This window comes from Serratia sp. PGPR-27, assembly GCF_022678525.1.
GTDB classification, from domain to species: Bacteria; Pseudomonadota; Gammaproteobacteria; order Enterobacterales; family Enterobacteriaceae; genus Serratia; species Serratia nematodiphila.
Genome location: NZ_JALBYS010000029.1, coordinates 1 through 57,671, shown reverse-complemented (window position 1 = coordinate 57,671; position 57,671 = coordinate 1). Strand labels below are relative to the sequence as shown.

Below are 57,671 nucleotides of genomic sequence, written 5' to 3'. Positions count from 1 at the left end.
CCCAGCATCACCGCGCAGGCGTTAACCGACTGGAACAGCGCGGTCGGCACCGTCCAGCCGAACCAGCGCCGGTCGACGAAGTGATCGATAAACAGGCTGATGGAGCTGCCGCCCTGCTGGGCAAAAGCCCAGAACAGCGTGCCCAGCAGCATCAGTACGATGATCTGCCACAGCCCCCGCCGCTGGCCGGCGTCCGCGCGCAGCATAATGCGCGCCACCAGCGCCACCGCCGCCACGCACACCAACCCGAGCAAATAGCCGGCCCAGTCGCGTTCAAACAGCAACGTGAAGAACAGCGGCGACGCCAGCAGCGCCGCCAGCAGCCATCCCCAGTGCGGCAGGCCCAGGCTCCTGGCACGCATCAGCGGGGCATTCACGCCGCGGGTGTGGCGGAAATGGCGTCCGCCAAGCAGAAAAATCACCAGACCGGCGAACATGCCGATCCCGGCCAACGCAAAACCGACGTGCCAGCCATAGCGCTCGGCCGCCAACCCGCAGGCGATCGGCGCCAAAATGGAACCGACGTTGCCGGCGGCGTACAGCAGCGAGAAGCCTCCTTCGCGGCGCGAGTCCTGCGCCGGGTACAGCTCGCCCAGCAGGCAGCTGATATTGGATTTGAACAGGCCGTAACCGCAGATGATGATCGCCAGCGCCAGATAGAGCGACTGGGCGGAGACCGCGCTCAGGCCGAGCACGATATGCCCCAGGGTCATCAGCGCCGCGCCGGCGATCACCGCGACGCGGTTGCCCAGCAGGCGGTCGGCGAGCCAGCCGCCAAGAATAGGAGTGACGTAAACTAACGAAGCGTAAGCGCTGTAGAGATCGATGGCGTGGCTGTCGGTATAGCCGAGTTGGTGGGTCAGATAGAGGATCAATAACGCACGCATGCCGTAAAAGCTGAAATATTCCCAAATTTGTATCGCTACGACATAGTAGATTGCGCGCGGCTGTGAGGGTGTTTTCATGGTGGTCTCCCATCAGTCGGTGAACGACAAAGGGGAAGCGCGAGCGCCTCCCCTGTTTTTGGCTGCGGTTATTTCGCCTTCAGCACTTTCACCCGATAACGTCCGTCCGCCTGACGGTAGGCGCCGTGAATGTCGGTTTCAAAGCCCGGATAATGCGCGCCGATTTCGCACAGCATCTGCAGGAACTCCAGCACCGGCCGGCTCTCTTCGGTCAGCATCTCGCCCGGCATCACCAGCGGCACGCCCGGCGGGTATGGGAGGATCATGTTGGCGTTGACCTTACCGACCATCTCTTCCAGATAGACCTCTTCCACTTCGCCGTGCAGCTCTTTCTGGAACGCCTGATACGGGTTCATCACCATGGTTGGCAGCACTTCGAATGCGCGGTACATCAGGTCCGGCAGGTTGTGTTGCTCCACCAGGCGGTGAATGTTCTGCGCCAGATCCTGAATGCGCATGTTTTCATAGAAATCAGGCGCTTCCTGATACAGCGAAGGCAGCATGTTTTTCACCCGCAGGTTCAGGTCGAACGAGCGTTTGAAGTCGGTCATCGCGCGCAGCAGGCTGAGCGCCTTGGTTTTATCGATGCCGATGCTGAACAGGAACAGCAGGTTGTACGGCCCGGTTTTCTCGACGATGATGCCGCGCTCGTCGAGGTATTTCGCCACGATGCTGGCCGGGATGCCGAACGGCTGCATCTCGCCTTCCTTGCTCATCCCCGGCGTCAGAATGGTGACCTTGATTGGATCGAGATACATGTGTTCATTGTCGATGTTCTTGAAACCGTGCCAGGCGCTGTCGGAGCGCAGCGGCCAGCATTCCGGCTCATCGATATGCTCCGGCTGCCAGACGTCGAAGAACCAGCCGTCGGACTCGACTTTCAGGCGTTTGATCTCTTTACGGAACTTGATCGCGCGTTCGATAGAACCGTGGATCAGGCGCTTGCCGGCGTTGCCTTTCATCATCGCCGCAGCGGTTTCGGTCGAGGCCACAATGCCGTAGTGCGGCGAAGTGGTGGTGTGCATCATGTAGGCTTCGTTGAAGGTCTCTTCGTTGATGTCGCCCTTCACGTGGATCATCGACGCCTGCGAGAAGGCCGCCAGCAGTTTGTGGGTGGACTGGGTTTCATAGATCACCTTGCCCTCCACGCGGCCGCCGCTCATGCCGCACTTGCCTTTATAGATCGGATGGAAGTTGGTGTAAGGCACCCAGGCGGAATCGAAGTGGATAGACTTCACGTCCAAAGTGTTCTTGATAAAGTCGGTGTTGTACAGCAGGCCGTCATAGGTGGAGTTGGTGATCACCGCGTGCACCGGCCAGGTGGCGTTCGGGGTGTCCTTCACGCGTTTGGCGATGGTGGCGCGCTGGAACTCGCTCTGCGGGATGCCGCCGAGGATGCCGTAAGCGTTGCGGGTCGGGCGGAAGTAGATCGGCGTGATGTCGCTCATCATCATCAGGTGAGTCAGCGACTTGTGGCAGTTGCGGTCAATCAGCACCGTGCTGCCCGCCGGCGCCGAATACATGCCGACGATCTTGTTGGCGGTGGAGGTGCCGTTGGTGACCATGTAGCTGCGTTCGGCGTTGAACACGCGAGAAATATACTCTTCCGCCTCTTTGTGCGGGCCGGAGTGATCCAGCAGCGATCCCAGCTCGGACACCGAAATCGAGATATCCGACTTCATGGTATTCGGGCCGAAGAAATCGTAGAACAGGCTGCCCACCGGGCTTTTCTGGAACGCGGTGCCGCCCATGTGGCCCGGCGTACAGAAGGTGTATTTGCCTTCGCGCACGTATTTGAACAGCGCCTTGGTCAGCGGCGGCAGGATGGTGTCGATATATTCGTCGGTATTCTGTTTGATCTTGGCGGCGATGTCGGTTGCCGCGCCGAGCGCATATTCGAAGAAGCGCACCTGCATGCGCAGATCGTTCAGGCTGACGTCAAGCGTCGAATAGGTGTTGGCGAATGCGTACAGCGGCATGTACTCGTTCAGTTGGCTGATCTCTTCGCACAGCTCCAGGTTGTATTTGTCCCAGTCGAAGATCACCCCGCACAAGCGGGCGTTGTTCTCGATCAGTTTCAGCAGGTCTTCGCGATCGTTAGGGTAAACGATGCGGAAATCCAGACTTTCCAGCGCCTGATGCAGTTCACGGATAGGCTCTTCTTTAAAGTAGACACCCATGTGATTCATGATGGCGATAACGTTCATATGCATTTCTCCTGGCAAAGCAAGCCCCTTCCCGTCGCGGCTGACAGGTCGGAAAGAAAGGGGCTGGGTAAATTCAGTCGGTCAGCGGACGCGAATCAGTGCGCTTTGGCCGTGGTGTTTTCATCAACCGCCGCGGCGTTGGCAGCTTGACGGGTATTCATTTTCCGGGCGTAGAACATCAGGATAATCAGGCTGATGATAAAGGTGCCGGACAGTTCGAAAGAGTTGGCGCCCATCAGCGCGATGAAGCAGAAGCCGCAGCCGCACACTGAAGCGATCAGGCTCAGCAGGTTGCGCACGTTGACCCCTTCAAAGCGGATCAGGTCTACGCAGGAGTAGAAGTAAGGCAGCATGGTCAGCAGCACCGCGATGCCTGTCAGCTCACCGAACAGGTCGGAGGCTTTGCCGCCGGCGGAGCTCATCAGGGTGATCAGCACCATCAGCGCGGTCATTTTGCAGCCAGCAAGCAGCAGGCCTTTCTTCGGAATGCCGTTTTTATCCAGCTCGCCGTACACTTTCGGGAAGTTGCCGTCGTTGGCAGCGCGCACCCCGGCCTGGCCGACCAACATCATCCACGAACCGAGCGAGGTCAGGCAGGCGAAGGCGGTGAAGGCGGAAACCATCGGTGCGGCCCAGTTGCCCATAATCGCCGAGGCGCTGATGGCGAACGGCGCGCCGCTGGCGGCCATTTCAGACGCCGGGAACATGCCGCTGATCACCTGGGTGGCGGCGATATAGATGATGCCCGCCAGACCGGTGCCGAGCATGGTCGCCAGCGGTACGGTGCGTTTCGGGTTTTTCACCATGCCGGTGCTGACCGCCGCGGATTCCACGCCGATGAACGCCCACAGGCACAGCAGGATACTTTTGATGACCGCATGGCTGTCGGTGGTGCCGGAGGTATTCCAGTTAGCCTGGTAGGTGGCGGCGTCAAACCAGTGCCAGCCGAGGGTGGCGGTCACGATCACCGGGATCAGCACCAGCACCAGGCCCAGCGTGGTCAAACGGCTGACCCAGGTTCCGCCCAGCATGTTCACGAAGGTGAAGACCCACACGATGGCGATACAGGCGATGCCGGCGGGCACCGGGTTGTTCAGCGCCGGGAAGAAGGTGGAGAGATAAGAAACGGCGGTAATGCCGATGGCCAGATTACCGATCCAGTTGGCATGGTAATAAAGCACGCCGGTCTGGAAACCGAAGGCCGGGGAAATTTCACCGGCGTAGGCGATAGGGCCGCCCTGCTGTGGGTTTTTGGTGGCGAGGCGGGCATACACATAAGCCAGCGACATCGCCCCGATAATCGAGATCACCCATCCCCAAATGGCGATGGATCCGAGACTCGCCAGGTTGGCGGGCAATAAGGCAATCCCGCTCCCCATCATATTACCGGCGACCACGCCGGTGCAGGCAATAAGCCCTATTTTCTTGGGTGAAGCCATGGTCAGTTTCTCCTGATTTACGTTTCTTATAAGCCACGCCCATAAATAAAAGATTTTAATGAGCCAGCTTGATAGTCAGGATGCTAACCATCGGGGGGAATAAAGTCCTAAAGATAAAGTGAGATTACGCTCATGATCATACAAATGATAACCTGAGGTTTTTCATTAACACATCAAGATAAAAAGACAGGCTAAAGAAAAGATAAACATCATTTAAAAACAAAAAGATGGCAAGGTTAATAACGCATAACAAATGGCAAAAAAGAGATAATATCGCGCAGCAAAATAATACATTCATGCAACATGACTTCACCAATAAATAACGCCGCCATGATCCCCGAAGAATAAGGGCGGCGTGATATTGGGTTAATTATTGGCGCTGATAGTTATTTAAATAAGGCACCACGTTGGTCAATGACGTCTGGAATACGCCATTGGTGATCCAATGCAAGGTATCCTCACCGGGGCGAAGATTGAAGGCGGTAATATAAGAGTCGGCCGCCAAATGATTCTGCCCCTGCATTTCATACACCTTGCCCAACAGCACATAGTTCAGCCACGACATTTGCAGCTCAATCCCCAGATCGATCGCCCGGTGCGCTTCGTCAATGCGCCCCTGCGTCAAGGCATCTACCGCCAGAACTTGCTGCATGATCGGCGTGTTCTTCAATTCGGGGATCGTCGCCAGATGGCTGATATCGGCCCGCAATTGCGCCAATGTCTGGCTGTCGAACGGTTGATAAGAATTGCGCAGCAGATCCACCAACGCTTTTTCAGCCAGCAGATAGCGGAAGTTCGGCGCGCTGTTAATCAGCTCGCTCAGCTGGGCGCTGGCGCGGGTCAACGAATCGGCGTCACCGCGGATCAGCAACTGATGCGCCTGGTAGAAACGCTGCAGCAACGGCCCGTTGTCCGGCAGCAACTGCGCCAGACGCTGCTCCAGCTGTGGCGGCCAAGGCTGCTTCAGCGCCGCGGACAGGCTGGCGAGGAAGTCGGTCTGGATCTTCAGCTGGTTATCGGCGGTGATGAAGTAACGCTTGTCCAACATGATCGAACTGTCGGCGTTATCCACCAGCCGCACGGAGAGGAAACACTGCTGGGCGCGGTAGTGGCGCTGATTGACGAACTCGATATACAGCGACTTGCCCGAGTTGCTGGGGCCGGAATAGTTGTAGTTGGTCTGGTCGTGCACCAGGAAGGTAGAGTAAGTGTTCAACGAATCGGTAATCAGCTCGCTGACGCCCACCACATAAGAGAGCTGCGGCATCCAGTTGCTGCAGCTCTCGCCGCCCTGAATGCGGATATCGATATCGCGCGGGTTGAGCAGCACCGGCATGGTCGATACCGGCACGCGCTGCGACAGCGTGGCGATGCCGACAAACGCCACGCAGACGCTTAGCGCACTCAGAAACGCCAGCCACACCCAGAACGTCGAGCGGCGATAAAAATGCGGCTTCTTCTCGCCGGGCGCAGCAGCCGGCACGCTTGCCCGGCGCGGCGGCACATAGGGCGTATCCTCTTCATCATCGCTGCCGTCTTCCGGCTCATGCATAATCACCGCGATCTGCGGCGCCGGTGCAATCGCGGGTTGTGTCTCCCCCTCTTCACACCAGATCACCGACGTCGCCAGCTTATACCCGCGCTTGGGCACGGTGATAATGTATTCCGGGCTGTCGCTGTCGCCGTCTTTCAGGTACTTGCGCAGCTCTGAAATACATTGGGTCACCACGTGGTTGGTGACAATATTGCGCTTCCAGACGTTGTCGATCAGCTCGTCGCGGCTCAGCACCACGTCGGGGTGCCGGGCGAAATAGCACAGCATGTCGATCAGGCGCGGTTCCAGCGTTTTCTGGCGACCATCGCGGCTGATGGTGTTGTCGGCAGGAGTAACCAGCCACTCCCCGACGCGAAAAGCAGGCTCTTGCATGGCGGAAATAACTCTGTAGGCATGTAGGGCAAGGGCGCGATCATAGCATAACCGCCCCCGGCTGTGGCCGCCGGGAGGCGATTAAGCCGTTAACTCTCGTATAATTCTAACGGTAAACCATCGGGATCGCTGAAAAAGGTAAAGCGGGATTGGGTGTAGGGATCGACACGCACCGGTTCGCAGGCAACGCCGGCCGCCTGCAGATGAGCGATAGCCTGATCGATGTCGTCGACGCTGAACGCCAGATGGCGCAGGCCGCAGGCCTCCGGGCGGCTGACGCGAGCCGGCGGCGAGGGGAAAGAAAACAGCTCGATGGTGTATTGCCCGTTGAGCGCCAGATCCGCTTTCCAGGAGCCGCGCTCCTCACGGTAGACTTCGCTCAGCAGGGTAAACCCGAGAATGTCGCAGTAAAAACGCTTGCTGGCGGCGTAGTCCGCGCCAATGATCGCGATGTGATGCACCTGACGTAATGCCAGCATAGAAACCCTCTCCTGTTCATTCTGATGGGGCACGGTATCCGGCGGCGGCGATGCCGTCAATGAAAAAGCCCGGCTTATCTTCAAACCGCCGGGCGCGTTATGGCCTTATGGCTGCGGGGCTTTCAGCACCTTCACCAGATAGCACCCGTCTTCCGTCAGTTTGGCGCCGTGGATATCGGTTTCAAAACCGGGATAGCGCTCACCGATCGAGCATAGCATCAGCAGGAAATCGAGCACCGCCCGGCTCTCTTCGGTGATCATTTCCCCCGGCATCACCAACGGCACGCCCGGCGGATAAGGCAGGATCATATTGGCCGCCACCTTGCCCACCAGCTGATCCAGCTCGCAGGTTTCGACATTGCCGCGCACCTGTTCCTGGAACATCTGGTGCGGCGTCAGCTTCATTTCCGGCAGCACGTCGAACGCCCGCTGCATCAGGCCTGGCAGATCGTGTTGGCGGATCAGGCGATGAATGCCGGCGGCCAGATCCTGGATGCGCATATGGCGATAGAAATCCGGATCTTCGGCGTACAGATCCGGCAGCATGTTCTTCACCCGCAGGTTGAGATCGTAGGCGCGCTTGAAGTCGGTCAGGCCGCGCAGCAGGCTCATCGCCTTGGTTTTATCGATGCCGATGCTGAACAGGAACAACAGGTTGTACGGCCCGGTCTTCTCCACCACGATGCCGCGTTCGTCGAGATACTTCGCCACCAGCGCCGCCGGGATCCCCTCTTCCTCCAGCGCGCCCAGCTCATTCATGCCCGGTGTCAGGATCGTCACCTTGATCGGATCGAGGTACATATGATCGCGATCGGTCTGGCCGAAACCGTGCCAGTTATCGTCCGGATCCAGCGGCCAGCACTGCGCCTCATCGATCTCTTCCGGCTGCCAGATATCGAAGAACCAGCTGTCGCTCTCCTCGCGCAGCCGCTGCACCTCTCGGCGAAAATGCAGCGCGCGCTCCACCGAACGGTTGATCAAACGGCGCCCCGGGTTGCCGCGCAGCATGGCGGCGGCGGTCTCCATCGACGCCACGATGCCGTAGTGCGGCGAAGTGGTGGTGTGCATCATGTAGGCTTCGTTGAAGGTGCTCTCATCGTAGTCGCCCTTGATATGAATCATCGAGGCCTGCGAGAAGGCGGCCAGCAGCTTGTGGGTGGATTGGGTTTCGTAGAAAACCTTGCCGGGCACCCGCTCGCCGCTCATGCCGCTCTTGCCGTCGTAAATCGGATGGAAGTTGGTGTAAGGCACCCAGGCGGAATCGAAGTGAATCGACGGCACCTCCAGCGTCTGCTTAATGTAGTCGGTGTTGTACAACAGGCCGTCATAGGTGGAGTTGGTGATCACCGCATGCACCGGCCAGGTGGCGTTCGGCGTCGCCTGCACCCGGGCGGCGATGCTCTCACGCGTGAATTCGCGCTGCGGAATGCCGCCGAGGATGCCGTAGGCGTTGCGCAGCGGGCGCAGATAGATCGGCACGATATCGCTCATCATCAGCAGGTGGCACAGCGATTTGTGGCAGTTGCGGTCGATCAGTACCGTGCTGCCCGCCGGCGCCGAATACATGCCGACGATCTTGTTGGCGGTGGAGGTGCCGTTGGTGACCAGATAGCTCTGCTCGGCGTTGAAGGTGCGCGCGATATACTCTTCGGCCTCCAGGTGCGGCCCGGTGTGATCCAGCAGCGAACCGAGCTCGGTGACCGAAATCGAGATGTCGGCCTTCAGGGTATTGGCGCCGAAGAAGTCATAGAACAGGCAGCCCACCGGGCTTTTTTGAAACGCAGTGCCAGCCATGTGGCCCGGCGTGCAGAAAGTGTACTTGCCTTCGCGCACATAGTTGAACAGCGCCTTGGTCAGCGGCGGCGTAATGGTGTCGATGTATTCCGCGGTGTACTGCTGGATGCGCTGCGCGATGTCGTCCGCCGCATTCAGGCCGTACTCGAAGAAATAGAGCACCATGCGCATTTCATGCAGGCTGACGTCGAAGGTGGAGTGGGTATTGATAAAGGCGTACAGCGGCAGGTATTCGTTCAGCTCGTTGATCTCGCTGCACAGCTCCAGGCTGTAGTCGTCCCAGTCGAAGATCACCCCGCAGATGCGGGCGTTGGCTTCGATCAGCTTCAGCAGGTCACCGCTGTTTTTGGGGTACACCAGCTGGAATCCCATGGCGGCCAGCGCAGCGTGGAGCTCGCGAATCGGCTCATCTTTGTAGTAGACGCCCGTCGGGCCCATGATGGCGATGATATTCATCGGCAGCTCCTGTCAGTTAACGGCCAAGTCTCTATAACACCACGAAAATCCGGCGGTGTGTAGCCAAAAAAAAACCGCCCGGAGGCGGTTTCTTGCAGCGAAGCACAGAACTCAGCAGTAGCCGTAGTTCATCAGACGCTGGTAACGGCGGTTGAGCAACTCTTCGTCGTTCAGACCATCCAGATCTTTCAGATCGGCCAGCAGCTGCGCTTTCAGCGCGGCGGCCATCGCCGGCACGTCGCGGTGCGCGGAACCCAGCGGCTCCGGGATCACCGAGTCGATCAGCTTCAGCTCTTTCAGACGCGGTGCGGTGATGCCCATCGCTTCTGCCGCCAGCGGGGCCTTATCGGCGCTCTTCCACAGGATGGAAGCACAGCCTTCCGGCGAAATCACCGAGTAGGTGCTGTACTGCAGCATGTTCACCTTGTCGCCCACGCCGATCGCCAGCGCGCCGCCGGAGCCGCCTTCGCCGATGACGGTGCAGATGACCGGCACGTTCAGACGCGACATCTCACGCAGGTTGCGCGCGATAGCTTCCGACTGGCCGCGTTCTTCCGCGCCCACGCCCGGATAAGCGCCCGGGGTATCAATAAAGGTGATGATCGGCATCTTGAAGCGTGCGGCCATTTCCATCAGGCGCAGCGCCTTGCGGTAGCCTTCCGGCGCCGGCATGCCGAAGTTGCGGCGGATCTTCTCTTTGGTTTCACGGCCTTTCTGGTGCCCGATGATCATCACGGGGCGGCCATCCAGGCGCGCAATGCCACCGACGATCGCTTTGTCGTCAGCGTAAGCGCGATCGCCCGCCAACTCTTCGAAGTCGGTAAAGATGTGTTTGATATAATCCAGGGTATAAGGACGGCGCGGGTGGCGTGCCAATTGGGCAATTTGCCAAGCCCCAAGATCGGCAAAAATCTTGCGCGTCAGCTCAACGCTCTTTTCACGCAGGCGCTGAACCTCTTCGTCCAGATTAATATCTAATTTTTCGTCTTGACGGCTGACTGCAGTCAGCGAGTCAATTTTCGCTTCCAGCTCTGCAATCGGCTGTTCAAAATCAAGAAAATTCAGACTCATAGCATTCCTATTTTAGTCAAATTCCAAGTCCACCTGCTCATTGCCTACCAACGTCCGCAAGTCGATCAACAAGCGGTCGGTGGGCGTCACGCGCCAGGTTGCGCCAAAACGCAGCTTGGCTCGCGCATCTTCCCGTTGATAGTAGAGATGCACTGGAATCGTCCCCGAGCGATGGGGTTCCAACGACTGACGGAGACGGTTCAAAAGCTGGTCATCAATTTGCCTGTCAGTCAGCGAGATAGCAAGCCCGCGAGCGTATTTTTCCCGGGCTTCACTGATGTCCATTACCTCGCGGGCCATCATTTTAAGCCCGCCGCTAAAGTCATCAAAGCTGACCTGTCCACTGGCGATAAGGATACGGTCTTTTTCCAACAAATGCTGGTATTTTTCTAACGCTTCGGTGAATAACATCACTTCCAGACGGCCCGAACGGTCATCCAGCGTGCAGATGCCGATGCGGTTGCCGCGCTTGGTCACCATCACCCGCGCGGCGACCACCAACCCGACGGCGGTAGTCATTTTGCCCCGATCCGTCGGGTGCATGTCTTTCAAACGCTGGCCACCGGCGTAACGTTCGATCTCCTTCAGGTACTGGGTGATCGGGTGGCCGGTCAGATACAGCCCCAGCGTTTCCCGTTCACCGTCCAGCACCACCTGCTCCGGCCAGGGCGCGATATTGGCGTAGGATTGCTCCACCTGCTCCGGCGCTTCCGCCAGCACGCCAAACATATCCACCTGGCCAATAGCTTCGGCTTTCGCATGCTGATCCGCCGCTTTCAACGCGTCGCCGAGCGAATTCATCAGCGCGGCGCGGTGCGGCCCAAGGCGATCGAACGCCCCGGACATGATCAGTTTTTCCAGAATGCGGCGGTTCAGTTTCTTGATGTCGGAGCGCGCGCAGAGATCGAACAGGTCTTTGAAGTAACCTTGTTCGCCGCTGTTGCGCGCCTCGATGATCGCCTCGATTGGCCCTTCCCCTACGCCCTTGATGGCGCCGATGCCGTACACGATCTCGCCGTCGTCGTTGACGTGGAAGTGATACAGGCCGCTGTTGATGTCCGGCGGCAGGATCTTCAGCCCCATGCGCCAGCATTCGTCCACCAACCCCACCACTTTGTCGGTGTTGTCCATATCGGCGGTCATCACCGCCGCCATAAACTCGGCCGGGTAGTGGGCCTTCAGCCACAGCGTCTGGTACGACACCAGCGCATAGGCGGCGGAGTGCGATTTGTTGAAGCCATAACCGGCGAATTTCTCCACCAGGTCGAAGATTTTCACCGACAGTTCGCCGTCGATGCCGCGCGCTTTGGCGCCGTCTTCAAAGCCGCCGCGCTGCTTGGCCATTTCGACCGGGTTCTTTTTACCCATCGCACGGCGCAGCATGTCCGCTCCGCCCAGCGTATAACCGGCCAGCACCTGGGCAATCTGCATCACCTGTTCCTGATACAGGATGATGCCATAGGTCGGTTCCAGCACCGGCTTGAGCGACTCATGCTGCCACTGAATGTCCGGGTAGGAGATCTCTTCACGGCCGTGTTTGCGGTCGATGAAGTTATCCACCATGCCCGACTGCAGCGGCCCCGGACGGAACAGCGCCACCAGTGCGATCATGTCTTCGAAGCAGTCGGGCTTCAGACGTTTGATCAAATCTTTCATGCCGCGCGATTCAAGCTGGAACACCGCCGTGGTTTCCGAGCGCTGCAGCATGTCGAAACTTTTCTTGTCATCGAGTGGGATGGCGGCGATGTCGATCGGTTCCAGCCCGGTCTTGGCGCGCCGGGCGTTGATCATCTCCAGCGCCCAGTCGATGATGGTCAGGGTGCGCAGACCGAGGAAGTCGAACTTCACCAGCCCGGCGTATTCCACGTCGTTCTTGTCGAACTGGGTCACCGGGTGGTTCCCTTCGGCATCGCAGTACAGCGGCGCGAAGTCGGTGATCTTGGTCGGCGCGATCACCACGCCCCCGGCGTGTTTACCGGCATTACGCGTCACCCCTTCCAGCTTGCGCGCCATGTCGATCAGCGCCTTGACCTCTTCGTCGGCCTCGTAAATTTCCGGCAGCTGCGGTTCGGCGGCGAAGGCTTTCTCCAGCGTCATGCCCGGATCCGGCGGCACCAGCTTGGAAATGCGATCGACGAAGCCGTACGGGTGCCCCAGCACGCGGCCCACGTCGCGGATAACCGCTTTCGCCGCCATGGTGCCGAAGGTGATGATCTGCGATACCGCTTCGCGGCCGTACATCTCCGCCACGTGCTCGATCACCTGGTCACGCTTCTCCATGCAGAAGTCGACGTCGAAGTCGGGCATTGAGACACGTTCCGGGTTCAGGAAGCGTTCGAACAGCAGATCGAACTCCAGCGGATCGAGGTCGGTGATTTTCAACGCATAGGCCACCAGCGAACCGGCGCCGGAGCCGCGCCCCGGGCCCACCGGCACGTTGTTGTCCTTCGACCACTGGATAAACTCCATCACGATCAGGAAGTAGCCGGGGAAGCCCATCTGGTTGATCACCTTCAGCTCTACGTCCAGACGCTCGTCATATTCCGGGCGGCGCTGCGCGCGCACTTCAGGATCGGGGAACAGGAACTCCAGACGCTCTTCCAGCCCCTCTTTCGATTTGAGCACCAGGAAGTCCTCGGTGCTCATATCGCCGGTCGGGAACTGCGGCAGGAAGTATTCGCCGAGGCGAATGGTGACGTTGCAGCGCTTGGCGATTTCGACGCTGTTCAGCAGCGCTTCCGGGATGTCGGCGAACAGTTCGCACATCTCGTCTTCGCTGCGCATGTACTGTTGCGGGCTGTAGTTACGCGGCCGCTTAGGGTCGTCCAGCGTAAAGCCGTCGTGAATGGCGACGCGAATCTCATGAGCGTCGAAGTCATCTTCCACCAGGAAGCGCACGTCGTTGGTGGCCACCACCGGCAAGCCGCGCTCGGTGGCCAGCGCCACCGCCGCATGCAGGTAGTTCTCTTCGTCCTGACGGCCGGTGCGGATCAGTTCCAGATAGTAACAGTCCGGGAAATGCTGCTGGTAGAAATCAAGACACTGATCCACCTGCGCCTGGTTGCCGCGCAGCAGAAACTTGCCGACGTCGCCCTGACGCGCACCGGAGAGCAGGATCAGCCCTTCGCGATGTTCAATCAGCCAGTCGCGATCGATAGTCGGGCCGGCGGCGCCGTAGCCGCGCTGATAGGCGCGGGAAATCAGCAGCGTCAGGTTCTGGTAGCCTTCGTTGTTGCTGGCCAGCACCGTCAACTGAGCCAGTTCATCGCCCAGCTCTTCGCTTTGCACATGGAAATCCGCGCCGATGATCGGTTTGATCCCGGCGCCGTGCGCGCTGCCGTAGAATTTCACCAGCCCGCACAGGTTGGTGAAATCGGTGATTGCCAGTGCAGGCATGGCTAACGCGGCGGCTCTTTTCACCAGCGGCGCCGTCTTGGCCAATCCATCAATCATGGAGTAGTCACTGTGGACGCGCAGGTGAATAAAACGAGGTTCGGCCATCTCCAGATACCTGATTGAAGGGGCTCAGCAGGCTGAGCCCGGGTTAATGCTATCGTCGAGCCGGTCAGGCTCGCAGACTACAGCGCCAGCGCTCTTTTCACCGGAGCGAAACTGCGGCGATGATGCTCGGTGGCGCCCAGCGCGGCCAGCCGCTCCAGGTGGAAGGCGGTCGGGTAGCCTTTATGCTGCGCGAAACCGTAGTCCGGGTACTCGCTGTCCAGCTCGGCCATTTCGCGATCGCGCGTGACCTTCGCCAGAATGGACGCCGCGCTGATCTCCGCCACGCGGCTGTCGCCCTTCACCACCGCCTGCGAACGCATCGGCAAGCTCGGGCAACGGTTACCGTCGATTAAAACCATGTCCGGCGCGATATGCAACCCGGCCACCGCGCGCTGCATCGCCAACATGGTGGCGTGCAAAATGTTCAGTTGGTCGATTTCCGCCGGTTCGGCGCGCCCCAGGCTCCAGGAGAGCGCCTTGGCGACGATTTCGTCATACAGCGCCAGGCGGCGTTTTTCACTGAGTTTCTTGGAGTCCGCCAGACCGACGATCGGCTGCGCCGGATCGAGGATCACGGCGGCGGTGACCACCGCGCCGACCAACGGGCCGCGGCCCACTTCGTCCACACCGGCAATCAGCGTGGCAGCGGGATAGATAAAGGGTTCAATCATGCTTTCGCCAGCTCCAACACAGCCTGAGCGGCCTGTTCGTCCGCACCGCAACGGATGCTTTGGTGCAAGGTAAGGAAAGTGTGTTTCAACGCTTCGGTTTCCGGGCTCTCTTCCAGCAGCGGCATCACGGCGGCGGCCAGTTTGTCCGGCACGCAGTCATGCTGCAACAGCTCGGTGACGATCTCGCGCCCCGCCAGCAGATTCGGCAGCGAAACGTAAGGCGTTTTTACCAGCTTCTGCGCCAGCCAGAAAGTGAACGGTTTCATGCGATAGCCCACCACCATCGGGCACTTGGCCAGCATGCACTCCAGCGCCGCCGTACCGGATGCCAGCAGCGCCGCGTCGCTGGCGATCATCGCTTCGCGCCCCTGCCCATTCAGCAGGTGTACGGTCAAATCCGGCGCAACCTCGGCCTTGATGCGCTCAAACTGCTCGCGCCGTTTGGCGTTGACCAGCGGCACCACCACTTCCAGCTCGGGATAACGAGTGCGCAGCAGCTGCGCGGTTTTGAGGAAGTCGGCGCTCAGCATCTCGACTTCGGCGCCGCGGCTGCCCGGCAGCAATGCCAGACAGCGCGCCTGCGGAGCGATGCCAAGCTGAGCGCGCGCCGCCAGCCGGTCGGGCTGCAACGGCATGGCGTCCGCCATGGTGTGGCCAATAAACCGGCAAGGCACGTTGAAACGATCGTAAAACGCTTTTTCGAAAGGGAGAAAGGCCAGCACCAAATCGGTGGCTTTGCCTATTTTGAAAACGCGCTTTTGCCGCCAGGCCCACACGGAAGGGCTGACGTAGTGGATGGTGCGGATACCGCGCTGCTTGAGGCGGCCTTCCAGCGTGATGTTGAAGTCCGGCGCGTCGATGCCGACAAACACGTCCGGCCGCAGCTCACCGAAGCGGCGGGTAAGATCCTTGCGGATCTTCAACAGGCGTGGCAAACGCTCGAGCACTTCCACCACGCCCATGACCGCCAGTTCTTCCATTTCGTACCAGGCTTCGCAGCCTTCGGCCTGCATCAACGGGCCGGCGACGCCTACGAAACGCGCGTCGGGGATCTGCGCCTTGAGCGCACGGATCAAGCCGGCGCCGAGAATGTCACCGGAGGTTTCTCCGGCGACCAGTCCGATAGTCAATGGACGATTCGACATAACTCAGCGAATGATGCCACGGGTGGAACGGGTGAAGAAATCGAGGTATTGCTGCACCACCGGCTGTTCTTTGGCCAGGGCTTCGATTTCCGCTTTCGCTTCATCCAGCGTTTTCTCGCTGCGATACAGGATTTTGTAGGCGTTGCGGATTGCCTGCATTTCATCCTTGTCAAAACCGCGGCGCTTCAGGCCGACCGCGTTGACGCCGAACGGCGTAGCGTGGTTGCCCTGAGCGATGACGAAAGGAGGCACGTCCTGAGCGACACCGGAACAACCGCCTACCATCACATGCGCGCCGATAATGCAGAACTGGTGGATCGCCGTCATGCCGCCGATGATGGCGTGATCATCGATTTCCACATGCCCCGCCAGCGTGGCGTTGTTGGCCAGCACGCAAGCATTGCCGACCACGCAATCGTGGGCGACGTGCACGTTGACCATCAGCAGGTTGTCGTTGCCCACTTTAGTCAGGCCGGTACCCTGCGCGGTGCCGCGATGAATGGTCACGCTTTCGCGGATGCGGTTGCGATCGCCCACTTCAACGCGCGTCGGTTCGCCCGCGTATTTCAGATCCTGATTCACTTCGCCGATAGAGGCGAACTGATAAATCTGATTATCGCAGCCAATCTTGGTAATGCCATTCACCACCACGTGGGATTTCAGCACCGTGCCGGCGCCGATTTCCACCTGGGAGCCGACGTAGCAGAATGGGCCGATATGCACGTTGGCGCCGATCACGGCGCCTTCTTCGACTATCGCGCTAGGATGGATAAAGGCGGTTTGGTCAATCACGGATTAAGCCTCCCGGCTGCGGGCACACATCATGGTTGCTTCGCAGACAATTTTACCGTCAACGGTCGCCACGCCTTTGAAGCGAGTCAGACCGCGGCGAGTTTTCTCGAAGGTGACTTCCATGACCATCTGATCGCCTGGCACCACAGGGCGCTTGAAGCGTGCTTCGTCGATACCGGCGAAGTAATACAGCTCGCCCGGCTCCAGTTTGCCGACGCTTTTAAACGCCAGGATACCGGTGGCCTGCGCCATGGCTTCCAGGATCAATACGCCTGGGAAAATCGGTTTGCCAGGGAAATGGCCCTGGAAAAACGGTTCATTCACCGATACGTTCTTCACCGCACGCAGATATTTGTGCTCTTCAAACTCGAGGACGCGGTCGACCAGCAAGAACGGGTAACGGTGAGGAAGCAGATCCAAAATTTCTGCAATATCCAGAGTATGAGTGTCAGTAGTCAAAATACTCTTCCTGTCTCTAAAAACTGATGGCATCAACAACACGGCCTGCGCTGACCCCAAAAGGAGATCATCATGCAGGCCGCAAATTAACATCTCTTTGCGCTTTTGGTCTCACGACCAACGCGTTTCGTTTTGTACCCGCCAGGGCGGGCGGCAATGATTAGTCTTTTCCGACTTTACGTTCGACAGCTTTCAAGCGTTTGCTGATCTCATCGATATTCATCACCAACGCAGCGGTTTTACGCCAAACCTTGTTAGGCTGCAACGGAATGCCCGAAGAGTATACCCCAGGTTCGGTGATTGGTCGCATAACCATTCCCATTCCGGTAACAACAACCTTGTCGGCAATCTCCATGTGACCGTTGATCACGCTGGCACCGCCGATCTGGCAGTAGCGGCCGATTTTCAGGCTGCCGGCCATGATCACACCGCCGGCGACGGCGGTATTGTCGCCAATCACGACGTTATGTGCAATCTGGCATTGGTTGTCGATGATAACACCATTCCCGATTTGGGTGTTATCCAAAGCGCCGCGGTCAATGGTGGTGCAAGCGCCGATTTCGACGCGATCGCCGATAATCACCGTGCCCAACTGAGGGATTTTGATCCACTCGCCGCGCTCGTTCGCATAGCCGAAACCGTCCGCGCCGATCACGGTGCCGGACTGGATCAGGCAGCGCTGGCCGATTTCAACCGCATGATAAATCGTGACATTCGCCCACAGACGCGTTCCCGCGCCGATGCGTGCGTGTTTGCCGATGAAGCAGCCCGGGCCGATAACCACGTTATCGCCAAGCACCGCACCCGACTCAATCACCGCGTTCGCCCCAATGGCGACGTTCTGCCCCAGCTGCGCTTCAGGCGAGATCACCGCGCTTGGCGCGATATCCTGTGCTGGTGCCGGCGTAGTGTCCATCAGTTGCGCCATGCGCGCGTAGGTCAGATAAGGGTTTTTAACCACCAGCGCCGCAGCACGGCAGTGTGGTAAATCCGCTTCGGTAAGCACCACGGCGCTTGCCTGGCAGGAAGACAGCTGCTCTTGATAGCGGCTGTTTGACAAAAACGTGATTTGGCCAGGCTGTGCCGAATGCATAGAAGCAATGCCGGTGATGACGAGATCGCCATCACCGTGCAATTGTGCATCCAACTGCTGCGCTAAATCAGCCAGTCGAATTGAAAGCATGTGTTATTTAACCTGTTTCAGCACGTCAGCAGTGATATCTTTGGAAGAGTCTGCATAGGCAACGGCGTTGGCGTCGATCACCACGTCATAACCGCCTTTGCTGGCGACAGATTTCACCGCGTCCTGAATGCGGCTCAGGATCTTGTTACGTTCTTCCATCTGGCGACGGCGGTTGTCCTGCTCGAAAGCCTGGGCTTTCTGAGAGAACTGCTCGCGTTGCGCCATCACGTCTTTTTCCAACTTGCTGCGGTCGCTGGCTTTCATGGTAGCGCCGTCACGCTGCAGACGTTGCATTTTGGTCTGCAGGCTACGTTCCATGTTCTGGAGTTCGCTTGCACGGCCTTTAAACTCGTTTTCCAGCTGTTTAGCGACCGCTTCGCGGGCCGGCAGCTGTTGGAAAATGCTGGAGACGTTAACGACAGCGATCTTATCTGCTGCCTGAACGCCAGCTGAAGCAGCCATTGCTAAACCGAGGCCTGCGGCACACAACCACTTTTTCACTATAAACTCCTTACCATCACCCATTTGTGTCATATGACACTGAAGTACACAATTTGCCAGACTTGTCCCACCAAACAATGAGAATCATCTCCCTCTGCCGGCGGGCGCCTGGCCATTGCGATTCTTAATAACTGTTATGCCCAGAGGCGAGACCCGTTACCAGGTCTTACCGATGTTAAACTGGAACTGTTCGGACTTGTCGCCTTCGTATTTCTTGATCGGGTTGGCGTAAGAGAACACCAATGGCCCCAATGGCGACATCCACTGCAGCGCGATACCGGCGGAAGAACGAATATTGCTGGCCTTGCTGTAGTCCGGCACGCCGTACATCAGCGTTTCGTCGGTATTCTTCCACTTGGTATCCCACACGGTACCGGCATCGATGAACAGCGAGGTCCGCACCGAGTTGGCGTATTTCTCGCTGATGAACGGCGTCGGGGTGATCAGCTCCAGGCTGGCGACCGCCATGGCGTTACCGCCCACCGCGTCATCCGAGCTACAGATGCTCTGACGCGAGGTCGTGCTGCCGGCGTTGAACTGACACTGGTACGAGTTGGAGTTGTAGTACACCGCCTTCGGACCAATGGTGTTGGACTGGAAGCCGCGCACGGTGCTCGAACCACCGGCGTAGAAGTTCTCGTAGAACGGCATTTCCTTGCCGCCCAACCCATCCGCGTAACCCAGACGGCCACGGCCCAACAGCACCCAGGTGCGATCGTCGTTAATCGGCACGTACTGTACGCTGTCCAACGTCACCTTGTAGTATTCGTTGTCCGAGCCCGGAATGGTGACCTTGCCGTTCAACGTGGTGCGGTTACCCGAGGTCGGGAAGTAGCCGCGGTCCAGGTTGTTGTAGGTCCAGCCCAGGTTCAGCGTAAAGTCGTCGGTCGAGTAGCTGGCGCGGTCGGTTTTATTCGCATCCACGCCCATCGAGTCGAGGTAACGCCACATGGCGATCTGCGGCTGCATGTTCGACAGGCCGTTGTGGACGTAGCCCAGGCCGGTACGCAACGAGTTGTTTTCGTTGATCGGGAAGCCCAGCGTGCCGTCGATACCGTAACTCTTGTTGGTATAGTCCGACAGATCCGCGTCATCCGCCTTAAAGTCGTTGTAGAAGATGCGGCCGCCCAGGCTCACACCGTCAACGGTGAAGTACGGGTTGGTGACCGACAGTTCGGTATAGGTCTGATAGTCGTTCTTGGTGCCGCTGATGCCGACCGAGTACCCGGTACCCAACCAGTTATCCTGCTGCACGCCCGCCTGGAAGCTGACGCCGCTCTCGGTGCCGTAACCGACGCCGAAGTTGAAGGTACCGGTGTTGCGTTCTTTCACCTTGTAGGTCACATCGACCTGATCGGCGGTGCCCGGCACGCGCTGGGTTTCCACGTCAACCGTTTCGAAGTAGCCCAGACGGTTCAGACGCTCTTTGCCCTGCTCGACCTGCTCGTTGCCGAGCCAGGCGCCTTCCATCTGGCGCATTTCGCGACGCAGTACGGAATCCTTGCTGGTGTCGTTGCCTTCGAACTTGATGCGACGCACGTAGAAGCGGTTGCCCGCGTCAACGTTGACGTGCAGTTTGACGGTTTTATCCGCGTCGTTGATCTCAGGCTGAGTGCCAACGCGCGGGTAGGCGTAACCATAACGGCCCAACATCGTTTTGATGTTGTCTTCCATTTTGGTCACCTTGCTGCCGTTGTACAGCTCGCCTGGCTCGATTTTGGTGATCTGAGCGACTTCCGCCGAGTGGCCGGCCAGATTGCCGTTCACGACAACATCGGAAAGCTTGTACTGCTCGCCTTCGGTGATGTTGATGGTGATGTAGATGCCTTTTTTATCCGGCGTCAGGCTCACCTGGGTAGAATCGATGTTGAAGCGAGCATAGCCGCGATCCAGATAGAAGCTGCGCAGGGTTTCGAGATCGCCCGCCAGTTTTTGCTTCTGGTATTTGCGATCGCCGACCAGGTTCCACCATGGCACTTCGTCACGCAGTTGGAAGCGTGAGATCAGTTCGTCGTTGGTGAAGGCATGGTTGCCGACGATGTTGATTTGTTGAATCTTGGCGGAGACCCCTTCCGTGAACACCAGCTTCAGGTCGACACGGTTGCGCGGCAACGGCGTGACTACGGCTTTCACCGAGGCGCTGTATTTACCGACGCTGTAGTAGAAGTCTTCCAGCCCTTTTTCAATGCTGGAGATCGTGGTGCGGTCGAGCGCCTCGCCCACCCGGACGCCGGAGGCTTCCAGGTTCTGCTTGAGCATGTCATCCTTCACCGACTTGTTGCCGGAGAAAGTGATGCTGGCGATGGTAGGACGTTCCTTCACCTGAACGATCAAGGTATTACCATCGCGCAGCACGCGCACGTCCTCGAAGTTGCCGGTGGCAAACAAGGCACGGATGGTATTACTGATGTCATCGTCAGTGACGGTATCGCCGACGCGAACCGGCATGTTGAGTAACGCCGCACCGACGGCGACTCGCTGCAGGCCTTCGAAATGAATGTCTTTCACTACGAACCCGTCTGCACCGTATACGGTGGCGCTGCCAAACAGCAGCGACGCTATGAGCAACTTTTTCATCGCCATCGTTGTTATGCGTTCTTCCTAACCTATCCCCGCCCCTAGAGGCGGGAAAAATCATTGAAAAGTGCAAGACCCATCAACAACACCAGCACGATCGAACCTATGCGGTAGCTGTAGTCCTGTACTCGCTCGGAAACCGGCCCACCCTTCAGCTTTTCTATCGCCAGGAAGAGGAGATGCCCACCATCTAACACCGGTAATGGGAACAGGTTGATGATACCCAGGTTGACGCTAATCAACGCCAGGAACATCAGATAATACACGAACCCGACTCCGGCTGACGCCCCAGCTCCCTGTGCAATCGAGATCGGGCCACTCAGGTTGTTCAGCTTTACATCACCGGTTATTAATTTGCCCAGCATGTTGACCGTCAGCCGCATCAGCTGCCAGGTCTTGTCGCCGGCCTGATACAGCGCCGGGAACGGTCCATACTGGCGAATCGTTTTATACTCGTCCGGCAGCGGCAGCACTTTTGGAATGATGCCTGCAAACCCCACCGATTTGTCTTTTCCCACCGGCTTTGTATCCGGTATCAGCGTCAAAGACAAGGGGGCGCCGTTTCTTTCAATCTCCAAAGCCAGCGGTTGCCCCGGGCCATCGTGGATACGCTTCACCAGCGTCTGCCAACGACCCAACGGCTGACCATCGACTTTAACGATCCTGTCCCCCGCTTGTAAACCCGCCTTTTGCGCCGCCGAGTTAGGCTGTACTTCCGCCAACACGGATTCGATCTGCGGGCCGCGCGGCATAATGCCCAGCGCGACAACGGGATCCTGCTTGTCCGGTTCAAAGTTCCACTGGCGCAAATCCAGGGTTTTGGTCACCACCTGCGAAGAACCGAACGGCGCGACGCCGACTTCGGTTTGCGCATCGCCAATCTTCGCCACCAGCGCCAGACGAACTGACTCCCAATCAGGCGTTTCGATGCCGTCAACCGACTTTAGTTCCATGCCAGACGAAATTTCGGCCTTGGCGGCGATGGATTGCGGCGCGATTTCGCCGATCACCGGGCGGAAACTCGGCACGCCGATGATGAACACCAGCCAATAGGCAAGGATAGCAAACAGGAAGTTGGCGATGGGGCCGGCGCTGATGATGGCCGCGCGCTGCCAGACGGTTTTGTTGTTAAAGGCCTGATGGCGCATTTCCGGCGCCACCGACTCCACGCGCTCGTCCAGCATCTTCACGTAGCCACCGAGCGGAATCAAAGCGATGACGTACTCGGTGCCCTGGCGATCGGTGCGGCGCCACAGCGCTCGGCCGAAGCCGATGGAGAAGCGTTCAACGCGCACGCCGCAACGACGGGCAACCCAAAAGTGTCCGAACTCGTGCACGGTAATCAAAATACCGAGCGCAATCAGAAACGCCACCAGGTTCCAAAGCACGCTGACCATCATCCCTCACTTTCCGTCATTGACGGATTAAAACACCAACAGCATCAGGCAGGCAAACACCGGCACCGCCGCGGTCAGGCTGTCGATACGATCCAGTATGCCGCCGTGGCCGGGAATCAAATGACCGCTGTCCTTGATGCCCGCTTCGCGTTTGAACATGCTTTCGGTCAAATCGCCCAGCACCGAAGCCAGCGCGGCGATCACCGAACAGGCCAACAGCGTGGTTGGCACCACGTTCAGCGGCGCGTAGCGGCCGAACAGCCAGGAAATGACCGCCGATGTCAGCAGCCCGCCGATCAACCCTTCCCAGGTTTTACCCGGCGAGACCTTCGGCGCCAGCTTATGCTTGCCGAACAGCTTGCCGAACATATAGGCACCGGAATCCGCGCCCCACACCAGCAGCATCACGTACAGCAGCCACCAGGCGCCGGTAAACGGGTTTTGCTCATAGCCGAACTGGCGCAGCGCCAGCATGCCCCAGAAGAACGGCACGATGGTCAGCAGGCCAAACAGCAGGCGCAGCGGGCGCGAATTGCGCCAGATGGCGGCCGAGCCGGGGTAAAACAGCACCAGCAGCAGCGCCGCCAGCCACCAGGCCAGCGATAGCCACAGCGAGCCGCTTACCTGCGGCACGGATTGATGGTAGGCGGGAACGCTGAGCATCATCAGCGCCAGCAGAAAACCGCACAGTATCGCCAGCCAGATGCGCTGCGAACGGGAGGTAAAACCGGCCAGTTGGCCCCACTCCCAGGCTGCTAACATGCACACGACGAGCGTTACCAGAGCAAAGGCCAGCGGCGGCAACAGGAACAGCGCCGCGATAACGATCGGGATTAAAATCAGAGCAGTTATGAGGCGATACTTCAGCAAAAGTTCTCCCTAGGACGCATCGGCGCCGATAGGTGTTGTTCCCCCGAAGCGGCGCTCACGTTGTGCAAATGCATTCAGCGCACCTTCAAAGACAAGTTCATCGAAATCAGGCCAGAGCACATCAGTAAAGTAAAGTTCAGCATAGGCGATTTGCCACAGCAGGAAGTTACTGATGCGATGCTCGCCACCGGTGCGGATAACCAGATCCACCGGCGCCAGGTCGCTCATGCAAACCCGTTCGCTCAATAATTCCTCGCTGATCTGATCCGGGTGCAACTCCCCGCCCCGTACCTGCTCGGCCAGTTCCCTTACTCCCTGAATGATATCCCAACGGCCGCCGTAGTTGGCAGCGATATTGAGCGTCAGGCCATCGTTATTTTCCGTCAGTGTTTCAGAGCGGCGGATCCGCTCCTGCAAACGCGCGCTGAACCGGCTGATATCGCCGATTACCCGCAACCTGACGTTATGTTTATGCAGGCTTTTTACTTCACTATCCAAAGCGCGGACAAAAAGCTCCATCAGGGCGGATACTTCCTGCACCGGACGGTTCCAGTTTTCGCTGCTGAAGGCATAAAGCGTGAGTGCATCTAAATGGTGGCTGGCGGCAAAACTGACCGCGCGGCGAACCGATTTCACCCCTGCTTTATGACCGAAGACACGTAACTTGCCCTGACGTTTGGCCCAGCGTCCGTTACCGTCCATGATAATGGCGACATGGCGCGGCCCCGGGGAAGATGGATTAGCCTCTTGTTGGTTTGCGGACGACATAACTCGTACTTATTTCCTCAATAGAAATATAACTGCCTTTCCGGAACATCAGACCCTTACGCGCAAAAAAAGCCGTGTGCCCGACACGGCTTTCAGCCTGCCCTCGCGATACCCGACGCAGCCGGGTCGCCATTGGCGCACAAGGCGCCAATCGAGCCATAATTCAACGGTATAACCGCTGACAGGTGGCGCAGACTATACCACCTCAGCGGGGCATGAACAAACGGCCCCGCGGCGGCACGCGCGAATTACGAGCAAAATCGGATAATCGCCGTGATCAGCCGCACAACGCGCGAACGCGTTCCTCGGCGGCGGCGCGCGCCTGGCGGTCAATGTCTAAGACCGCTTCGATGCAGGTCGGTTCCTGCAGCGCGAGACGCTCCACCACCTGGCGGTTGACCGCCGCAATGTCGGTGAAACGAATCTGCTGCTGCAAAAATGCCGCCACGGCGATTTCATTGGCCGCGTTCAGCGCGGTGGTCGCCGCCTGGCCGGCCTCGAACGCTTCGATCGCCAAATACAGGCAAGGATAACGCTCGCGTTCCGGTTCAGCGAAGGTCAGCGAACCGATGCGGCAGAAGTCCAGCGCTTCCACGCCGGAGTTCACGCGCTGCGGATACGCCATCGCGTGGGCGATCGGCGTGCGCATATCCGGCGTACCCAGCTGCGCCAGCACGCTGCCGTCGGCATAGCGCACCATCGAGTGAATCACCGACTGCGGGTGCAGGATCACTTCCATTTGCTCGGCCGAGGCGTTAAACAGCCAGCGGGCCTCAATGTATTCCAGACCTTTGTTCATCATGGTGGCGGAATCCACCGAGATCTTGCGCCCCATCGACCAGTTCGGGTGGGCGCAGGCTTGATCCGGCGTCATCGCGGCGAACTGTTCCAGCGGCGTGGTGCGGAACGGGCCGCCGGAGCCGGTAAGTACGATGCGCGAAACACCATGACTGTCCAGTGAAGAGTATCCCAACTGGCGCTGAATACTCTCAGGCAAACTCTGAAAAATCGCGTTGTGCTCGCTGTCGAGCGGCAGCAGTTGCGCCTGGCTTTGCCGCACCGCGTCCATAAACAGGCGGCCGCAGGTGACCAGCGACTCTTTGTTGGCCAGCAGCACCTGCTTGCCTGCGCGGATCGCCGCCAGCGTCGGCAACAGCCCCGCAGCGCCAACGATGGCCGCCGTCACTTGTTCGACGTCGTCCAAAGCCGCCAGTTCGCAGGCCGCTTGCTCCCCGGCCAATACCTCGGTAGCGACGCCGTTTTCCGCCAGAATGGCGCGCAGCTCGCGGGCGGCGCTTTCATCCGCCATCGCGGCGAAGGCGGGCCGGAATTCGATGCATTGCTGCGCCATAACCGCGACGTTGCGGCCGGCCACCAGCGCTTTGATCGCAAAACGCTCGGGATTCGCCCTGACCACGGCCAGGGTGCTGGTCCCTACCGAGCCGGTCGAGCCAAGAATGGTCAGTTGCTTCATGAGTTCACTCTGAATAACTGTCTGATGAGATCGGAGGTGCTCCAGTGTGGAACCTTGGACAGCGCTTGTCCATGATCTTTCAGTACGATGAAACGGGATCTGCGCCACAAAAAACAAAGCGCCGCCCAGGCGACGCTTTTTTTCTGCGCGATGCTGATTAGAAATCCATCAGCTCTTTTTCTTTCTCCGCCAACGCGGCGTCGACCAGCTTGATGTAAGCGTCGGTCATTTTCTGAATCTCGTCTTGTGAACGACGTTCTTCGTCTTCGCTGATCTCTTTGTCTTTCAGCAGCGCCTTGACCTTGTCGTTGGCGTCGCGACGCACGTTACGCACCGCTACGCGGCCCTGCTCGGCTTCGCCGCGTACGATCTTGATCAGATCCTTACGGCGTTCTTCGGTCAGCGGAGGCAGCGGAACGCGAATGTCAGAACCGGCGGAAGACGGGTTAAGGCCCAGATCGGAGCTCATGATCGCTTTCTCAACGGCCTGGCTCAGGCTGCGGTCGAACACGTTGATTTTCAGCGTGCGGGAGTCTTCCACGGTCACGTTGGCCAGTTGACGCAGCGGCGTAGCGGCACCGTAGTATTCCACCATGATGCCGTCCAGAATGCTTGGCGAAGCGCGGCCGGTGCGGATCTTGCTGATTTGGTTTTTGAATGCTTCTACGCTTTTTTCCATGCGTGAATCAGCATCTTTTCTGATTTCATTAGTCACGTTGCAAACCCTTGGAAGCTGGTTACTTGGCAGGCGATACTCAAGTATAGCCCGTAATCGTACTCGGAGAGCGCGCGACGCCTGGCGTCACGCGCTCCGAAAAGGGGTGTGAACAGCCTTATTTGCTGATCAGCGTACCTTCGTTCTCACCCATCACCACGCGGCGCAGCGCGCCAGGCTTGTTCATGTTGAACACGCGGATCGGCAGACCGTGATCGCGAGCCAGCGTAAACGCCGCCAGATCCATCACTTTCAGCTCGCGCTCCAGCACGTCCTGATAGGTTAATTGTTCATACAGCGTCGCATCCGGGTTTTTCACCGGATCGGCGGAGTAGACGCCATCCACTTTGGTGGCTTTCAGCACCACGTCCGCTTCGATCTCGATGCCGCGCAGGCAAGCGGCGGAATCGGTGGTGAAGAACGGGTTGCCGGTACCGGCGGAGAAGATCACCACGCGGTTGTTGCGCAGCAGGCTGATCGCCTCTGCCCAGCTGTAATTGTCACACACGCCGTTCAGCGGGATCGCCGACATCAGGCGGGCGTTCACATAGGCACGGTGCAGTGCATCACGCATAGCCAGGCCGTTCATCACGGTAGCCAGCATTCCCATGTGGTCGCCCACTACGCGGTTCATGCCGGCTTGCGCCAGGCCCGCGCCGCGGAACAGGTTCCCGCCGCCAATAACTACACCGACCTGAATTCCCAGTTCGACCAGCTCTTTCACTTCCTGAGCCATGCGATCCAAAACGCTGGCGTCGATACCAAAACCTTCTGCACCTTGCAGGGCTTCGCCACTCAGTTTAAGCAGAATACGCTGATATACGGGTTTTGCATTGGTTGCCATGGTGTTCTGTCCTAAGAAGCAGTATTAGTATTGGGGATTTCAGCCGATGAAACGCGCCTGAGGTGAGTATCACGCTGCAGGGCTTGCCACCGGTGTAATTCTGGCTGGATAGTATGGAACCGCCAGACGGCGGTTCCATCGACAGTCATTAAGACTGTTTGCTCATCGCGGCAACTTCAGCAGCGAAGTCGGTTTCGACTTTCTCGATGCCTTCGCCCACTTCGAAGCGAATGAAGTTGGTCACGTCAGCGTTGTGCTCTTTCAGCACCTGAGCAACGGATTTGCTCGGATCCATAACGAAAGGCTGACCGGTCAGAGAAACTTCGCCGGTGAATTTCTTCATGCGGCCTTCAACCATTTTCTCTGCGATTTCTTTCGGCTTGCCGGACTGCATGGCGATGTCCAGCTGAACCTGGTACTCTTTTTCTACCACTTCAGCAGACACGTCTTCTGGCTTCACGAACTCTGGCTTGCTCGCCGCAATGTGCATTGCGATTTGCTTAACCAGCTCTTCGTCAGCGCCTTTAGCCGCAACCAGAACGCCGATACGCGCGCCGTGCAGGTAGCTGCCCAGCACTTCGCCTTCCAGGGAAGCAACGCGACGAATGTTGATGTTTTCGCCGATTTTTGCCACCAGCGCTACGCGCTCTTCTTCGAACTGCGCTTTCAGCACGTCAACGTCAGTGATTTTGCCAGCAACAGCGGCATCCAGCACTTTGTCGGCGAACGCCTGGAAACCGGCGTCTTTTGCTACGAAGTCAGTCTGGCAGTTAACTTCCAGAATGATGCCGTAGTTGCCTTCGATCTTGGTTTTGATCACGCCGTCAGCAGCCACGTTACCTGCTTTTTTAGCGGCTTTGATCGCACCGGACTTACGCATGTTTTCGATTGCCAGTTCGATGTCGCCGTTGGATTCAACCAGCGCTTTCTTGCAATCCATCATGCCAGCGCCGGTACGCTCGCGCAGTTCTTTTACCAGGGCAGCGGTAATATCAGCCATTTCTTTTTCCTCGGTTATCTCGCGTGGAGACAGTTCTCATTCAGATAAGCAAAGGGGGCCTTAACAGGCCCCCCTAACCAACATATGTCAATACCTGGTTAATAAGGGCTCAGTGACGAGCTTGCCTTATTATTCAGCTTCTACGAAGCCTTCTTCCGCCTGAACGGCCAGATCTTGAGAACGACCTTCACGCACAGCGGCAGCAACAGCAGTCAGGTACAGGTTTACTGCACGGATTGCGTCGTCGTTACCAGGGATGATGAAGTCAACGCCGTCTGGGTTGGAGTTGGTATCAACGATAGAGAATACCGGGATACCCAGGTTGTTGGCTTCTTTGATCGCGATGTGCTCGTGATCGGCATCGATAACGAACAGTGCGTCTGGCAGACCGCCCATATCTTTGATACCGCCCAGGGAGTTTTCCAGCTTGGCCAGTTCACGAGTGCGCATCAGCGCTTCTTTCTTGGTCAGCTTGTCCAGGGTGCCGTCTTGAGACTGGATTTCCAGATCTTTCAAACGCTTGATGGACTGACGAACGGTTTTCCAGTTAGTCAGCATACCGCCCAACCAGCGGTGGTTCACGAAGAACTGGTCACAGCTGTTCGCAGCGTCTTTTACCGCTTCGCTTGCTGCGCGCTTGGTACCAACGAACAGGATCTTGCCTTTACGGGAAGAGATCTTGGTCAGTTCAGCCAGAGCGGCGTTGAACATTGGTACGGTCTGCTCCAGGTTGATGATGTGAACCTTGTTACGAGCGCCGAAGATGAAAGGCTTCATTTTCGGGTTCCAGTAACGGGTCTGGTGACCAAAGTGAACACCAGCCTTGAGCATGTCGCGCATGGAAACAGTTGCCATGATTAAACCTCTATAGATTAATTGGGGTTATGCCTCCACGTATCCCATAACGCCGACCCTGGCGGCGACAAGTCACCTCAGGGCACCCCGGCGGATGTGCCGATACGTGTGTGTTATTTACACAAAATGAGTGCAGTTAAAGTATTTTCGGCCGATTTCCGCCAGGCCACAAGAACCAAGTCGCGGATCGCCGGCGCGCTTTATACCATAAACCCGCCGCCGACACCAACTTTTGTTGCGTTTCGCCGGGCGTCAGGAAATGAAATTTGGCAGCCCCCGGCCGGGCTGATACCATAAGTCACTGCTTCTTATTGTCGACGATAACGACACCTGCGGACGAATTTCATGGCAATCTCAATTAAAACACCTGATGACATCCAAAAAATGCGCGTGGCCGGCCGCCTGGCCGCCGAAGTGCTGGAGATCATCGAGCCGCACGTCAAACCTGGCGTGACCACCGGCGAACTGGACCGTATCTGTCACGAGTACATCACCAACGAGCAGCAGGCCATCTCCGCCTGCCTCGGCTACCACGGCTTCCCGAAATCCGTGTGCATCTCGGTGAACGAAGTGGTGTGCCACGGCATCCCGAGCGACGACAAAACGCTGAAAGACGGCGACATCGTCAACATCGACGTGACCGTGATTAAAGACGGTTTCCACGGCGACACCTCGAAGATGTTCATCGTCGGCAAACCGACCATTCTGGGGGAGCGCCTGTGCCGCGTCACTCAGGAAAGCCTGTATCTGGCGCTGAAGATGGTCAAGCCGGGCATCCGTCTGCGCACCCTGGGCAAGGCCATCCAGCAATTCGTCGAGGCCGAGAAATTCTCCGTGGTGCGCGAGTACTGCGGCCACGGCATCGGCGAAGTGTTCCATGAAGAGCCGCAGGTATTGCACTATGACGCGGACGACGGCGGCGTGGTGCTGCAGGCGGGCATGGCCTTCACCATCGAACCGATGGTCAACGCCGGCGACTACCGCATCCGCACCATGAAAGACGGCTGGACGGTAAAAACCAAAGATCGCAGCTTGTCGGCGCAGTATGAGCATACTATTGTGGTCACTGATAACGGCTGCGAGATAATGACGTTGCGCAAGGATGACACCATCCCCAACATCATTACGCACGAGATGTAAGCACTGCGGCGCACGCCGCGTGCAGAATGTCACCAGGCCGGCTTATGCCGGCCTTTTTTATGGGCTGCGCACTATGTCTGACAATCTCCTTCAACCGGCCGTGCCGATGCCGCCCGCCTCTCCCAGCGTCTACGGCGACGACGAGCTCACCTGCCCGCTGTTGAAACAGCGGCTGGAGCAGTTCCAGCTGTGGCTGGCGGCGGCGTTCAACGCCGGATCCAGCGCCGAAAGCCTGGTGGCGGCGCGCAGCGACTTCATCGATCGCCTGCTGCGCCGGCTGTGGACGTTCTACGGCTTTGAAGATATCCCGGAAACCGCGCTGGTGGCGGTCGGCGGCTACGGCCGCGGCGAGCTGCATCCGCTGTCGGATATCGACGTGCTGGTGCTCAGCCAGCGCCGGCTGACGGAGCAACAGTCGCAGCGGGTCGGCGAATTCATCACCCTGCTGTGGGATCTCAAGCTGGAAGTGGGCCACAGCGTGCGCACCCTGGAAGAGTGTCTGCTGGAAGGGCTGGCGGATCTGACCGTGGCCACCAACCTGATCGAATCGCGCATGATCTGCGGCGACGTTGCGCTGTTCCTGCAGATGCAAAAACATATCTTCAGCGACGGCTTTTGGCCTTCGCCGCAGTTCTTCCACGCCAAGATCAGCGAGCAACAGGAGCGTCATCAGCGCTACCACGGCACCAGCTATAACCTGGAACCGGATATCAAAAGCAGCCCCGGTGGCCTGCGTGACATCCACACGCTGCTGTGGGTGGCGCGTCGCCACTTCGGCGCCACCTCGCTGGACGAAATGGTCGGCTTCGGTTTCCTCACCCAGGCCGAGCGCAACGAGCTGAACGAATGCCAGAGCTTCCTGTGGCGCATCCGTTTCGCGCTGCATCTGGTGCTGCCGCGTTACGACAACCGTCTGTTGTTCGATCGTCAGCTCAGCGTCGCGCAGCTGCTGCGCTATGAAGGCGAAGGCAACGAGCCGGTCGAGCGCATGATGAAAGACTTCTACCGCATGACGCGGCGCGTCAGCGAGCTGAACCACATGCTGCTGCAGCTGTTCGACGAAGCCATCCTGGCGCTGGACGCCACCGAAAAGCCGCGCCCGCTGAACGACGATTTCCAGCTGCGCGGCGATCTGATCGATCTGCGCGATGAAACGCTGTTCATCCGCGAGCCGCAAGCCATCATGCGCATGTTCTACCTGATGGTGCGCAACCGCGAGATCAAAGGCATTTACTCCACCACCGTGCGCCAGCTGCGCCACGCGCGCCGCCACCTGAAACAGCCGCTGTGCACCATCCCGGAAGCGCGCGATCTGTTTATGGCCATCCTGCGCCACCCCGGCGCGGTGTCGCGCGCGCTGGTGCCGATGCACCGTCACAGCGTGCTGTGGGCCTATATGCCGCAGTGGGGCAAGATCGTCGGGCAGATGCAGTTCGACCTGTTCCATGCCTATACCGTCGACGAACACACCATCCGCGTGCTGCAGAAGCTGGAGAGTTTCGCCGAGCCTGAAACCCGGCCGCGCCATCCGCTGTGCGTGGAGCTGTACCCGCGCCTGCCGCACCCGGAACTGCTGCTGCTGGCGGCCTTATTCCACGACATCGCCAAAGGGCGCGGCGGCGATCACTCGATCCTCGGCGCGGAAGACGTGGTGGAGTTCGCCGAACTGCACGGCCTCAACTCGCGCGAAACCCAGCTGGTGGCCTGGCTGGTGCGCTGCCACCTGCTGATGTCGGTCACCGCGCAGCGCCGCGATATTCAGGATCCGACGGTGATCCAGCAGTTCAGCAGCGAAGTGCAGAGCGAAACCCGCCTGCGCTATCTGGTGTGCCTGACGGTGGCGGATATCTGCGCCACCAACGAAACCCTGTGGAACAGCTGGAAGCAGAGCCTGTTGCGCGAGCTGTATTTCGCCACCGAAAAACAGCTGCGCCGCGGCATGCAAAACAGCCCGGACCTGCGCGAACGCGTGCGCCACCATCGCCTGCAGGCGCTGGCGCTGCTGCGCATGGACAACATTGACGAAGAGGCGCTGCACCGCATCTGGAGCCGCTGCCGCGCCGATTACTTCCTGCGCCACTCGCCGAATCAGCTGGCCTGGCATGCCCGCCACCTGCTGGCCCACGACTCCACCCAGCCGCTGGTGCTGGTCAGCCGCCAGGCGACGCGCGGCGGCACCGAGATCTTCATCTGGAGCCCGGATCGCCCTTACCTGTTCGCCGCCGTCGCCGGAGAGATGGATCGCCGCAACCTGAGCGTGCACGACGCGCAGATCTTCACCAACCGCGACGGTATGGCGATGGACACCTTTATCGTGCTGGAGCCGGACGGCAGCCCGCTGGCGCAGGATCGCCACGCGGCGATCCGCCAGGCGCTGTTGCAGGCCATCACCCAGCGGGAGTACCAGCCGCCGCGCGTGCGCCGGCCGTCATCCAAGCTGCGCCACTTCAGCGTGCCGACCGAGGTCACCTTCCTGCCGACCCACACCGATCGCCGCAGCTACCTGGAGCTGACCGCACTCGATCAACCCGGCCTGCTGGCGCGGGTGGGCGAAGTGTTCGCCGATCTGGGGCTGTCGCTGCACGGCGCGCGCATTTCCACCATCGGCGAGCGGGTCGAGGATTTGTTTATCCTGGCCGACGGCGAGCGGCGCGCGCTCGACCAAGAAACGCGCAGAAAGTTGGAGCAACGGTTGACAGAGGCCCTCACCCCAAACGATAAAATGTGATACAAGTAACTTTTTACCGACAACATCAGGAAAGAGAACAGCATGCAGCAATTACAGAACGTTATTGAAAGCGCCTTCGAACGCCGTGCGGACATCACTCCGGCGAACGTAGACACCGTAACGCGCGAAGCGGTAAACCAGGTGATCGGCCTGCTAGACAGCGGCGCCCTGCGCGTCGCCGAGAAGATCGACGGTCAATGGGTCACCCATCAGTGGCTGAAGAAAGCCGTGCTGCTCTCTTTCCGCATCAACGACAACAAGGTGATGGACGGCGCGGAAACCCGCTACTACGACAAAGTGCCGATGAAATTCGCCGACTACGACGAAGCGCGCTTCCAGAAGGAAGGCTTCCGCGTCGTGCCGCCGGCCACCGTGCGCCAGGGCGCGTTCATCGCGCGCAACACCGTGCTGATGCCGTCTTACGTTAACATCGGCGCCTACGTCGACGAAGGCACCATGGTCGACACCTGGGCCACCGTCGGTTCTTGCGCGCAGATCGGCAAAAACGTTCACCTGTCCGGCGGCGTCGGCATCGGCGGCGTGCTGGAGCCGCTGCAGGCCAACCCGACCATCATCGAAGACAACTGCTTTATCGGCGCGCGCTCCGAAGTGGTGGAAGGCGTGATCGTGGAAGAAGGTTCGGTGATTTCAATGGGCGTCTACCTCGGCCAGAGCACCCGCATCTATGACCGCGAGACCGGCGAAATCCATTACGGCCGCGTGCCGGCGGGTTCAGTGGTGGTTTCCGGCAACCTGCCGTCGAAAGACGGTTCTTACAGCCTGTACTGCGCGGTGATCGTCAAGAAGGTCGACGCCAAAACGCGCGGTAAAGTCGGCATTAATGAGTTATTGCGCACTATCGACTAAATTGAAATAGCGGGTGATTCACCCGCTATTTTTTTGTCTGCGTTTCGCTGGCAGTCACAGTCGCAGATCTCGCTTTCCGCCATAATCGCAGTCGTGGAATATAACGATCACATCTAAAGAGGGCGCAGTATGTACGATAACTTGAAGAGTTTGGGCATCAATCAACCGGAAGACGTCGATCGCTATAGCCTGCGTCAAGAGGCGAACAACGACATCCTCAAGATCTATTTCCGCAAGGACAAGGGCGAGTTCTTCGCCAAGAGCGTGAAGTTCAAGTATCCGCGCCAGCGTAAAACCGTGGTGGCGGACAACGCCGGCCAGGGCTACAAGGAAATTCACGAGATCAACCCGAACCTGCGTTACGTGATCGACGAGCTGGATCAGCTGTGCCAGCGCGATCAGGTGGAAGTGGATCTGAAGCGTAAAATCCTCGACGACCTGCGCCATCTCGAAGGCGTAGTGTCGCACAAGATTGCCGAGATCGAAGCCGATCTGGAAAAACTCACCCGCGGCAAATAATGCGGATCGGTTGACCCGCATCATCGCCAAGGCGCCCTTTTGCGGCGCCTTTTTACTTTACGATTGCAGCAGCGTGCCCCACTGCTCGACCCACGGGCAGGCGGCCACTTCCGGTTCCGGCTGTTCCATCGCATCGATCTCCAGCACTTCGCCAACGCGGGTGGCGCCCTGCTCCTGCAGCAGCGCGTCGAACGCGCGCCCGGCGCCGCAGAAGTTGTCATAGCTGCTGTCGCCGAGGGCGATCAGCCCATAGCGCAGCTCCGGCTGATAGCCAACCTGATCGCGGATAGCGTGGAACAGCGGCGCGATGCTGTCCGGCAGATCGCCCTGCCCGGTGGTGGAGGTGATCACCAGCGCGTAGTGCTGACGATAATACTGCCAGGCCTCCAGCGTGCCCTCTTCGAACAGTTTGACCTCATGGCCCTGCTCGCTGAGGATATTTTGCGCCTCTTCCGCCACCAGCAGCGAATTGCCGTAGACCGTTCCCACGAAGATACCAACCTGAGCCATGGCTCCTACTCCCTTCATTACCTTTAAAAATTGTCAGCTATCCTGACCGTTAGCCGCGCTAAACTCAACCCCGGCAAGTTCAGGGAATACCCCCGCCCAGCCGAACTGCGCCATCACCCCTTGCCAGGCTTCGTCCCAGCGCGCCGTCACCTGCAGCGGCTCGCCGGTCACCGGGTGCGTCAGCTGCAGATGGCTGGCGTGCAGCATCAGGCGCGGGCAGCCGAAATGCTGCGCCATCCCGCGGTTCTGCCGCAGATCGCCGTGCTTACTGTCGCCGATGATCGGATGGCGCAGGTGCGCCATATGGCGCCGCAGCTGATGTTTGCGGCCGGTTTCCGGCTGCAGTTCCACCAGGCTGTACCGTGCGCTGTCGTAGCGGCCGACGGCCACCGGCATCTCCACCTGCGCCAACGGCCGGTAATGCGTTACCGCCGGCTGCGGCCCCTTATCGGCATCGGCATGTTTATCGGCGATTTTGTCCAGCTCCGCCGTCAGCGGATAATCGAGGGTCGCCCCCTCCTGCACGTAACCCCGCACCACCGCATGGTAGGTTTTCTGCACCTGATGTTGTTCGAACTGCTGCGACAGCAGGCGCGCCACCTCGCTGGACAGCGCCATCAGCAGCACGCCGGAGGTCGGACGATCGAGACGGTGCACGGTAAAAACGTGCTGCCCGAGCTGATCGCGCACCGTCTGCATCATAAAGCGGGTTTCATGACGATCCAGCCAACTGCGGTGCACCAACCAACCCGACGGCTTGTTCACCGCCACCAGGTGTTCATCCTGATACAAAATCTCAATCACATCACGTTCCCAGGTCAATAGCCGTTTCGGGCGCGAGTATAACAGGCATGAGACGCAACGCTAGTTCACCCATTCGATGGTCACCAGCCGCGTATCGGCGCGGCCGCGCTCGTCCACCGCCCGAATGCGGTAGCGCCCGTTGTCGATAGGCCGCCAGTCGATCGGCTTTTTGCTGGCGCTGCTGCCGAGATAGATATCGTCGACGAACCAGTACACCGTCTTGCTGTCGGCGTCCGTCACCGCATTGAAGGCGATTTTGTCCCGTCCCTGCTGCGACTGGCGCAGGGTATAGGTGGTGTTTTTCAGCGGTGAAGTGATGCGCGGCGCGCTGCCGCCGACGGCGATGCCGTTGTCCTTGCAGCGATTGATCGGCGGCGCCCGCTTCGGCAACCCGGCCTGAGCGAACACATTGGCCAGATCGGAAGGCCAGAACTCAAAGATTTCGGTGCGGGTCTGCGCCGCATCATACGGCGGGCAAACGACCTCACCGCTGTGAATATCCAGCACCACCGGCCGGTAAACGCTGTCGACCTTGATCGGCGACTTGCCGGGAATGAACCAGGTCTTGCCCTTTTGCTGGCACCACGGCGTCGGCAGATCGCCGCTGGCGAGACAAATGTCCACCCGCCGCAGCCGTTGGGGGAACGGATGTTTCGGTTCCCGCAGGCCGGGATAGCTGGCGTTGACGCTGTCGATGATGTTGAAGAACAGCGGCGCGGCGGCTTCGGCGCCGACCAACGCATTGTTGCCTCGCCCATCGAAGTTGCCTTCCCACACCACCAGCACATAAGGGCCGAAAATCCCGACGCTCCAGGCGTCGCGAAACCCCCAGGAGGTGCCGGTCTTCCAGTACACCGGCAGCGACGAAGAACGCTGCGCCAGCGTATCGCCCGGCCGCCGGTGCTGGCGCAGCATATCCAGCGTGATGAAACTGGCCTCCTCGCTCAGCAGCCGTACCGGCGTCGATTCGGCCTGGTTCAGCTGCATGCGCAGCGGCCGCAGCTCGCCGCGATTCGCCAGCAGCGCATACAGCTTCGCCAATTCCTGCGCCGTTACCTCGCCGCCGCCCAACACCAGCGACAGCCCGTAGTGGCTCTCGTTGGCCATATTGGCGACGCCGGTCAGGCGCAAGAACTGATAAAAGGTTGGCTGACGCAGCTGCGTGGCGATATAGACCGCCGGAATATTGCGGCTGAAGTTCAGCGCGTCGGTGGCGGTCACCGGGCCGAGAAAGCGCCGGTCGAAGTTTTCCGGCGCATAGGCGCCGAACGACGAAGGCACGTCTTTAAGAATGGTCATCGGATGCAGCACGCCCTGCTCCATGCCCAGCGCGTAGATGAACGGCTTCAGCGTCGATCCCGGCGAACGCTTGGCGTTGGTGCCGTTCACCTGCCCCTGAATCGGACGATTGTAATAGTCCGCCGAACCCACCAGCGCGCGCACCCCCATATCGCGGCTGTCCACCAGCAGCACTGCGGCGTTTTGGATACCGCGGCTGCGGTTGCGAGCGATAAAGGCGTTGACCTGTCGTTCGACCAGCCGCTGCAGCCCGGCGTCCAGCGTCGTGTCGACGCGGGTATCGCGCTGCACCAGTTGCTGCGTCTGCAGGCGCAGCTGTTCGATAAAGTGCGGCGCAATATAGGGCACTTGTTCAGGCTGCCGCAGCGCCAACGGCAGGCGGAACAGCGTTTGCTGGCTGGCGTCGGTGGGGTAAACCTGTTGCCAGCGCAGGAACAGACGGTTGCGCGCCTGCGTCAGTGCGGCGCCGAGCACGCCGGTTTTCGGCTCCAGACGGTAGCTGGGTGACTGCGGCAACACCGCCAGCGTCAGCGCCTCCGGCAGGGTCAAATCCTTCGGCGACTTGGCGAAATAGATCAGGCTGGCGGCGCCGATGCTTTCGATGTTGCGGCCGTAGGGCGCGTAATTCAGATAGGCTTCCAGGATATCGCGCTTGGAGTAGCTCAGTTCCAGCTGCACCGCACGCAGCACCTGCAGCAGCTTGCCGCCCGGCGTGCGGGTATTGAGATGCCAGCGCATGCGCGCCAGCTGCATGCTGATGGTCGAACCGCCCTGCATTTTGCCGCCGGCGACATAGCTGCGCCAAAAACCGCGCATCAGGCTGACGGGGTTAAAGCCGGGGTTATAGTAGAACCAGCGATCTTCGTGCAGCAGCAATCCGCGCACCGCCAGCGGCGACACTTGCTCCAGCGGGGTCCACAGCCGGTAGCGATCGTCGTTGGCCAGCGTAATGCGCAGCAGCGCGCCGTGCCTGTCGTAATAAACGGAAGACTGCGGCAGCCCCTGCCACAGGGGCGGATGCGGCCACAGCCGAATTGCGGTCAACAGCAGCGCCAGTAAAAACACCGCCATCAAGCCGTTTTGCAGCACGCGCCCGGTCAGGATCTTCATACGCTCTCAGCATCCCGACGCCAGGCGTTGGCCTGGCGTCGGATACGGCCTAATCGTTGCCCGCCGGCACCACCACCAGCTTGCCGCCGCCGACCGACATGGCCTGCACTTCACGGTCGTACATGGCTTCGCCGTAGGCCGGTGGAATAATAAAGCTGCCGGTATTGGTGGCCTTGATTTGATAAACGAACTCCTGCACTTCGGTGCCAGCGCTACCGTAGATGATCACCCGATCTTCACGGATATCGCTGTAGTCCGGCGCCCAGGTTGAGCCGGAGGCGGCCAGCGGCGACTGCCAGCCGCCGCGCTCGTCGCTCTCCTCGCCGGCGTCGGCCGGCTCCGGCGGCGTCTGCTGCACCACTTCGAACCCGCCCGGCAGCAGATCGACGATCGCCAGATTGCTCTGCCCCTCTTTCGAGTTGGCGCGCACCTTCAGATGGACGTTGATCTTCTGCCCCAGCGTCACCTGCGTCACCGGCTTGCCCTGTTCGTCGGTGTTATCGCGGACGATCTCAATTCCGCGCGACAGCGCTTTTTGCGGCGCATTCAGATCGTAACCGGCCTGCGTCACCACATACCAGGCCGGCGCGCTGCCGCCGTTGGTGAAGCGCACCGCGGTGGCATCGGCGTTAAACTGCCCCTGCACGAACAACCCTTGCAGCTCGCTGATGCGCTGCGGGTCGCCGCCGCTTTTGCCCACCTGCACGATGCCTAACGCGTCCGCATTGGCGGATTGCGCCGCCACCTGGGCCGAATAGCTTTCCAGCGCCAGGATGCTCATCGCGGAAGAGTAGGTGGTGTAACGCTCTTCTTTCAATGCCTTGACCATATTCTCCAGCACCTGCGGCGGGATCGACGCCACCTTCTCCGGGAAGTGACGGGTAATCAAATACAGCCGCGTCGCATCCTGCACCAGCGGATCGAAATAGTTCTGCGTCCACCAGGCGCTGTCATACGCCTTGCTCAGTTGCTGCCAGCTCGGTTGCAGCAGCGCGGCGGCTTCGTCGTCCATCTTCAACAGGCGATAGGAAGAGGCCAGATACAGCGCGCTCAGATCGGTTTTCCACCCCTCGCCATAGCGTTTTTGCAGCGTATCCTGCACCGCCGCCAGCGAGTTGGTGGTCACTTCGCCCTGCAGCGTCAGCAGGTAAGCCGCCCAGCTGCGCAGGCGCAGCAGATACAGATCGTCGAATCCGCTGGCCGCCAGCTCGCGCAATGCGCCGTTGGCCTCGTCCAGCATGCCTTCCGGCAGGGCGTAGCCCGCCGCTTTGGCTTCGAGCAGATACTGCACCACATAAGGCGTGACGAAAGGATCGGCATCCGGCGACGAACGCCAGGCGCCGATCGCCCCGCTGTCGTTCTGACGGGCGCGCAGCACGCCCAGCAGATTGCGCAGCTGCTTGCTGACTTCCGCCTGGCTCAGGCTGCTTTTCATCTCCGGATGACGGCTCTGCAGCATCAGCGGAATGGAGCGGCTGACGATCTGCTCGGAACAGTAATACGGGTAATCCGCCAGGTATTGCGCCAGCCCGCTGGTCAGCACCAACGGCGAATTCGACACCGCCGCCCGGCGTTGCGCGAAAGCGTCGAACATCTGGCGCAGACCGTCGACGTTTTGGCTGCCGCCGCTCATGCGCCCCATCACCGACTGGGTGCGGTACGGCGCCGCCGGCCGCACCGAGGTGCTGACGGTGCGGCGGCTGGCCTGGTCGCCGTAACGGGCGTCGAACACCAGCGGCGCATCGCCCAGCACGGCTTTGGCGCGCAGGCGGAAGGTGATAACGCCTTCGCGTTTTTCCGCCAGCGTCAGGCTTTGCGTCGCGTTGCCCACCACCTCCAACTGCGGCGGCGGCGTCAGCAGGACGTTGATGGCCACCGACTGGCCGTTCAGCCCTTCGAGGTTGTTGCTGACGCCCACGCTGACGTCGAACTCATCGCCCGGCGCCACCATCGCCGGCACGTTCGGCGTCATGATAAAGCTGTCGCGCACCGTGGCGGCGGTTTGCGCCTTGCCGATTTTTTCCGGCGTCACCGAAATCGCCATGACGCGGATCTTGCCGTTGAAGTAATCCGGCACCGGGTAGACGAACTGTTTCTCGCCGCTGACTTCGGTAATGCCGGACCAATAGGCCACCGGCTTGTCGCGCTTGCGTTTGAACGGGTTGAGGTTGAGATCCAGCCCTTCGCCCGCATCGCCGCCCGGCGCCGCGGTCAGCGCCATCAGCTTGCTGAATTCCGGCAGGATCAGATCGAGGATCTGCGAGCTGCTCACGTTCAGTTCGCGCTTGCTGAAGAAGAACTCCAGCGGATCCTTCAGGCGGTAACGCGCCACCTGCAGAATGCCCTCATCGACGGCGAACAGCGCCACCTGCTGCGGCGCATCGGTCTTGACCGTCATCGTCAGATTTTCACCCGGCTTGATGACCTCCGGCGCCGTCACCTCGAGGCTGTTTTGGCGCGCCTTGGTGCTGATCTTGAACGGCATCACGCCGTAGCTCAGCGGGCTCATGAAGATCTCGCTGGAGTTGATGTCGCGCACGAACTGCACGTTGATGTAGCCGTTGCCCTCCATGCCGGCTGGCACGCGGATCGTCTGCACCGAGCTGGTGGTATCGGTGTGGAACCACTGCCAGGCGTAAACCTTGTCCTTTTCAATGGTGATCAAGCCGCTGCCGGTATAAGGCGCGTTGATCGCCACCTCGATCTCTTCGCCGGGCAGGTATTCCGCGTGGTTGAGTTTCAGCTTCAGTTCGGCATTGCGATCCAGCGAACGGCTCAGGTTGGCGTTGCCGGCCACGCTGTAGGCGACGCGATTGAGCGTCTTGCCCTGCGCATCTTCAATCACCAGCACGAAGTCGCCAGGCTTATCGGTCGCCAGCCTCAGATCCGCGCCCTGCTCGCTCAGCGCCAGCGGCTGTTCCGACAGCTGCACTTCCTTCATCTTCGACTGATATTTGTAAACGCCCGAATCCTGTTTGGTCAGCACCGAAATGTATTTCTGCTCGATCAACACCTGCTTCAGGTTCGGCATGGCGATCTGTTTCAGGGCCGGATCGATGGCGATCACGTTCAGATGCCGCTCCGCGTCGCGGTTGATGTAGCCCAGATCGCCGTCGGCCTTCACGCCGATCAGGTAATCGTAAGGGGAAACCAGCGTGCGGGCGGTAGCCGCCACCGAGCGCCCGCCGCCGGCGACGAACGCCTCCGACAGCAATTGCAGCTGATAGGTGGCGTCGGCGTAGGATTTCAGATCGAGCGGAATATCGGCCGCGCCGTGCTCATCGGTGGTGCGATCTTCCAGCTCGGTCTCGAACCCGTCGCTGTTTTGTCGGTTTTCATAGAACGCATAATCCGGGAAGCGATCGAAGCTCGGATACATCGGCCGCAGCGTCAGCCTGGAGGTCACGCGGCGATCCTGCGCCGGGGTGCCGAACAGGTTCTGCACATCGATGCTGGCCTTCAGCTCGGACGGTTTTACCCAGCCTTGCTGGCGGTCCGGCGTCAACGCCAGCTTCACTTTCAGCTGATCCGGTTCGAACTCCTTCACATTGACTGCGGTATGGCCGAGCAGCGTGGAGGTGTCGTTGTTTTTGCCGATCAGATACAGATAGACGTTCCACTCGCCGGTAGGCGAATTTTCATCGGTGGTATAGCTCAGTTCGTTGAAACCGCTGGCGCCCAGCGTCAGCGGCACGGTGGACATCAGCTTGTCGCGCGGATCGCGGATTTCGGCGCGCACCGGCACGCCGGCCAGGCCAACGCCCCAGTCGGCGGCGCGGGTGATCAGGCCGATGTTAAAGGTATCCCCCGGCCGATAAACGCCGCGATCGGAGAACAGGTAGCTGCTGAGCGTGCGCGGATCGGTCGGCGTTTGTTCACCGGCAACGTCGAAGCGCGAGAAATCCAGCCCGCGATCGTTATAGCTGCCGGTTGGCAGGAAGGAGACATCCCCTTCTTTCTCCACCAGGAACATCACCGGCTGGCGCTCGTTGGTGTACACATCCAGCGCCGGGAAACGCACGTGGCCATCGGCGCCGGTGGTTTGGCTGAGCAGCGTCACGCCGTTTTTGGCCACCACCGACACGGTGGCGCCGCTGACCGGCGCGCCGCTTTGGATCGACTGCACAAAGACGTCGCGCGTCTTGTCCTGCGAGCTCTTGGCGACGATGCCCAGATCGGTCACCACCACAAAGCGCGAATCGCCGACGTCGGGCTGTTCTTCCCCTTCGCTCTCGTCCTGTTCCTGATCCTGCTCGGCGCCCGCCTCTTCCGCCGCCGGTTTTCGGTTCGGCTGCCATTCAGACAGCGTCAGCAGGAACACCCCGCGATGGGAACTGGCGTTGGTGGAGAGATAGCGGGAAAGATCGATGCCCTGATAGTTCACTTCCCCCGGCCGCTCGTTGTTGAGCGCCGTCTGGTATTTGAAATGCTCGGTGAAATATTCGTCGTTGAGCCGGTTGAATTCCGTGGAGGAGTATTCCCGGCTTTTGAAGGAGACGATGTGCTGCAGCTGGCTCGGGATCACCCGCTTGATGTCCAGCCGCAGGCCCGCCACGTTGCGCGCCGCCACGCTGATCTGCTTGTCGCCGTTGACCGACAGCAGGGAGCCCTGCGACATGAACTGCAGCGATTTCGGGAACTCCGGCACTTCGACCACGCGGTAAACCTTCTTCGGCATTTTGTAACCGCCGGCGGAAACCAGCTGGTTATCGATCTCGAGCAGCACAAAGCGGTGCGCCGGGGCGTCGAAACGGAAGCTGAACTGCGGTTGGTAAGCCTCTTCCGCCTCGTTAAGCGTCAACGGCAGCGGCGTCGCCTGCGCCAGCACGTTTTTACCGACGCTGTCGACCGTCCATTGATAGAAATCGTCGGCATCGTCGGCGGCCTCGGCATCGCTCGGATCGTGCTGCGGCAGCAGCCAGGCTTTCGCGGCCCGCGCCAGCTCTTTATCCTTCACCGCATCGCTGAAACCGACCACCAGGGCACGCTGCCCTTGGCCGCCGTCGGTATCCACCACCTGGGCGCTGGCGTCGCTCAGCGCCAGGCTGTACAGCGTCGGTACTTTGACCCAGTTGCTTTTCGCCTCTTCGACCGCATTGCCGGCCGCCGTCGATTTAACGCCCTTGCCGACGGTCAGATGCACTGCCCCGCCCTGATCCAGCGCCTGCAGCGGCTCGGAATGCACCCAGGCGTTCAGTTTTTTCTCGTCATAGACCAGAGAGAAATTCAGCTTTTTCTCGGAGGTGGCGCTGCCTTCTTTCAATCCCAGCGAAATCTGTTTTTCAAAGCTGCCGACGTCAACCGGCGCGTTGAACTGCAAATTGAAGATCGCGCTGCGTTTTTGCGCATTTTGCGGATCGCGGTAATACTCGGCCTGCCCCAGGCGGTAATCGAACGCGGGCACGGTGAAGGCATAACGGGTTTTGACTAGCTTGACCTGCGGCGCCAGCAACGTGGCGGGTTCAAGGGTCACCTCATATTTCGCGCCCATCGGCAGCGGCTTTTTCGCCGTGAACACCAGTGTCGACTCATTGCTCCATGCCCACTGCCCTTCCGCCGACGGTTTCAGAGTGATGCCGGCGCTCACGGTTTTGCCCGCCGCGGTTATCGGCGCAGCCGAGCCGCTGAAGGTCAGGCTCACCGTTTGCGGCGCCTGCCGGGCGGCGGCGTAGTCTATCGGCTCGGGGTTGGACAACTCGGCGTTGATCTCCTGAACCACCATCGGCGCAGGTTCAATCGGTTGGGGCCGGTTTTGCCACCAGTGCCAACCGTAAAATGCGCCGCCCGCAACGCCTGCCAGCAGCAGCAGGCTCAGACCGACCGCTTTCGGGTGTTTATCCACGCCGCTTTCCAGCCGCAAAAAACCGCGCGGCAGCGCAGCCCACCAGGCCGGCGCACGCCAGCTGAGGTTGCCGACCAGCGGTCTCAGCAACCGCCCCAACAGCGACAACGCCCCGCCCAGCAGGCGACAAACGCCCTTAACCAGGGTAAAAGGCAAACGCAGGATAAACCTTAATAAATCCATTATTGCAGCACCTCATCATCCTAATGCAGCTCCCGGTCAACCGCCGCGGTTAAACCGAGCCGAAAGACGCCGTCGGCTCTCCTGCCCGGCATCCGCGCGAGTACTCTACACTGCCGGGCGGCAAAAATCTGCGCGCAGCCAGCGCATTACGGCTCTTTATTCAACATCAAATCCAGCTGTTGCAGCAGCACCAGCAGCGGCAGACTGCTCGGTTCACGATCTTTCAACGCCTCTTCGAAATAAGGCGTGATGGCGAAGCGCGTCGGCAACGGCGCCTCGGCGTCCAACAACGCATACATGCGCGGCAAGAACACCCACTGCAGCCAGGCTTCGGCCGACATGCTGTCGATGCAGAACGGCTCGGTGCTGGAGAAAGCCTCATGCTCAGGGGGCGCGGCCTGCCACAGCGCCAGATCGCGCATGGATTGTTCAATCGCCTGCAAACTGCGGCGCACCTGGTTATGTATACTCATCTGCATTCCCGATCTCTTTTCATCATGGTATTCAGCGCTCTGGCTGAAAGGCGGCAAAGCATAGCATTTTTATAGCCCAAATTCGGCGCGCCTGAGACAGCTCGCCGTTTTTATCTGGTGACGTTCGCCGTCGCGCGGCACAATAGGCCCACCGAATTCACCACACAGATAAAGATTCATGTCCGTAATAACAGAGAAAAAAAACCACGCGACGCCCGGTAAGGCCATGTTGGCCTCGGTCACCGGTTATGCCATGGACGGGTTTGACCTGCTGATCCTCGGCTTTATGCTGCCGGCCATCAGCATCGAATTGGGATTATCCTCATCGGCCGCCGGTTCGCTGGTCACCTGGACGCTGATCGGCGCGGTGCTGGGCGGCGTGATCTTTGGCCACCTCAGCGATCGTTTCGGCCGTATCCGGGTACTTACGATCACCATCCTGATGTTTTCCCTGTTCACCGGCCTGTGCGCCGTGGCGCAAGGCTATTGGGATCTGCTGGCCTATCGCACCCTGGCGGGCATCGGGCTGGGTGGCGAGTTCGGCATCGGCATGGCGCTGATCGCCGAAGCCTGGCCGGCGGAGAAACGCAATCGCGCTTCGGCATACGTCGGCATGGGCTGGCAGTTGGGGGTGCTGGCGGCCGCTTTCCTGACGCCGCTGCTGCTGGAACACATCGGCTGGCGCGGCATGTTCCTGGTCGGCCTGCTGCCGGCGCTGGCGTCATTTCTGATCCGCCGCACGCTGGGCGAACCGGAGGAATTCGTGCGGCAGAAAGACGCCGGGCAGCCGCTTTCCTTCCTGCAGCGTTTGCGCCTGCTGTTTAAGGATCGCGCCACCGGCAAGGCCAGCATCGGCATCTTCATTCTCTGTTCGGTGCAGAACTTCGGTTACTACGGGCTGATGATCTGGATGCCGACTTACCTGGCGAAAAACTTTGGTTTCTCGCTCACCAAGTCCGGCCTGTGGACGGCGGTGACGGTCGTGGGCATGACGTTCGGCATCTGGCTGTTTGGCGTGCTGGCCGACCGCTTCGCCCGCTGGAAGATTTTCGTGCTGTATCAGGTCGGCGCGGTGGTGATGGTGATCGGCTACGCCCAGTTGAGCGACCCGATGCTGATGTTGTTCGCCGGCGCCGTGATGGGCATGTTCGTTAACGGCATGATAGGCGGCTACGGCGCGTTGATTTCCGATACTTACCCGGTACAGGCGCGCGCCACCGCGCAAAACATCCTGTTCAATCTCGGGCGCGGTGTCGGCGGCCTGGGGCCATTGGTGATCGGCGCGCTGGTGACGCAGGTGTCGTTCACCGCCGCTATCAGCCTGCTGGCGGCGATTTACCTGCTGGATATCTATGCCACGCTGTTCCTGCTGCCGAAAAAACAGGGCGCAGGCGATACGCTGGGCGCTATTGGTTAACGCTGGCGATGGATTAAGCAGAGAAGCACGCGCGACGGGATAGAACAAAAAGTTGGGGGCACTGCGTTAACAGTGCCCCCGGTTCGTTTTATAGCTATCCCGCTACACAGCGTGCTCCCTGCTCAATCCTTGAAAACTTTTCCTGCGGCCATCCTGACCAAGTGGTCCTTGCATCATCCTGCAGCATCGTCCTGACGCGGTTCCTCAGCCTTCCTGACCCGCCGACAATCCGGTGCCGGCTCTCAATCTCCGTCCTGGAGGTGTCCCTGGTTTCTATCCTGAAACATCCTGGGCATCTCCTGACGCCATCCCTCGCTCTTGCCTGAGCGCATCCCTTTCTTCTTCCTGAAGCTGCATCATCCTGATGCTTTCCTGCTCCGCCGGGTCCGTGCCGGTAATGATAAGATCGCTCAAATTTCCCGGAATCACAAGGGTTTGAGAGGTGTCTCACACTAAATTAAGACTAAGAGTTATCCTAAAGAAATTCTAACCAATTGATCTGGATAACAATAATCTCATGGTCCAAAGAGAGGTGAAAAAAATTAAGAGCGATCTCTCACAGCCCGTGTGAGAGATCTCTTACACGACCGACGGCGAATCCGCCGCGCTTCAGTCCAGCACCGGGCGCAGCGCATCGAGGAAATTCCCCAGCGTCGCCGCCAACAAGGTGCGCTTATCGCTGCCGAATTGCTCCAGCACCACGTTGCCGCTGACGTTGCACAGCGACACCATCGTCATCTCGGATTCGGTGGTCGCCAGGAAGAGGGTCGGTGACAATTTGAGGCGCTTTTGCGTCACCAGATGGCCGATCAGGTTCTCCTGCAGGCGGATGAAATCCTCCTCGCTCCAGACCTGCAGCAGGCTCAGGCGATGCTCCCCAAATTGCGCGCTCATGTCGCCCGCATATTGCTGCGTGTAAAAACGGTGCGCATCCGGCTGCAAACGCAGCTCCAGCGCGGCTTCTACCTTCTCCAGCGTCGCCGCCGGCTCGAAAGGCTGCGGCAACCACAGCACCTCGTCCTCGCGATTCTCCACGATGCAGGGCGACGGCACGCCGTACAATGCCTGGCTGGCCGGCGCGTGGCCGCGCGCTTGCTGCCACAACTCGACATAGCGTTGAGTGAATTCACGCAGAGCGTGCGATACATCATGGTCCATATTCTTTCTCGCATACGTTAAACTGACGGCCATTGTACCTATCTCTGAGCGAGGTGACAGCAGATGTCCTCCTATCAAGACCACCAGGCCCTGTCAGGGCTGACGCTGGGCAAACCCACCGCCTACCGCGATCGCTACGACGCCACGTTGCTGCAGGCGGTGCCGCGCAGCATGAACCGCGAGCCGCTGGGGCTGTATCCCGACAACCTGCCCTTCCACGGCGCGGACATCTGGACGCTGTACGAACTCTCCTGGCTGAACGCCAACGGGCTGCCGCAGGTGGCGGTCGGCGAGATCAGCCTCAACGCCGACAGCCTGAACCTGATCGAATCGAAAAGCTTCAAACTGTATCTCAACAGCTTCAACCAAACCCCGTTCGCCGATTGGGAAACGGTGCGCAGCACCCTGCAGCGCGATCTGTCTGCCTGTGCCCAGGGCGAGGTAAACGTCACCCTGTTCAGCGTCGAGCAGCTGGAAGGCACGCCGATCGCCCGTCTGGCCGGCGACTGCATCGACCAGCAGGATATCCGCATCGACAATTATGAGTTCAACGCCGACTACCTGCTGAACGCCGCCGGTGAAGAGGTGGTGGAAGAGCAACTGGTCAGCCACCTGCTGAAGTCCAACTGCCTGATCACCCATCAACCGGACTGGGGCTCGGTGCAGATAAGCTACCGCGGCGGCAAGATCGATCGCGAAGCGCTGCTGCGCTACCTGGTCTCCTTCCGCCACCACAACGAATTCCACGAGCAGTGCGTCGAGCGCATCTTCAACGATCTGATGCGCTACTGCCGGCCGCAAAGCCTGACGGTTTACGCCCGCTACACCCGCCGCGGCGGGCTGGACATCAACCCGTGGCGCAGCAACGTCGTATTCGCACCCGCGCACGGCCGCCTGGCGCGCCAATAAGTGCGAAACATTGCTCAACAACTGAGCTAACGAGCGGTTTATGTTGGTAAAAGCCCAGGGACGGCGGTAAGGTTAAAACGAGGCTGCGGCCGGGCAGAGCGCCCGCTGCGCCGCAGCACGCCAACCATAACGAGATGCTGTTTTGCTGCGTATGGATTACTACCGCCCCGCACCGGGTGCAAAGGAGTTACCTTGATTACACACATCAGCCCGCTTGGCTCTATGGATTTATTGTCGCAGCTGGAAGTAGACATGCTGAAGCGCACCGCCAGCAGCGACCTGTACCGCCTGTTCCGCAACTGTTCGCTGGCCGTGTTGAACTCCGGCAGCCAAACCGACAACAGCAAACAGCTGCTGTCGCGCTATGAAACCTTCGACATCAACGTGCTGCGCCGCGAGCGCGGGGTGAAGCTGGAGCTGGTCAACCCGCCGGAAGAGGCGTTCGTCGACGGCCGCATCATCCGTTCGCTGCAGGCCAACCTGTTCGCCGTGTTGCGCGACATTCTGTTCGTGCACGGCCAAATCGCCAGCGCCGGCCGTTTCCAACACCTGAACCTGGAAAACTCGGCCCACATCACCAACCTGGTGTTCTCGATCCTGCGCAATGCGCGCACGCTGCATCTGGATGAAGATCCCAACATGGTGGTGTGCTGGGGCGGGCACTCGATCAACGAGAACGAATATCTGTACGCGCGCAAGGTCGGCAGCCAGCTGGGCCTGCGCGAGCTCAACATCTGCACCGGCTGCGGGCCGGGCGCCATGGAAGCGCCGATGAAAGGCGCGGCGGTCGGTCACGCGCAACAGCGTTACCGCAACAGCCGCTTTATCGGCATGACCGAGCCTTCGATCATCGCCGCCGAGCCGCCTAACCCGCTAGTGAACGAGCTGGTGATCATGCCGGACATCGAAAAACGCCTGGAAGCCTTCGTGCGCATCGCGCATGGCATCATTATCTTCCCGGGCGGCGTCGGCACCGCCGAAGAGCTGCTGTACCTGTTGGGTATCCTGATGACCCCGGAGAACAGTGAACAGGTGCTGCCGCTGATCCTGACCGGGCCGAAAGAGAGCGCCGACTACTTCCGCGTGCTGGACGAGTTCATCATGAACACGCTGGGCGACGAAGCTCGCCGCCATTACACCATCATCATCGACGATCCGGCGGAAGTGGCGCGGCAGATGAAAAAAGCCATGCCGCTGGTGAAGGAAAACCGCCGCAACACCGGCGACGCCTACAGCTTTAACTGGTCGATCCGCATCGCGCCAGATTTGCAGCTGCCGTTCGAACCGACCCACGAGAACATGGCGAACCTCAACCTGTATCCGAACCAGCCGCCGGAGCAATTGGCCGCCGCGCTGCGCCGCGCCTTCTCCGGCATCGTGGCCGGCAACGTGAAGGAAAACGGCATCCACGCCATTGAGCAGTTCGGCCCGTACAAGCTGCACGGCGAACCACAAATGATGAAGCAGATGGATAGCCTGCTGCAGGGCTTTGTTGCCCAGCACCGCATGAAGCTGCCGGGCAGCGCCTATGTGCCCTGCTACGAAATCGTCGCCTGACCCTCAATCCCGGGCGGCGTAACGGCCGCCCTGTTTTTTCTGACCTTACCGCCCATGATGATACACCTACTGATTGTCGACGCCCTGAACCTCATCCGCCGCATTCACGCCGTGCAGGGCACCCCTTGCGTCAACGCCTGCCGCCACGCGCTGCAGCAGTTGATCCAGCACAGCCGCCCGACCCACGCGGTGGCGGTATTCGACGAGGACGACCGCAGCGACAGCTGGCGCCACCAAATTCTGCCGGACTACAAGGCCGGGCGCTCGCCGATGCCGGAAAACCTGCAGCAGGAGATGCCGCAGCTGCGCGAGGCCTTCGCCGAACTGGGCGTCGCCAGCTGGCATTCGCCCGGCAATGAGGCGGACGATCTGGCGGCCACGCTGGCGGCGAAGGTCGCCGGCGGCGGCCACCAGGTGACCATCGTCTCCACCGACAAAGGCTATTGCCAACTGCTGGCGCCGAACGTACAAATTCGCGATTACTTCCAGAAACGCTGGCTGGATATGCCTTTCGTGCAACAGGAGTTTGGCGTGCAGCCGCAGCAGCTGCCGGACTACTGGGGGTTGGCGGGGATCGGCAGCAGCAAGATCCCCGGCGTGGCCGGCATCGGACCGAAAACCGCCGTGCTGCTGCTGCAGCAGTCGGGCAGTCTGGACGGGCTTTATCAGCACCTGGAGCAGGTGCCGGAAAAATGGCGCGGCAAGCTGGAGCAGCACCGCGAGCTGGCCTACGTCAGCAAACGGGTCGCCACGCTGTGCACCAATCTGTCGCTGGACGGCAACCTGCAGCAGCTGCGCCTGCCGATACAATAAGGGCGCTGCAAGCAGCGCCCTTCATCAAGGCTTCACGCGGTTAATCGCGCTCGTCGCGGCGGCCCGGCACCGCCGACCACATGCGGCGCACGTGTACGGTGATCTCTTCGCGATCGTGATACAGCTGCTTGGCGTGCACTTCAGCGCTGATGCCGGCGGCGCCCAGCGCTTCGCGGATACTCATCAGGTTTTGCGACACTTCCTCGTAGCGCTTTTTCATCGGCAGCTTGAGGTTAAAGATCGCTTCACGGCACCAGCCTTTCACCAGCCACTGAATCATCAGGCTGGTCACCTTCGCCGGTTTCTCCACCATGTCGCACACCAGCCAGTAGATCTTGCTGCTGTTCGGCTCGAACTTGAAGCCGTCGGCGCGGTGGTGCGTCACCTGGCCGGTTTCCATCAGGCTCGGCGCCATCGGGCCGTTATCCACCGAATGCACCATCATGCTGCGTTTCACCAGCTGATAGGTCCAGCCGCCCGGGCAAGCGCCCAGATCGACCGCGTGCATGCCGCTGGCCAGGCGCTCGTCCCACTCGTCGGCGGGGATGAACACATGGAACGCTTCTTCCAGCTTCAGCGTCGAACGGCTCGGCGCATCGGCCGGGAAACGCAGACGCGGAATGCCCATATAGAACGGTGAGTTGTTGTTGCTGTAGGAGTAACCGACGTAGCAGCAGCCCGGCGCGATGAAAAATACATGCACCACCGGGCGAGTCGGGTTCTCGCGCGCCATCAGCACCTTCTGCTCGCGCATCGCGGCGCGCAGCGGCACCGTCAGCTTGCGGCAGAACTTCATCAGCTCTTTGCTTTCGTTGGTGTCCGGCACTTCCACCCGCAGCTCGCCGCCGCGATCGACCACGCCGATCAGCATGCCGACGATCGGCGATACCCGATCTTCCGGCGGCAGATCGCGCAGCAGCTCACCCACCACAATCATTTGGCGGGCGAAAATCAGTTCGCGGAACGGAATTTCCCGCGCCAGACGGTCGGCATCGTCCGGCTGATAGCATTCGAACAACACGTAACCGCTTTGCTCTTTTACCCGCGCAAAGCCGTAAATCTCCAGCTGGGCGGCTTTATCGGTGATCTCCGCCGCACACTCTTTTTCGAAGCCGGGGCGGCAGTACAACGCAATCTTATTCATGGCGCTCGGCCTTTTTCCTCAGACGCAAAGCGCCAATCAACATCAATATCCAGCCGATCAAGAAGCACACGCCGCCAACCGGCGTGATATATACCCAGACCTTCAGGTGCGACAGCGCCAGGCAATAGAGGCTGCCGCTGAACAACACTGTGCCGAACGCCAACAGCGCTCCGCTCCAGTAAAACCACAGGCTCACGCGGCGCTGCATCGCGACCGCCAGCGCCAGGATGGCCAGGGTATGGAACCCCTGATATTCCAGCCCGGTGCGGATCCAGGCCATTTCGTTGGCGCCCAGCGTGCCGCTTAACACATGCGCGCCGAATGCGCCCAACGCGACAAACACAAAGCCGCTGATAGCGGCGAAAACCAGCATGGAACGGCTGCTCATCGTGATCTATCCCATTAAAAATCACCGGCCGCGGCAAGGCGGCGGCCGGCCTTATTGTTCGTAGCGGAAGCGGAACTTCTCTTGTTCGCTGGCGGCGCGCGCCAGGATCCACTGCCGGAAGGCGGCTATTTTACCCAGTTCTGCCTGGCTGTCATGACATACCAGATAAAAAGCGTTTTTACTGACCAACACATCGTTGAACGGGCACACCAGGCGACCGGCTTCGATCTCGGTTTGCGCCATCACGTTATTCACCAGCGCCACGCCCTGGCCATGCACCGCCGCCTGCACCACCATGGCGCTGTGGCTGAAGATCGGCCCCTGCTGCACGTTGATGTGTTGCAACCCCAGCTGGCGCGTATAGGCCAGCCAGTCGCGGCGTGAAACGTCATGCAGCAACGTATGATAAGCCAGATCGTCTGCGGTTTTCAGCGGATGATCGCCGGTCAGCAGGCTCGGCGAACAAACCGGCAGCAGATATTCCGCATACAGGCGCTCGGCGCGCAGCCCCGGCCAATTGCCGCGGCCGTAGAAAATCGCCACATCGACGTCGTCCGCCAGCTTGTCTTCTTCGCGGTCCACCGCCTGGATGCGCACATCGATCCCCGGATAAGCTGAGTTAAAGCCGGAAAGGCGCGGCACCAGCCACTGAATGGCGAAGCTCGGCGGCAGACTGACTGTCAATGCCCCCTTGGCGCTGCGCGCCTGCAGCTTGCGCGTCGCCTCGTTGATCGAAGAGAAGATCTCCTTGATATCGAGATAATAACTTTGCCCCTCTTCGGTCAGCAGCAGCGAGCGGTTGCGCCGACGAAACAGCTTCAGCCCGAGGAAGTCCTCCAGCGACTTGATCTGGTGGCTCACCGCGGCCTGGGTCACGAACAGCTCTTCCGCCGCCTTGGTGAAACTCAGGTGGCGAGCGGCCGCATCGAACACGCGCAGCGCATTGAGGGGAGGTAAGCGTTTAGACATTAAATTAGCTACTTTTGTGTAACATTAATCCGAATGATTCGGCGCCGAAAATCGGGCGGCTTTGCGTGGCAAGCCATCGGTAAACGCTAACGGCGTATTGCCATTAGTTTTTTTTATCCGAGCCATTATAATTTGTCCGTTGAGGATGTGCCAGCAAATACCTATAGTGGCGGCACTTCCCGGGCCGGAACGAAAAGGGAGTGGGTGTCGAGGACGCCGATGAACTTTTGGCTTGTGGTTGTGATGTTGTGTTTGCAAATTGTCCGGCGATTCCGGACATGGTAGCTAGGCTACTGTTTTTTCACTTCCTGTACATTTACCCTGTCTGTCCATAGTGATTTTATGCAGCACCGCAAAACTTGCGGTGCTTTTTTTTTGCCTGACGCTTATTGGTCGCTTTCAACCATCTCTTTCACATCGGCGCGGTTGATCTGTTGCTCGACGCCGTTGGCGTCTTTATAGCTGATCATGCCGGTATCGTTATCCACTTTAGGCTTGCCGTCAGCAACAATGGTGCGTCCGTCATTGGTATGCATCACGTAGTTGCTGGAACAGGCGGCCAGGGTGAACGTAAGCATCAGGGCAGAGAGAACTGCGGCTGTTTTCTTCATTGAGGACTCCTTTGTAGTTTTAAATGCTGATAAATACCTTTTATGCGTATAAATGCGATTAATAAGCGCACACTTAATAGCATAACAAACTTTCTCAGTTTTGCCAGGCGATAAGTCCTAATAGGCAGGATCGCTTGTCTCCGGCGGCAAAATAGGACAGGATCACCCATCGACTCAAGCCAGTGACAATCAGGGTATGACGCCTTTTAACCCCAGCCTTTTTCGCCAACAGTTTCCCGCGCTCGCGCAGGACGGTATCTATCTGGACAGCGCCGCCACCGCGTTGAAACCGCAGGCGGTGATCGACGCCACGCAGCAATTTTATCGCGATGACGCCGCTACCGTGCACCGCAGCCAGCATCGGGCGGCGCAGGATCTGACCGCCCGTTTCGAGCAGGCGCGCGGCCAGGTCGCGCAACTGATCCATGCGCCGTCGGCCGACGACATCGTCTGGACGCGCGGCACCACCGAGGCGATCAACCTGGTGGCGCAGAGCTACCTGCAGCCACGCCTGCAGCCGGGCGATGAAATTCTGGTGAGCGAAGCGGAACACCACGCCAACCTGATCCCCTGGCTGATGGTGGCGGAGCAAACCGGCGCGCGGGTGGTGAAACTGCCGATCGGCACCGACCGGCTGCCGGACCTGACGCAGCTGCCCGCCCTGCTCAATGACAAAACCCGCCTGTTGGCGCTGGGGCAAATGTCCAACGTCACCGGCGGCTGCCCGGATCTGGCGCCTGCTATCGCGCTGGCCCATGCCGCCGGCGCGCGCGTGATGATCGACGGCGCACAAGGCGTGGTGCACGGCCCGGCCGACGTGCAGCGGCTCGACATCGATTTCTACGCCTTCTCCGGCCACAAATTGTATGGCCCGACCGGCATCGGCGCGCTGTACGGCAAAGCCGAGCTGTTGGCGCAGATGGCGCCGTGGCAAGGCGGCGGCAAGATGCTGATCCAGGCGTCGTTCGACGGCTTTACCCCGCAAAAGCCGCCGCACTGCTTCGAAGCCGGCACGCCGAACATCGCCGGCGTGCTGGGGTTGGCCGCCGCGCTCACCTGGCTCAGTGAACAGGACATGGCGGCGGCAGAACGCTACAGCCGCGAGCTGGCGGACCGGGCAGAACAGCGGTTGGCGCAGCTGCCGGGTTTTCGCAGCTTCCGCAGTTCCGGTTCCAGCCTGCTGGCGTTCGACATCGCCGGCGTACACCACAGCGACATCGTCACGCTGCTGGCGGAGCAAGGCATTGCGCTGCGCGCCGGCCAGCACTGCGCGCAGCCGCTGATGGCGGCGTTAGGCGTCAGCGGCACGCTGCGCGCGTCGTTCGCTCCCTACAATACTCAACAGGACGTCGATAGGCTGGTCAGCGCGTTGACTCACGCCCTCGATCTGCTGGCCGACTGACTTGACTCCCGGAGACGCTATGCTCGCCCCCCATCCTTTTGGCCGAGAGGTCACCGCCGACGCGTTGATCGCCACCTTCAGCGCGCTGAAACAGTGGGAAGACCGCTACCGCCAGCTGATTATGCTCGCAAAACGGCTGCCGCCGCTGCCGGAAGCCTTGCGCAGTGAAGAAATGGCATTGAGCGGTTGTGAAAACCGCGTCTGGCTGGGGCACCAGTTGCTGGAAGACGGCACGCTGCATTTCTATGGCGACAGCGAAGGCCGCATCGTGCGCGGCCTGCTGGCGGTGCTGCTGACCGAAGTGGAAGGGAAAACGCCGCAGCAGATCGCCGCATTGGATCCGCTGGCGTTGTTCGACCGCCTGGCATTGCGCGCGCAGCTGAGCGCCACCCGCGCCAGCGGCCTGGCGGCGTTGGCCGCCGCCGTAAAGGCGATCGCCGCCCGTTACGCCTGACGCGCCGCCTTCGCCACCATCTTTTTCAGCGCGTGCGACACGGCGACGAAGCCGAAGGTGGCGGTAACCATGGTCGCCGCGCCGAAACCTGCGCTGCAATCCATTCTTTTCGGCCCTTCCGCCGTGCTGCGCGAAGCGCATACCGAGCCGTCCGGCTGCGGATAAACCAGCGGCTCGCTGGAGAAGACACAATCGATGCCCAGCTTGCCCTTGCCGTTTTTCACCACGTTGAAATCGTGCTTCAGCCGCTCGCGCAGTTTGGCGGCCAGCGGATCCTGAATGGTCTTCGCCAGATCGGCCACTTCGATTTTAGTCGGGTCTATTTGCCCGCCGGCGCCGCCGGTAGTCACCACCGGGATCTTGAAACGGCGGCAGTAGGACAGCAGCGCCGCCTTCGGCCGCACGCTGTCGATCGCGTCGATGACATAGCTGAAGTTATGGTCCAGCAGCTCGGCGACGTTGTCCGGAGTGATGAAATCATCGATGCAGGTTACCCGGCATTCCGGGTTAATCGCCAGGATACGCTCCGCCATCACCTCGGTTTTGGATTGCCCGACATGCTGACGCAATGCGTGGATTTGACGATTGGTATTGGTGACGCAGACATCATCCATGTCGATCAGGGTGATGGCGCCGATGCCGGTGCGCGCCAGCGCCTCAGCCGCCCAGGAACCCACGCCGCCGATGCCGATCACGCAGACGTGCGCCTGCGCGAACACCGCCAGCGCCTGCTGGCCGTACAACCGCGCCGTGCCGCCGAAACGCTGCAGATAGGCTTCCGAATAAGCTGTGCTCATAACGCTTTAATTACCTTCGTAATGCAAATGATAAGGGCCGGAAAATCCGGCCCTTGCGGGTCACTCTTTTCACGCCGTATGCGTTTAGCGGGTGGCCAGCAACGAACCGCCGCCGTTTGACTTATTGGCGCTGAACAGCTGGCCGCCGCCATTGTTCTTCAGCACCCAGACACGGCCGTAGTGGTTGTAGTACCCCGCCGAGTGGCCGGCTTCCGGCCCGATGCCCTGGTACATGTCAAAATGCTGGCCCTTGATGGCGCCGCCCACGTCTAGCGCGACCATCAGACGCATCTCGTATTTTCCCGTGAATTTACCCTTGTTGTCCAGCAGCGGCACTTCGGCCAGCAGCGTGGTGCCCGCCGGGATCAGCGAACGGTCGGAAGCCACCGAGGCTTTGGCGATCAGCGGCACCGCACTGGCGCCTTTCACCGGCGCAAAAGCTTCCGGGCGGAAGAACACGAACGACGGGTTCTGCTCCAGCAGCTCACGCACCTCTGCGGCGCTGTGGGTATCCGCCCACTGACGGATCGCCTGCATCGACATGTCCGCCTTGGCCACTTCGCCGCGATCGATCAGCACCTTGCCGATGCTGCGATAGGCGTGGCCGTTCTTGCCGCCGTAGCCGAAGAACACCAGTGGCTGGCCGTTGCCGTAGTCGACATAACCGCTGCCCTGGACTTCCATCATGAAGTTGTCCATCAGCGAGTTGGTGTAAGCGATGATATAGCGATCGTCGAGCGCGCCGGAGTAGATGCCCGCGCGATCCGGCAAGCGGCCCCTGCCCTTCGGCGGCATGCGGTACAGCGGATAGCGGAACTCGCCCTGTTGGGTATAGCGCGCCTGCACCACCGGCGTATAGTAGCCGGTAAACTGCACGTTGCCGTAATTGTCGACGCCTTCCATCTGGTAAGCGCTGAGGCCGTACTGGCTCAGCATGCGCGTGTCGGCGCCGGACGCCATCCAGCTTTGCACCGCCTGATAGGTGCTGTTGTTGCGGTTAAACAGCGAAGGCGACGCGTACTTGATCTCCATCAGCTGATCCGAGTAATCCTTGGCGTTGACCGGCGAACCTTTGGCGTTGGGCTGATTGACCAGCTCCAGCGATTGATCCAGACGGCCGTCCTTATATTGCTGACCCCGATCGGTCGGCTTGGACGAACAGCCCGCCAACACCGCCACCATCAACCCGCCCAGCAGGTATTTGCCCCAACGTCCTTTCATCGCGCACACTCTCAAACTGATATGATCTACCGGCTGAACGATAACAAACGCTCATTGATAAAGGAATCGCTGCAAATAAAAAAAGCCGCACGGAGGATGGTGATGAAAAAGAAGGCAAATTGCGGGCAAATTCAGCAGAAAAACGGGTTTAGGGCAATAAAATGCAAAAAGGGTTTGCAACAAAACGCATGGAGAGTATAGTGCGCATCCATCGGACGCGGGGTGGAGCAGCCTGGTAGCTCGTCGGGCTCATAACCCGAAGGTCG

45 protein-coding genes (1 of these 45 running past the window's edge) are annotated in these 57,671 nt (G+C 59.8%); 10 read left to right on the top strand and 35 right to left on the bottom strand.

All coding sequences use genetic code 11. The annotated features are described in order from the left end of the window. The 23 genes from dtpD to rpsB all read right to left on the bottom strand — a co-directional run. Positions 1 to 965 carry the 5' portion of a dipeptide permease DtpD gene (gene dtpD, locus MMS95_RS16395; protein WP_021505644.1) on the bottom strand. Its footprint begins 487 nt before the window's first position, so only the first 965 of its 1,452 coding nucleotides appear in the window; the start codon lies at positions 963 to 965; the stop codon falls past the left edge of the window. Between the two features lie 68 nt (positions 966 to 1,033). Continuing rightward, positions 1,034 to 3,172 carry a lysine decarboxylase CadA gene (gene cadA / locus MMS95_RS16390; protein WP_004931982.1) on the bottom strand — a complete coding sequence of 713 codons (2,139 nt, stop codon included), beginning with the start codon at positions 3,170 to 3,172 and terminating at the stop codon, positions 1,034 to 1,036. A gap of 95 nt (positions 3,173 to 3,267) precedes the next feature. Then, positions 3,268 to 4,611, bottom strand: coding sequence for a cadaverine/lysine antiporter (gene cadB, locus MMS95_RS16385; protein ID WP_033639529.1), 1,344 nt, complete (start codon positions 4,609 to 4,611; stop codon positions 3,268 to 3,270). 370 nt (positions 4,612 to 4,981) lie between these two features. Next, on the bottom strand, positions 4,982 to 6,538 hold the full coding sequence (gene cadC, locus MMS95_RS16380) for a lysine decarboxylation/transport transcriptional activator CadC (RefSeq protein ID WP_004931978.1): 1,557 nt from the start codon (positions 6,536 to 6,538) through the stop codon (positions 4,982 to 4,984). Between the two features lie 89 nt (positions 6,539 to 6,627). Continuing rightward, positions 6,628 to 7,017: a VOC family protein gene (locus tag MMS95_RS16375; protein ID WP_015378887.1), complete on the bottom strand. Its 390-nt coding sequence runs from the start codon at positions 7,015 to 7,017 to the stop codon at positions 6,628 to 6,630. Between the two features lie 105 nt (positions 7,018 to 7,122). Continuing rightward, positions 7,123 to 9,267 (bottom strand): lysine decarboxylase LdcC, encoded by a 2,145-nt coding sequence (locus MMS95_RS16370; RefSeq protein WP_004931974.1) that lies wholly within the window; start codon positions 9,265 to 9,267, stop codon positions 7,123 to 7,125. 111 nt (positions 9,268 to 9,378) lie between these two features. Then, a complete protein-coding gene (gene accA, locus MMS95_RS16365) occupies positions 9,379 to 10,338 on the bottom strand; it encodes an acetyl-CoA carboxylase carboxyl transferase subunit alpha (RefSeq protein WP_004931972.1) in 960 nt (319 codons plus the stop codon). Between the two features lie 12 nt (positions 10,339 to 10,350). Continuing rightward, a complete protein-coding gene (dnaE, locus tag MMS95_RS16360; protein ID WP_004931970.1) occupies positions 10,351 to 13,839 on the bottom strand; it encodes a DNA polymerase III subunit alpha in 3,489 nt (1,162 codons plus the stop codon). A gap of 77 nt (positions 13,840 to 13,916) precedes the next feature. Then, entirely contained in the window at positions 13,917 to 14,510 is a 594-nt protein-coding gene (gene rnhB, locus MMS95_RS16355) for a ribonuclease HII (RefSeq protein ID WP_015378890.1), read from the bottom strand. Then, complete coding sequence (lpxB, locus tag MMS95_RS16350; RefSeq protein ID WP_033632250.1) at positions 14,507 to 15,655, bottom strand: lipid-A-disaccharide synthase; 1,149 nt, start codon at positions 15,653 to 15,655, stop codon at positions 14,507 to 14,509. Before lpxB ends, rnhB begins: the two co-directional genes overlap by 4 nt. Before the next feature lie 3 nt (positions 15,656 to 15,658). Then, positions 15,659 to 16,447: an acyl-ACP--UDP-N-acetylglucosamine O-acyltransferase gene (lpxA, locus tag MMS95_RS16345; protein WP_004931964.1), complete on the bottom strand. Its 789-nt coding sequence runs from the start codon at positions 16,445 to 16,447 to the stop codon at positions 15,659 to 15,661. 3 nt (positions 16,448 to 16,450) lie between these two features. Continuing rightward, on the bottom strand, positions 16,451 to 16,906 hold the full coding sequence (fabZ, locus tag MMS95_RS16340) for a 3-hydroxyacyl-ACP dehydratase FabZ (RefSeq protein ID WP_004931962.1): 456 nt from the start codon (positions 16,904 to 16,906) through the stop codon (positions 16,451 to 16,453). Between the two features lie 160 nt (positions 16,907 to 17,066). Further along, the gene (gene lpxD, locus MMS95_RS16335) at positions 17,067 to 18,089 is read right to left on the bottom strand and encodes a UDP-3-O-(3-hydroxymyristoyl)glucosamine N-acyltransferase (protein ID WP_004931959.1); all 1,023 of its coding nucleotides are present in this window, start codon (positions 18,087 to 18,089) and stop codon (positions 17,067 to 17,069) included. A gap of 3 nt (positions 18,090 to 18,092) precedes the next feature. Continuing rightward, on the bottom strand, positions 18,093 to 18,590 hold the full coding sequence (gene skp / locus MMS95_RS16330) for a molecular chaperone Skp (RefSeq protein WP_004931958.1): 498 nt from the start codon (positions 18,588 to 18,590) through the stop codon (positions 18,093 to 18,095). A gap of 156 nt (positions 18,591 to 18,746) precedes the next feature. Beyond that, a complete protein-coding gene (gene bamA, locus MMS95_RS16325; RefSeq protein ID WP_004931955.1) occupies positions 18,747 to 21,173 on the bottom strand; it encodes an outer membrane protein assembly factor BamA in 2,427 nt (808 codons plus the stop codon). Positions 21,174 to 21,208: 35 nt separating this feature from the next. Next, positions 21,209 to 22,564, bottom strand: coding sequence for a sigma E protease regulator RseP (gene rseP / locus MMS95_RS16320; RefSeq protein WP_004931952.1), 1,356 nt, complete (start codon positions 22,562 to 22,564; stop codon positions 21,209 to 21,211). A gap of 27 nt (positions 22,565 to 22,591) precedes the next feature. After that, positions 22,592 to 23,434, bottom strand: coding sequence for a phosphatidate cytidylyltransferase (gene cdsA, locus MMS95_RS16315; RefSeq protein WP_004931949.1), 843 nt, complete (start codon positions 23,432 to 23,434; stop codon positions 22,592 to 22,594). Between the two features lie 9 nt (positions 23,435 to 23,443). Then, a complete protein-coding gene (gene ispU / locus MMS95_RS16310) occupies positions 23,444 to 24,202 on the bottom strand; it encodes a (2E,6E)-farnesyl-diphosphate-specific ditrans,polycis-undecaprenyl-diphosphate synthase (protein WP_033632249.1) in 759 nt (252 codons plus the stop codon). Positions 24,203 to 24,479: 277 nt separating this feature from the next. Further along, positions 24,480 to 25,676, bottom strand: coding sequence for a 1-deoxy-D-xylulose-5-phosphate reductoisomerase (ispC, locus tag MMS95_RS16305; protein WP_099032619.1), 1,197 nt, complete (start codon positions 25,674 to 25,676; stop codon positions 24,480 to 24,482). Between the two features lie 157 nt (positions 25,677 to 25,833). Next, a complete protein-coding gene (gene frr, locus MMS95_RS16300; protein ID WP_004931943.1) occupies positions 25,834 to 26,391 on the bottom strand; it encodes a ribosome recycling factor in 558 nt (185 codons plus the stop codon). Positions 26,392 to 26,509: 118 nt separating this feature from the next. After that, positions 26,510 to 27,235 carry a UMP kinase gene (pyrH, locus tag MMS95_RS16295; protein ID WP_004931940.1) on the bottom strand — a complete coding sequence of 242 codons (726 nt, stop codon included), beginning with the start codon at positions 27,233 to 27,235 and terminating at the stop codon, positions 26,510 to 26,512. 148 nt (positions 27,236 to 27,383) lie between these two features. Then, entirely contained in the window at positions 27,384 to 28,235 is an 852-nt protein-coding gene (gene tsf, locus MMS95_RS16290) for a translation elongation factor Ts (protein ID WP_033632247.1), read from the bottom strand. A gap of 129 nt (positions 28,236 to 28,364) precedes the next feature. Next, positions 28,365 to 29,090 (bottom strand): 30S ribosomal protein S2, encoded by a 726-nt coding sequence (gene rpsB, locus MMS95_RS16285; protein ID WP_004931937.1) that lies wholly within the window; start codon positions 29,088 to 29,090, stop codon positions 28,365 to 28,367. Positions 29,091 to 29,435: 345 nt separating this feature from the next. Here rpsB and map point away from each other — a divergent pair, with 345 nt between their 5' ends. The 4 genes from map (at position 29,436) to MMS95_RS16265 (ending at position 34,344) form a co-directional block, all read left to right on the top strand. Further along, positions 29,436 to 30,230, top strand: a complete 795-nt coding sequence (gene map / locus MMS95_RS16280; RefSeq protein ID WP_004931936.1) for a type I methionyl aminopeptidase — start codon at positions 29,436 to 29,438, stop codon at positions 30,228 to 30,230. 73 nt (positions 30,231 to 30,303) lie between these two features. Continuing rightward, positions 30,304 to 32,958 carry a bifunctional uridylyltransferase/uridylyl-removing protein GlnD gene (gene glnD, locus MMS95_RS16275; RefSeq protein ID WP_085337214.1) on the top strand — a complete coding sequence of 885 codons (2,655 nt, stop codon included), beginning with the start codon at positions 30,304 to 30,306 and terminating at the stop codon, positions 32,956 to 32,958. A 42-nt stretch (positions 32,959 to 33,000) separates the two neighbouring features. Next, a complete protein-coding gene (gene dapD / locus MMS95_RS16270; protein ID WP_004931932.1) occupies positions 33,001 to 33,825 on the top strand; it encodes a 2,3,4,5-tetrahydropyridine-2,6-dicarboxylate N-succinyltransferase in 825 nt (274 codons plus the stop codon). 129 nt (positions 33,826 to 33,954) lie between these two features. Then, positions 33,955 to 34,344, top strand: a complete 390-nt coding sequence (locus MMS95_RS16265) for a DUF3461 family protein (protein ID WP_004931929.1) — start codon at positions 33,955 to 33,957, stop codon at positions 34,342 to 34,344. 57 nt (positions 34,345 to 34,401) lie between these two features. On the opposite strand, the gene MMS95_RS16260 is transcribed toward MMS95_RS16265, so the two are convergent. From MMS95_RS16260 to MMS95_RS16240, 5 genes are all read right to left on the bottom strand, one after another. Further along, positions 34,402 to 34,854 (bottom strand): flavodoxin, encoded by a 453-nt coding sequence (locus MMS95_RS16260; protein ID WP_016929894.1) that lies wholly within the window; start codon positions 34,852 to 34,854, stop codon positions 34,402 to 34,404. A gap of 33 nt (positions 34,855 to 34,887) precedes the next feature. After that, positions 34,888 to 35,658 (bottom strand): tRNA pseudouridine(65) synthase TruC, encoded by a 771-nt coding sequence (gene truC / locus MMS95_RS16255; RefSeq protein WP_033633590.1) that lies wholly within the window; start codon positions 35,656 to 35,658, stop codon positions 34,888 to 34,890. A 60-nt stretch (positions 35,659 to 35,718) separates the two neighbouring features. Beyond that, entirely contained in the window at positions 35,719 to 38,067 is a 2,349-nt protein-coding gene (gene pbpC, locus MMS95_RS16250; protein ID WP_103086322.1) for a penicillin-binding protein 1C, read from the bottom strand. Between the two features lie 49 nt (positions 38,068 to 38,116). Further along, positions 38,117 to 44,092: an alpha-2-macroglobulin gene (locus MMS95_RS16245; RefSeq protein WP_242141954.1), complete on the bottom strand. Its 5,976-nt coding sequence runs from the start codon at positions 44,090 to 44,092 to the stop codon at positions 38,117 to 38,119. Positions 44,093 to 44,238: 146 nt separating this feature from the next. Next, positions 44,239 to 44,565 carry a YqcC family protein gene (locus MMS95_RS16240; RefSeq protein WP_028127529.1) on the bottom strand — a complete coding sequence of 109 codons (327 nt, stop codon included), beginning with the start codon at positions 44,563 to 44,565 and terminating at the stop codon, positions 44,239 to 44,241. A gap of 178 nt (positions 44,566 to 44,743) precedes the next feature. Here MMS95_RS16240 and MMS95_RS16235 point away from each other — a divergent pair, with 178 nt between their 5' ends. Next, positions 44,744 to 45,982 (top strand): MFS transporter, encoded by a 1,239-nt coding sequence (locus MMS95_RS16235; RefSeq protein ID WP_015378900.1) that lies wholly within the window; start codon positions 44,744 to 44,746, stop codon positions 45,980 to 45,982. 609 nt (positions 45,983 to 46,591) lie between these two features. On the opposite strand, the gene syd is transcribed toward MMS95_RS16235, so the two are convergent. Then, positions 46,592 to 47,140, bottom strand: a complete 549-nt coding sequence (syd, locus tag MMS95_RS16230; RefSeq protein WP_004931906.1) for a SecY-interacting protein — start codon at positions 47,138 to 47,140, stop codon at positions 46,592 to 46,594. Between the two features lie 63 nt (positions 47,141 to 47,203). Here syd and queF point away from each other — a divergent pair, with 63 nt between their 5' ends. The 3 genes from queF (at position 47,204) to xni (ending at position 50,419) form a co-directional block, all read left to right on the top strand. Further along, positions 47,204 to 48,049, top strand: coding sequence for an NADPH-dependent 7-cyano-7-deazaguanine reductase QueF (queF, locus tag MMS95_RS16225; protein ID WP_033632242.1), 846 nt, complete (start codon positions 47,204 to 47,206; stop codon positions 48,047 to 48,049). A gap of 192 nt (positions 48,050 to 48,241) precedes the next feature. After that, positions 48,242 to 49,606 carry a nucleotide 5'-monophosphate nucleosidase PpnN gene (gene ppnN / locus MMS95_RS16220; RefSeq protein ID WP_242141951.1) on the top strand — a complete coding sequence of 455 codons (1,365 nt, stop codon included), beginning with the start codon at positions 48,242 to 48,244 and terminating at the stop codon, positions 49,604 to 49,606. Between the two features lie 54 nt (positions 49,607 to 49,660). Further along, entirely contained in the window at positions 49,661 to 50,419 is a 759-nt protein-coding gene (gene xni / locus MMS95_RS16215) for a flap endonuclease Xni (RefSeq protein ID WP_060560118.1), read from the top strand. 40 nt (positions 50,420 to 50,459) lie between these two features. Here the strand turns inward: xni and rlmM are convergent, their stop codons facing one another. The 4 genes from rlmM to MMS95_RS16195 form a co-directional block, all read right to left on the bottom strand. Continuing rightward, complete coding sequence (gene rlmM, locus MMS95_RS16210; protein WP_213929372.1) at positions 50,460 to 51,563, bottom strand: 23S rRNA (cytidine(2498)-2'-O)-methyltransferase RlmM; 1,104 nt, start codon at positions 51,561 to 51,563, stop codon at positions 50,460 to 50,462. Beyond that, complete coding sequence (locus MMS95_RS16205; protein ID WP_004931896.1) at positions 51,556 to 51,951, bottom strand: DUF423 domain-containing protein; 396 nt, start codon at positions 51,949 to 51,951, stop codon at positions 51,556 to 51,558. Before MMS95_RS16205 ends, rlmM begins: the two co-directional genes overlap by 8 nt. A gap of 51 nt (positions 51,952 to 52,002) precedes the next feature. Then, entirely contained in the window at positions 52,003 to 52,920 is a 918-nt protein-coding gene (locus MMS95_RS16200; RefSeq protein WP_004931894.1) for a transcriptional regulator GcvA, read from the bottom strand. A 386-nt stretch (positions 52,921 to 53,306) separates the two neighbouring features. Further along, positions 53,307 to 53,531 (bottom strand): YgdI/YgdR family lipoprotein, encoded by a 225-nt coding sequence (locus MMS95_RS16195; protein WP_028127531.1) that lies wholly within the window; start codon positions 53,529 to 53,531, stop codon positions 53,307 to 53,309. Between the two features lie 196 nt (positions 53,532 to 53,727). On the opposite strand from MMS95_RS16195, the gene csdA reads away from it, so the two are divergent. Both csdA and csdE read left to right on the top strand, forming a co-directional pair. Next, positions 53,728 to 54,933: a cysteine desulfurase CsdA gene (csdA, locus tag MMS95_RS16190; protein ID WP_156866533.1), complete on the top strand. Its 1,206-nt coding sequence runs from the start codon at positions 53,728 to 53,730 to the stop codon at positions 54,931 to 54,933. A gap of 19 nt (positions 54,934 to 54,952) precedes the next feature. Further along, entirely contained in the window at positions 54,953 to 55,387 is a 435-nt protein-coding gene (gene csdE, locus MMS95_RS16185; RefSeq protein ID WP_033632236.1) for a cysteine desulfurase sulfur acceptor subunit CsdE, read from the top strand. On the opposite strand, the gene tcdA is transcribed toward csdE, so the two are convergent. Together tcdA and mltA are read right to left on the bottom strand one after the other, a co-directional pair. Next, complete coding sequence (gene tcdA, locus MMS95_RS16180) at positions 55,378 to 56,184, bottom strand: tRNA cyclic N6-threonylcarbamoyladenosine(37) synthase TcdA (RefSeq protein WP_004931886.1); 807 nt, start codon at positions 56,182 to 56,184, stop codon at positions 55,378 to 55,380. The genes csdE and tcdA overlap by 10 nt on opposite strands. An 84-nt stretch (positions 56,185 to 56,268) precedes the next feature. Continuing rightward, on the bottom strand, positions 56,269 to 57,405 hold the full coding sequence (gene mltA / locus MMS95_RS16175; protein WP_033632235.1) for a murein transglycosylase A: 1,137 nt from the start codon (positions 57,403 to 57,405) through the stop codon (positions 56,269 to 56,271). Between the last annotated feature and the right edge of the window lie 266 nt (positions 57,406 to 57,671).

What these genes read in the sequence shown, in the direction of transcription:
- MMS95_RS16245 (WP_242141954.1), bottom strand. Translation starts at nt 44,092, where the DNA reads ATGGATTTATTAAGGTTTATCCTGCGTTTGCCTTTTACCCTGGTTAAG.
- rnhB (WP_015378890.1), bottom strand. Translation starts at nt 14,510, where the DNA reads ATGATTGAACCCTTTATCTATCCCGCTGCCACGCTGATTGCCGGTGTG.
- ispU (WP_033632249.1), bottom strand. Translation starts at nt 24,202, where the DNA reads ATGTCGTCCGCAAACCAACAAGAGGCTAATCCATCTTCCCCGGGGCCG.
- MMS95_RS16375 (WP_015378887.1), bottom strand. Translation starts at nt 7,017, where the DNA reads ATGCTGGCATTACGTCAGGTGCATCACATCGCGATCATTGGCGCGGAC.
- MMS95_RS16260 (WP_016929894.1), bottom strand. Translation starts at nt 34,854, where the DNA reads ATGGCTCAGGTTGGTATCTTCGTGGGAACGGTCTACGGCAATTCGCTG.
- bamA (WP_004931955.1), bottom strand. Translation starts at nt 21,173, where the DNA reads ATGGCGATGAAAAAGTTGCTCATAGCGTCGCTGCTGTTTGGCAGCGCC.
- ispC (WP_099032619.1), bottom strand. Translation starts at nt 25,676, where the DNA reads ATGAAGCAACTGACCATTCTTGGCTCGACCGGCTCGGTAGGGACCAGC.
- rseP (WP_004931952.1), bottom strand. Translation starts at nt 22,564, where the DNA reads ATGGTCAGCGTGCTTTGGAACCTGGTGGCGTTTCTGATTGCGCTCGGT.
- tcdA (WP_004931886.1), bottom strand. Translation starts at nt 56,184, where the DNA reads ATGAGCACAGCTTATTCGGAAGCCTATCTGCAGCGTTTCGGCGGCACG.
- rlmM (WP_213929372.1), bottom strand. Translation starts at nt 51,563, where the DNA reads ATGAATAAGATTGCGTTGTACTGCCGCCCCGGCTTCGAAAAAGAGTGT.
- accA (WP_004931972.1), bottom strand. Translation starts at nt 10,338, where the DNA reads ATGAGTCTGAATTTTCTTGATTTTGAACAGCCGATTGCAGAGCTGGAA.
- xni (WP_060560118.1), top strand. Translation starts at nt 49,661, where the DNA reads ATGATGATACACCTACTGATTGTCGACGCCCTGAACCTCATCCGCCGC.
- csdE (WP_033632236.1), top strand. Translation starts at nt 54,953, where the DNA reads ATGCTCGCCCCCCATCCTTTTGGCCGAGAGGTCACCGCCGACGCGTTG.
- lpxD (WP_004931959.1), bottom strand. Translation starts at nt 18,089, where the DNA reads ATGCTTTCAATTCGACTGGCTGATTTAGCGCAGCAGTTGGATGCACAA.
- cadB (WP_033639529.1), bottom strand. Translation starts at nt 4,611, where the DNA reads ATGGCTTCACCCAAGAAAATAGGGCTTATTGCCTGCACCGGCGTGGTC.
- rpsB (WP_004931937.1), bottom strand. Translation starts at nt 29,090, where the DNA reads ATGGCAACTGTTTCCATGCGCGACATGCTCAAGGCTGGTGTTCACTTT.
- lpxB (WP_033632250.1), bottom strand. Translation starts at nt 15,655, where the DNA reads ATGTCGAATCGTCCATTGACTATCGGACTGGTCGCCGGAGAAACCTCC.
- map (WP_004931936.1), top strand. Translation starts at nt 29,436, where the DNA reads ATGGCAATCTCAATTAAAACACCTGATGACATCCAAAAAATGCGCGTG.
- queF (WP_033632242.1), top strand. Translation starts at nt 47,204, where the DNA reads ATGTCCTCCTATCAAGACCACCAGGCCCTGTCAGGGCTGACGCTGGGC.
- MMS95_RS16265 (WP_004931929.1), top strand. Translation starts at nt 33,955, where the DNA reads ATGTACGATAACTTGAAGAGTTTGGGCATCAATCAACCGGAAGACGTC.
- dnaE (WP_004931970.1), bottom strand. Translation starts at nt 13,839, where the DNA reads ATGGCCGAACCTCGTTTTATTCACCTGCGCGTCCACAGTGACTACTCC.
- syd (WP_004931906.1), bottom strand. Translation starts at nt 47,140, where the DNA reads ATGGACCATGATGTATCGCACGCTCTGCGTGAATTCACTCAACGCTAT.
- mltA (WP_033632235.1), bottom strand. Translation starts at nt 57,405, where the DNA reads ATGAAAGGACGTTGGGGCAAATACCTGCTGGGCGGGTTGATGGTGGCG.
- pbpC (WP_103086322.1), bottom strand. Translation starts at nt 38,067, where the DNA reads ATGAAGATCCTGACCGGGCGCGTGCTGCAAAACGGCTTGATGGCGGTG.
- MMS95_RS16205 (WP_004931896.1), bottom strand. Translation starts at nt 51,951, where the DNA reads ATGAGCAGCCGTTCCATGCTGGTTTTCGCCGCTATCAGCGGCTTTGTG.
- tsf (WP_033632247.1), bottom strand. Translation starts at nt 28,235, where the DNA reads ATGGCTGATATTACCGCTGCCCTGGTAAAAGAACTGCGCGAGCGTACC.
- dapD (WP_004931932.1), top strand. Translation starts at nt 33,001, where the DNA reads ATGCAGCAATTACAGAACGTTATTGAAAGCGCCTTCGAACGCCGTGCG.
- MMS95_RS16235 (WP_015378900.1), top strand. Translation starts at nt 44,744, where the DNA reads ATGTCCGTAATAACAGAGAAAAAAAACCACGCGACGCCCGGTAAGGCC.
- glnD (WP_085337214.1), top strand. Translation starts at nt 30,304, where the DNA reads ATGTCTGACAATCTCCTTCAACCGGCCGTGCCGATGCCGCCCGCCTCT.
- MMS95_RS16200 (WP_004931894.1), bottom strand. Translation starts at nt 52,920, where the DNA reads ATGTCTAAACGCTTACCTCCCCTCAATGCGCTGCGCGTGTTCGATGCG.
- cadA (WP_004931982.1), bottom strand. Translation starts at nt 3,172, where the DNA reads ATGAACGTTATCGCCATCATGAATCACATGGGTGTCTACTTTAAAGAA.
- cadC (WP_004931978.1), bottom strand. Translation starts at nt 6,538, where the DNA reads ATGCAAGAGCCTGCTTTTCGCGTCGGGGAGTGGCTGGTTACTCCTGCC.
- pyrH (WP_004931940.1), bottom strand. Translation starts at nt 27,235, where the DNA reads ATGGCAACCAATGCAAAACCCGTATATCAGCGTATTCTGCTTAAACTG.
- MMS95_RS16240 (WP_028127529.1), bottom strand. Translation starts at nt 44,565, where the DNA reads ATGAGTATACATAACCAGGTGCGCCGCAGTTTGCAGGCGATTGAACAA.
- MMS95_RS16370 (WP_004931974.1), bottom strand. Translation starts at nt 9,267, where the DNA reads ATGAATATCATCGCCATCATGGGCCCGACGGGCGTCTACTACAAAGAT.
- MMS95_RS16195 (WP_028127531.1), bottom strand. Translation starts at nt 53,531, where the DNA reads ATGAAGAAAACAGCCGCAGTTCTCTCTGCCCTGATGCTTACGTTCACC.
- csdA (WP_156866533.1), top strand. Translation starts at nt 53,728, where the DNA reads ATGACGCCTTTTAACCCCAGCCTTTTTCGCCAACAGTTTCCCGCGCTC.